This is a genomic window from Enterobacter sp. NFIX59, from assembly GCF_900113755.1.
Taxonomy (GTDB): domain Bacteria; phylum Pseudomonadota; class Gammaproteobacteria; order Enterobacterales; family Enterobacteriaceae; genus Enterobacter; species Enterobacter pseudoroggenkampii.
In genome coordinates, this window is sequence record NZ_FOQN01000008.1 from 1 (window position 1) to 56779 (window position 56779).

Below are 56779 nucleotides of genomic sequence, written 5' to 3' on the forward strand. Positions count from 1 at the left end.
TGAGCCATGATCAAACTCTTCAATTTAAGTTTGATGCTCGTGAATTAAACTTCGTAATGAATTACGTATGTTCACTCAGAGACTTGGTATTCATTTATTGTCCGAAGACATTAAGAATCCATGTCACTTTGAGTGCCCACACAGATTGTCTGATAAATTGTTAAAGAGCAGTGCAACGCGGCTTTCGCTCACCGTTGCGAGGTGGCGTATATTACGCTTTCCTCTTTCAGAGTCAACCCGTTATTTCAGGATTTTTTCTCTTCAACCGACCGGGTTGTTTGTGAAGTGATTCACATCTGCCGTGTCGATGGAGGCGCATTATAGGGAGTTCCCGAACGACCGCAACCGAAAAGTTGCAAAAAAATGACTGACTGCTGCATTCCCCAGCAAAACCCCGCCTTATACCCTTTTATACACAAAGTTATCCACAATCATGAGCGGATCGCGATGCGATCCTACGAATTGCGCGGGAAGATCAACTATACTAGCGGCAAATACTCTCCTCTGTGCAGGCCCATCCTCATGACCACACAACGCCTCGCCCGTGACTGGCGTCTCCCTACAGCAGGAGTGATGCTGCTGGCAATCCTCTTTGCCGGTTTTACCCTGCATGCGCACTGGAACGCTTTTATCCAGTGGTGTCTCGCCACACAAATTACGCTGCACCGTTATCTGGTGATGTATCTGCTGCAGCTTAATAACCACCAGTACAGCGGCGGATTATGGCTGTTAACGGGAGCTTTCCTTTATGGTGTCCTTCACGCCATCGGACCCGGGCATGGAAAATTCATTGTGACGACCTATCTGACCACCAATAAGGAAAGCGAGCTGGCCGCCCGGGTCGTCCCCTTCCTGGGTAGCCTGATGCAGGGCGTCAGCGCCATTCTTTTTGTCTTTATTCTGGCTATAGGGTTTAACCTCGCCTCAGGGGATATCAGTACCAGCCGCTGGTACGTGGAAAAGATAAGTGCAGTGCTTATTGGCACATTTGGCGCGTTTGTTATTTACCAGGCGCTGAAGAGCCTGCGTCCACACAGGTTAACGATCTCAGCCATCAAACCGCTTCATCAGCACGATGAGCACTGTGGCTGCGGTCATCATGGCGTGGGGGCAAACCTGACACAAAGCGACTGGAAAACACGCCTGGGTGTCATTCTGGCAATTGGCGCACGCCCGTGCAGCGGGGCGATCATGATTCTGATGTTTTCGAACGCGCTGGGCATTGTCACCTGGGGGGTGGCCGCAGTCATGACCATGTCTTTGGGAACCGCGCTTTCTATCGTGGGGCTTTCACTGGCAGTACGCTACGCCCGCGAGCGCACGGTGAGCTGGTTCGGAGAAAGCACCTCATTAAGATGGCTCGTACCGGCAGTCAAAATAGCCGGAGGGATAGTCCTGATCCTGTTCGCGACGGTGCTGTTCCTGACGGTGATCCCCATCAGTGCCAATGGCGACTACATCGCCGCCGGATGCTAATAAAAGAAAACCCGCCGTTGGCGGGTTTTTTTATTACTCGTTGATGCGTGGATGCTGGTCCACCAGTCGGGAGCGTTTTTTCTGCAGCTCTTCAATCTCTGCGTCAATATCCTCAATCTTCTGCTCTACGTTATCGTAGTGCTCCCGCAGGATCTCTTTCGCTTCCTGAATATCCGATGCCGCAGGCGTGGCGCCTTTCAGAGGACGATTCGCCGTCTCCTTCATGGTAATACCGGTAATCAAACCAATCACCGCGATCACCATCAGGTAATAAGCCGGCATCATCAGGTTCTGCGTGCTCTCCACCAGCGAGGCGGCAAGCGTTGGGGTCAGACCGGCAATCAGCACCGAGATGTTAAAGGCCGCGGCCAGCGCGCTGTAGCGAATGTGGGTCGGGAACATCGCGGGCAGCGTTGAGGCCATCACCCCGATAAAGCAGTTAAGGATCACCGCCAGCATCAGCAGACCGGCAAAAATTAGCCCCAGCACATCGCTGTTAATCAGAATAAATGCCGGGATTGCCAGCGCAAACAGCGCAACGCTTCCCAGAATAATGAACGGTCGACGGCCAAAACGGTCACTCAACAGGCCCATAATCGGCTGCACAAACAGCATACCGACCATGATGGCGATAATAATCAAGACACCGTGATCTTCCGAGTAGTGCAGGTTATGCGACAGATAGCTCGGCATGTAGGTCAGCAGCATGTAGTAGGTCACGTTGGTCGAAATCACCAGACCAATACAGGTCAGCAGGCTGCGCCAGTGCTTAGTGGCAATCTCTTTGAACGACACCTTCGGACCATCCTGCAGCCCTTCGCGGTCACCCTGTTCCAGCTTATCGACGTGCTGCTGGAACGCGGGCGTTTCTTCAAGCGCATGACGCAGGTAGAGACCAATGATCCCCAGCGGCAATGCCAGGAAGAACGGGATACGCCAGCCCCAGTCGAGGAAGTTCGCTTCCCCCACTACGGTTGAAATCAGCACCACCACGCCCGCGCCCAGAACAAACCCGGCAATCGAGCCGAAGTCCAGCCAGCTTCCCATAAACCCGCGCTTACGGTCCGGAGAGTACTCGGCAACAAAGATCGAGGCGCCGGTGTATTCACCCCCCACGGAGAAGCCCTGAGCCATCTTACAAATCAGCAGCAGAATCGGTGCCCAAATGCCGATGGTGGCGTAAGACGGGATAAGGCCGATACAGAATGTACTGATCGACATAATGACGATGGTGATGGCAAGGATTTTCTGACGGCCATATTTATCGCCGAGCATACCGAAGAACAGTCCACCCAGCGGGCGAATCAGGAAGGGAACGGAGAACGTACCCAGTGCGGCAATCATCTGAAGGCTGGGATCGGCCCCGGGGAAAAACACTTTACCTAACGCATAGGCCACAAAGCCGTAGACACCAAAATCGAACCATTCCATCGCATTACCGAGCGAGGCTGCGGTAATGGCTTTACGCAGCTTTGCGTCATCAATAATGGTGACGTCGCGAAGCGTGATGGGTTTAATCTTTTTCCTTCTTAGCATAGCTATCCTCGTTGACTCGGCCCTGTCTGTTTCACAGTCCAGTTTGCGTTCTGTGAACCATGGGATCCGCTCCATGCGAATCGCCTTATTCAAGCGTAGCAGGTTTACTTACATTGACGTTTTACGCCGATACAACCGAACCTGTTGACGCCTGCCTGGGCAGTTAATGACCTTTTTACCCTACCAGTGTTTATATTTGTGATCAACTTCACACATATTTTCGCGTCCGGTCAACCCAGTCAAATTTTTGTCAAGGAGTGCCAATAAGCACTTCCTTAACCTACCTAAAGAGCATCCTCACGCACGTCATTATTTCTTTCGTAACAGAAAAACAAACCACGTTAATTCACATCAAATTTACATAAATTTCCATCAACAGGAACCGGACTCAGGTTTTACATTGAATATGTGACAAAGATAACTAAAACGATGTTTTATTTTCATTGAATCAATATTCCAATGATCGCATGATAAATCAGAATTCAGCGTTTTATGTTTTACAGAATGAGGTTAATCGAGAGCACACATTTAATTATGCGTGCAGGATTATCGAAGAAACACCGCAAACGACAAGAGCAATTAATTGAATTTATTGACTAATTTTTAACACCTGTCACCCATCCTGCGGGATCCGATGTGAGGTTTGTCCATGAAGATTAAAGCCACGATAGAACGCATACCCGGCGGTATGATGCTGGTTCCGCTGGTACTGGGCGCCATCCTGAATACCCTTGCCCCTGATACCGGGGCTTATTTTGGCGGTTTCACAAAAGGCATGATAACGGGCACGGTTCCGATTCTTGCCGTCTGGTTTTTTTGTATCGGCGCATCCATTAATTTGCGGGCAACAGGTACTGTAATACGGAAATCCGGCACGCTGGTGATAACCAAAATAGCCGTAGCCTGGGCGGTAGCAATGATATGCGCGATGTTCATCCCGGAGACTGGAATTCAGACCGGGTTCTTCGCGGGATTATCGGTCCTGGCGATTGTCTCGGCGATGGATATGACTAACGGCGGATTGTACGCCAGCCTGATGAACCAGTATGGGACGAAAGAAGAGTCCGGCGCATTTGTGTTGATGTCTCTGGAATCTGGTCCGCTGATGACGATGCTGATCCTGGGGTCTGCTGGCCTGGCCTCTTTTGAACCCCACCACTTTGTCGGCGCGATCCTGCCCTTCCTGATCGGCTTTGCCCTTGGCAATCTCGATCACGATCTGCGTGATTTCTTCAGCAAAGCCACGCCGGTGCTGATCCCGTTCTTCGGCTTCGCACTGGGGAACACCATAAATCTGAAGGTTATCCTCGATACCGGCCTGCTGGGTATTGTGTTGGGGGTCGCCGTGATCGTCATTACCGGTATTCCGCTGATCATTGCCGACCGCGTGATCGGAGGAGGAAACGGCACGGCCGGCGTCGCCGCCTCTTCAGCCGCAGGGGCTGCCGTCGCAAACCCGGTGATTATTGCCCAGATTAACCCGGCCTTCGAACCGGTGGCCGCTTCAGCGACAGCGCTGGTTGCCGCCAGCGTCATTGTCACCGCGATTCTGGTGCCGATCATCACGGCGCTGTACGCGAAACGCTACGGGAATATGCAAGAGGCCCAGCCTGAACCGAAACCAATAGAAATGAATCATTAACACACCGCACCAAACCATCCCCTCTCCCCTGCGGGGAGAGGGTTAGGGTGAGGGGGAAGGGATCACCCAAAAATCTCTTCCACCATCCCGTCAACCAGTCGTTTTGCCGAACAGAGCCTTGGCATACCCAGCGCGACGGTCTGCCAGTTTTGCGTGACTGACCAGCTCACCGGATGTTGATCCGCCTGACACCAGTCCCCCAGCCACCCCAGCATGTCTTTATGATCGATTAAACCCGGAGAGGCCGGCGTTGTCAGCCACTGGTGATAGAAATGGCGAGTCGTGGGTGACGCATTAATGCCCTGCGCCAGATAGTTAGCCGCCATGCTGCGCAGGTTATCCTTAAGCATTGCCGCCACATCTTCATTCGCGAGGCGGCATGCATCACCAAATGCCCCCCAGCGCAGCTCTTCCAGGACAATAAAACAGCGCCCGGCCAGTGACCAGCCATCATAGTGCCCGGCCCGCCAGCGGGTAAAAATCTGCTCACTGTGCTCGCCCGCCTGCACCGTGAGCCCGCGCTGGGTCAACGCCTTCTCTTTATAGGCTGCGCGTTGGGTAAAATGAGAAGCGAGTTCGCCGTATTGCTGCATCAGCCCAGGGGATTGCGGGGCCCGCGGGTGAGTCTGCTGGCGCAAAGCAATCAGCTTCTCTGCCATCAGCGTCAGCGCGAGATGACCCGGATCAAGCATGCCGGCCAGTTTTTCCGCCAGCCCCAGGCGCAGCCCCGCATTTTCATTGAGCATCCCTGCCATCGCCCAGGGGCGTAGCCGGGTATGCGTCATGATTTCCTGCGTCAAACGCTCACGAAACTGAAGCTGCTGTGGTCCCAGGTGAGGATGACGCGCCGCGTCTCCCCCCTGCACCAGATCGACCATAAATTTTGGATTAATACACTCCAGCGTTCGCCCGGGGCCGTCCAGTAGTGGTGTTGTCATGGTTGCTCTGCCGCGAATAGAGTTTGAATATCATCGCGTAACAGTCGGGTATCTTCCTGTATCCACGTCGCAGTAGTGATACTTTGCTTCAACAACTGGCAGAGCGCTCGGGTTGAATGCTCATTCTGTTGACGCACTGCGAGGCTATCACGCAAGCTTTCCTGTAACCCGGTCAGGCACAACGAAAATTCTGCAAAGAACGTTGCCATTCCTGCCGTAACAGAGACATCGACCTGCGCCGACAAAGCTTTACGTATTTGTTCACAAAACTGCTCAATATGTTGCTTAAATTTGTCATGTAGCTGCGCAATGTCGATAACATAGCGCGTGCGCGTTTCCACATACTCATCCCAGCCCCAGCCCGGATTATTGAGCCAGCGAGAAACCGTTTCCCGCATGCTGCTCCCGCCTGATGGCGGGTCTGCCTGACTGTCATCCTGCGCAATCGCATCGTTAAACAGCGCCCGCGTATTGAAGTTAAGCTGGCTCGCCTGAAACGCCGGGAAACTGATTCGCGCCCGAAAGCCCGCATGGCTCAGATGCTCTTTAATACGTGCTTCGATAGGGCGCATGGCTTCGTTCAGGGAGCGCGCCAGCGTAGACTCAAGCTGGTCGAAGCGTAACGCCAGTTCCCGGCAAATCTTCGTCTGCGCATCCAGCATCACCAGCTCGCAGGAGGAGCGGATTTTATTCAGCGCGATCTGCGCCTGCCCTTCATCGTCCAGAACCAGCTGCTTCAGCTCGTGCGGCTCGCCACCGTGAGGGTTCTGCCGAGCGATGCCTGCCAAATTAAGAATATGCCGAGCGCTGAACACCTCGCCAATCGCCTGGTTAAGCGCGATTTTTTGGGCCCCCATAAAGTCCGCAGTGGCGTTCAGCGCCTCCTCAACTTCATGTTTCACCTCATCGCTCACGACGCACTGGCGCGTCTGAAGAAGCGCCGTGTCCTCTTCCAGACGTGCAATATTCAATTCCAGCGCCTCAAAGGCAACCGTCAGACCCTGATAGCGGAAGTCGAGGTACTCCCGGGCATTTTGTGCGTAATTAAGAAGCTTATGCGAAGCCGAACGCAGCGCGTATAGCGAGGCATTGGCATAGGCGGCGTAAATCAATTTGCGTATGGGTTGTTCAAACAGCGAATCTTCCCAGAGCAAATCGGCAGAATGACGAATATGATCGATATCGTCCAGGTCCGCCGTGCGCCAGCGACGTCCAAGCGCAGCCTCGGCAAAATCCTGCACCCAGGGCTGCTCCTGATGATCCGGCAGCTGTCCGTGGGTACTCATCTCGTAGCGCGCGCGGTTCGCCAGATATGCCCACATGGATGAAACGGGGTAGATCTGGCCTGGCGAAATATTGCCCTTCATTAAGGTACCGGAGATCATCGCCCGGACCTGCTCTTCATCGTCGCTATTGCGATCTTTCTGATCGAATTTATTGACCAGCGCATACAACGGCACTGATTTTCCCGCAGCGGAAATGGCCTGGCGAACTTCTTCATCAGAGATGGATTTAAGCTGGGTATAATCCATCACGGCCAGCACCGCCGACGCACGGGACAATTGCTCGTTGAGCATTTTTTGCAGATGTGGCTGTCCGGCCTCATTCGGCCCGGGCGTATCGAGCAGCGTCAGCTGTCCGAGATGAGCATCCAGACCCGCAAGATGCACGAACTCCACTTCAATGACCGGAATATGTTCGATAGCCGCATATTCAGAGAACGGAAACGCCACACCTAACGCCTGGGAAAGTCTCACCAGGTCGTTGAGGCTTTTCAGACAATGAAATATTGGCTGCGCGCCAAGGTGATGCTTCTCAAAGGCTTCTCCTTTTTCAATGCGCTCCAGCAGCGTATTCATGTCTTTATCAATTTCAAGATGCTGGGCCAGCTTCCCCCGATCGTAATCGCATAGCTTTTTCTGGAGCAGTTGAATCAATTCATCAATCGGCGAGGCATGTGAAAAATGCAGCACCGGGTCCTTCTGACCCGGCGTGTGCCGAATCAGGGTGGGAAGCGCCGTCATCGGACGATTGCGGTTCGGCAACACTTCGGTCCCTACAATCGCATTAATGGTGGTCGATTTCCCCGCTTTCATGGTGCCTACAATAGCCAGGACCATTTCCAGCCGGGTTATTTTCCGTAATTCATTATTCAGCATCGCCTGCTGTGCATCGACGCCGCGCGCGCTAAAATGCAAAGGTAAAACGTTGTTCTTTTCACCCGTAATGGCAGCCGCTGTGCTCTCCAGCATCGCAGCCGGCATTGATTTCAACGTATCAAGATTTTGCAGGGCGAGCTGTAACAAACGCTCGGCTTCCTGGCTTAATTCAAAAATGGTCTGTGTGTGCATGATAAAAGACTTTCCTTAACGCAAATTTATTACTTTTATTAAGCCACTGGTATTAATTATGTTGTTCAGGCTTATATGATCACGTGTGGAAAACATGTTCGCCGAAATATAACTAATTGATGATAATCAGAAATAATTCGCTATCCTTGCATGGCGTGTAAAGCTCTCCTCCTGGCCTGACAGCCAAAAGAAAAAAGCGTAGCCCAATTTTAAGAAACTTCAGGATATATCATCATTATTTACCCATCTAAAAAGAGAGGTAATACGCCCCTGCCAAAAGATATGTATGGCAGCGAGGTCAGGAGATAAATAACGATGTGTTGCTTCACCTTATCCGAAATGGAGGGGCGTAGCAATTTGCTGCAATAAAATATTCGATATATTTAGCATCAATTTTTTCCCACCGTGCTAATGACGTAAGCATCGCTTATCTGACTGACAGGAAGTGTCACTCCCGATACGCTTTTTGCATCTTTTTTAATTCACAATATCACCGACAACCGTGTGGATTTGCGCTATACTTGCCGCCTTTTTCGGCACACTGCCGTCATTTAGCTGGCACTTCCAGCGCGTTTACACTTTTTGAGGATACCGATATGTCACTCCCACACTGCCCGAAATGCAATTCTGAATACACCTATGAAGATAATGGCATGTTCATCTGCCCGGAATGCGCTCACGAATGGAATGATGCCGAACCATCACACGATGCTGATGCACTTGTCGTAAAAGATGCGAACGGCAATCTGCTGGCGGACGGCGACAGCGTAACCGTGATTAAGGACCTGAAAGTAAAAGGCAGTTCTTCCATGCTGAAGATTGGCACCAAAGTGAAGAATATCCGTCTGGTGGAAGGCGATCATAATATCGACTGCAAAATTGACGGCTTCGGTCCGATGAAACTGAAATCAGAGTTCGTGAAAAAGAACTGATTTACCCGCCCGGTGGCGCTTCGCTTACCGGGCTTTCGGGAACTACACTTAATGGGCTTTTCTTACGTGAGGTAAAGATTATGCCGTTAAGTCCCTACATCTCTTTCGCCGGCAACTGCGCAGAGGCCACCGCCTTCTACCAGCAAGCCGTCGGCGCAGAGCCTCTCTATAAAATCACCTTCGGCGAAATGCCAAAAAGCGATAACAGCGAGGAAGGCTGTCCGTCCGGTATGAAATTTCCGGATTCCGCTATCGCTCACTCCAACGTCCGCATTGCAGGCAGCGATATCATGATGAGCGACGGGATGCCGCCAGGCAGCAACGCACAGTACGCGGGTTTCACGCTGGTACTCGATACCCAGGACGTCAATGAAGGCAAGCGCTGGTTCGACAACCTCGCCGCGGGCGGGAATATCGAAATGGCCTGGCAGGAAACCTTCTGGGCACACGGTTTCGGTAAAGTCACCGATAAATACGGCGTGCCGTGGATGATTAACGTCGTTAAACAGCAGCACTAATTTTCGGGCGGGGGCGTTCTGCCTCCGCCTGTCATCAAACTCCGCTCAACTCTTCAAACTCCCGCAACCCAGACTTAACCCAAATGTCACATTGATGCGCCAGCATGAGGCCACATTTATCGTGAGGCCCAGCACATGCAAACTGTCATCCGCGTCGAGAAACTGAGCAAGACCTTCAATCACAATAAGGCTCTGCATGCCGTTGATCTGACCGTCCAGCAGGGCGACATGGTGGCGCTTCTCGGGCCATCTGGTTCAGGTAAATCCACCCTTCTGCGTCATTTAAGCGGCCTTATCATCTGCGATAAAACGCCGGAAAGCCACGTCGAGCTGCTGGGCAATACCGTGCAGCGCGCGGGGCGTCTCGCCAGCGATATCCGCAAGAGCCGCGCCCAGACGGGCTACATCTTCCAGCAGTTCAACCTGGTAAACCGCCTGACGGTGCTGGAGAACGTGCTGATTGGCGCGCTTGGCAGCACCCCGTTCTGGCGCACCTGCCTGCGCTGGTTCTCCCCTTCCCAAAAGCAGGAAGCCTTACAGGCGCTGACCCGCGTCGGCATGGCGCATTTCGCCCACCAGCGCGTTTCCACACTGTCCGGTGGACAGCAGCAGCGCGTCGCCATTGCCCGCGCCCTGATGCAGAAAGCGCAAATCATTCTTGCTGACGAACCCATTGCCTCGCTGGACCCGGAGTCCGCCCGCATCGTGATGGAGACCCTGCGCGACATTAACCAGAACGACGGCATTACCGTGGTGGTCACGCTGCATCAGGTGGATTACGCCCTGCGCTACTGCGAACGCATTGTCGCCCTGCGTCAGGGACACGTGTTCTTTGATGGCGCGAGCCATCAGTTTGATAACGAACGTTTTGACCATCTCTACCGCAGCATTAACCGCGTCGAAGAGAACGCGCAGGCTGCTTAATTAAACCCGATCCGAGGAAAGTACATGAGCTACAAAGCCGTTGCCGCGCTGGCCTTTACCAGCATGTTCAGCCTCAGCACCCTCCTAAGCCCGGCGTATGCACAAGAGCAGGAAAAAGCGCTGAACTTCGGCATTATTTCGACGGAATCACAGCAGAACCTGAAGCCTCAGTGGGAACCGTTCCTGAAAGATATGGAAACCAAGCTGGGGATCAAAGTGAACGCCTTCTTCGCCCCGGACTACGCGGGCATCATCCAGGGGATGCGCTTTAACAAAGTGGACATCGCCTGGTACGGCAACCTCTCCGCCATGGAAGCGGTGGACCGCGCGAACGGCCAGGTCTTTGCCCAGACCGTCGCGGCAGATGGCTCCCCGGGGTACTGGAGCGTGCTGATCGTCAACAAAGACAGCCCGATCAACAACCTCAACGACATGCTCGCCAAACGCAAAGAGCTGACCTTCGGCAACGGCGATCCGAACTCCACCTCGGGCTACCTTGTCCCTGGATACTACGTCTTCGCCAAAAACAACGCCTCCGCCAGCGACTTCAAACGCACGGTGAACGCCAGCCATGAAACCAACGCTCTGGCCGTGGCCAACAAGCAGGTGGATGTTGCCACCAACAACACCGAGAACCTCGACAAGCTGAAGACCTCCGCACCGGACAAGCTGAAAGAGATCAAGGTTATCTGGAAATCGCCGCTGATCCCCGGCGACCCGATTGTGTGGCGTAAAAACCTGTCCGAAAGCACCAAGGACAAGGTGTACGACTTCTTTATGACCTATGGCAAAACGCCGGAAGAGAAAGCGGTCCTCGAACGTCTGGGCTGGGCACCGTTCCGCCCGTCAAGCGACCTGCAGCTGGTCCCGATTCGCCAGCTGGCGCTGTTTAAAGAGATGCAGGGCGTGAAAGACAACAAAGGGCTGAAGGACGAGGAGAAGACCAGCAAAGTGGCCGCGATTCAGGCCCAGCTTGAAGACCTCGACCGCCTGACCGCCGCGCTCGGCGCGATGACCAGCGTGAATAAAGCGGTGCAGTAGTGCCTTTCTCCCTCTCCCTGTGGGAGAGGGCCGGGGTGAGGGCATCAGCGCGCACATTTCCCCCTCACCCTAACCCTCTCCCTCAAGGGAGAGGGGACTAAACCAAAGGAGCCAACATGCAAACCATCACCCTCCCACCGCCAAAGCGCAGCTGGTTCTCGCTCATTAGCTGGGCCATCCTGCTGGCGGTGCTGGTTATCTCCTGGAAGGGCGCGGAAATGGATCCGCTGCTGCTCTTCAAAGACGCGGGCAACATGGCGACCTTCGCCGCCGACTTCTTCCCGCCGGACTTCAGCCAGTGGCAGGACTATCTCAGCGAAATGGCGGTCACCCTGCAAATCGCCGTCTGGGGCACCGCCCTTGCCGTCGTTCTCTCTATTCCGTTTGGCCTGATGAGCGCCGAAAACATCGTGCCGTGGTGGGTGTATCAGCCGATGCGTCGCCTGATGGACGCCTGCCGCGCCATCAACGAAATGGTCTTTGCGATGCTGTTCGTGGTCGCCGTAGGCCTGGGTCCGTTCGCCGGCGTGATGGCACTGTTCATCCACACCACCGGCGTGCTTTCCAAGCTGCTCTCCGAGGCGGTCGAAGCCATTGAGCCCGGTCCGGTGGAAGGCATTCGCGCGACCGGCGCCAACAAAATCGAAGAGATCCTCTACGGCGTCCTGCCGCAGGTGATGCCCCTGCTGATCTCCTACTCCCTGTACCGCTTTGAGTCCAACGTCCGCTCCGCCACCGTCGTCGGCATGGTCGGCGCAGGCGGGATTGGCGTCACCCTGTGGGAAGCGATTCGCGGTTTCCAGTTCCAGCAAACCTGCGCCCTGATGGTACTCATCATCGTCACCGTCAGCCTGCTGGATTTCCTCTCTCAACGTTTGCGTAAGCACTTCATCTGAGAAGCGAGGCTTTGTTTTCTATGCACTTATCCAGACATCCGACCAGTTACCCCACCCGCTGGCAAGAGATTGCGGCAAAGCTCGAAGTGGAGCTGCGCACGCACTACCGCTGCGGGGACTATCTCCCCGCCGAGCAGCAGCTTGCCGACCGCTATGAGGTGAACCGACACACCCTGCGCCGCGCCATTGACCAGCTGGTCGAGCGCGGCTGGGTCCAGCGCCGTCAGGGCGTGGGCGTGCTGGTGCTGATGCGCCCGTTCGACTACCCGCTAAACGCCCAGGCGCGCTTCAGCCAGAACCTGCTGGATCAGGGCAGCCACCCGACCAGCGAAAAGCTGCTCTCGGTATTGCGTCCGGCCTCCAGCCACGTGGCGGACGCGCTGGGGATTCAGGAGGGCGATAACGTCATCCACCTGCGCACCCTGCGTCGCGTTAACGGCGTGGCGGTGTGCCAGATAGACCATTACTTCGCGGACCTCGCCCTCTGGCCCGTGCTGCAGAATTTCTCCAGCGGGTCGCTGCATGATTTTCTTCAGGATGCGACAGGCATTGCACTCAAGCGCACCCAGACGCGCATCAGCGCCCGTCGCGCGCAGGCGAAAGAGAGCAAGGTGCTCGAAATTCCCAATATGGCCCCGCTGCTCTGCGTACGCACCCTCAACCACCGTGACGGCGAGATCGACGCGACGGAATACTCCGTCAGCCTGACCCGCGCCGACATGATCGAATTCACCATGGAGCACTGAATGCACTTCGACACCGCCACCCGACAGCGCTGGATGCGCGTGCTGGCCCACAGCCAGCCTGCCGCGCTCTCTGCCCGCATGAGCGCCCTTAGTCTGGCACCTGATTACGACACCCTCCGCGCCCCGGAGATCGGCCTCGTTCAGATCCAGGCGCGCATGGGCGGCACCGGCGAGCGCTTCTTCGCCGGAGACGCCACCCTCACCCGCGCGGCGATCCGTCTGAACAGCGGCACGCTGGGCTACAGCTACGTGCTCGGGCGCGACAAAGCGCACGCCGAGCGCTGCGCGGTGATCGACGCGCTTTTACAGGAACAACCCTATTTCCAGACGCTGATGGAAACCCTTATTGCCCCGCTGGAAGCCGACCGCGCCGCGCGCATTGCCGCACGTCAGGCCGAAGTGAACACCAGCCGGGTCGACTTCTTTACGCTCGTTCGCGGAGACAACGCATGACGCTTCAACCTGCTTTTACCCTGGCCGTCCAGGATGCCCAACACAGTTTTCGTCGCCTGCTGAAAGCGATGAGCGAGCCGGGCGTGATCGTCTCGCTGCACCAGCTCTCCCAGGGCTGGCTGCCGCTGAATCTGGCCACCACCAGCGTGCTGCTGACGCTTGCCGATAACGACACCCCGGTATGGCTTTCGGGCGCGCTGTCGAACGACATCGCCAGCCAGAACCTGCGCTTTCACACCGGCGCACCGCTGGTCGATCAGCCCCGGCAGGCGGTCTTTGCCGTGGCCGACGAGCACATCAGCCACGAGCAACTCAACGACCTGAGCGAAGGCAGCGCCGTCGCCCCGGAGACCAGCGCCACGCTGATCCTGCAGGTCTCCAGCCTGAGCGGCGGCCGCATGCTGCGCCTCACGGGTGCAGGCATCGCCGACGAGCGCATGGTCGCGCCGCAGCTGCCGGAGTGCATCATTCACGAGCTGACCGAGCGCCCGCACCCGTTCCCGCTGGGCATTGACCTGATCCTGACCTGCGGCGAGCGCCTGCTGGCGATCCCGCGGACCACCCACGTGGAGGTGTGCTGATGTACGTTGCCGTCAAAGGGGGCGAGAAGGCCATCGCCGCCGCCCATGCGCTGCAGGCGCACAGACGACGGGGCGATGAACGGCTGCCCGAGCTGAGCGTCGCCCAGATTGAACAGCAGCTTAATCTCGCCGTCGACCGCGTGATGACCGAGGGCGGTATCGCCGACCGCGAGCTGGCGGCGCTGGCCCTGAAGCAGGCCAGCGGCGATAACGTGGAAGCCATCTTCCTGCTGCGCGCCTACCGCACCACGCTGGCGAAGCTGGCGGTCAGCGAACCCATCAACACGGCGGAGATGCGCCTGGAGCGCCGCATTTCTGCCGTTTATAAAGACATCCCCGGCGGCCAGCTGCTTGGCCCTACCTGTGACTACACCCATCGCCTGCTGGATTTTACCCTGCTGGCGAACGGCGAAACCCCGTCGCTCAGCACCTCTGACGCCGAACAGGAACCGTCTCCTCACGTTTTCAGCCTGCTGGCGAAACAGGGTCTGGCGAAGGCGGAAGAGGATTCAGACGCGCAGCCGGATGACATCACCCGCACGCCGCCGGTTTACCCGTGCTCGCGCTCGTCCCGCCTGCAGCAGCTGATGCGCGGCGACGAAGGCTATCTGCTGGCGCTGGCCTACTCCACCCAGCGCGGCTACGGGCGCAACCACCCGTTTGCGGCCGAGATCCGCAGCGGCTATATCGACGTCGAAATCGTGCCGGAAGAGCTGGGTTTTGCGGTAAACGTCGGCGAACTGCTGATGACCGAATGCGAAATGGTTAACGGATTTGTCGCGCCCGAAAATGAAGACCCGCACTTTACCCGCGGCTACGGGCTGGTGTTTGGCCTCGGTGAACGAAAGGCCATGGCGATGGCGCTGGTTGACCGTGCGCTGCAGGCACCGGACTACGGCGAGCACGTTGCAGGCCCGGCGCAGGACGAAGAGTTTGTGCTGGCCCACGCGGATAACGTTGAGGCCGCGGGCTTTGTCTCGCACCTCAAGCTGCCGCACTACGTCGATTTCCAGGCCGAACTGGAACTGCTGAAACGCCTGCAACGGGAGCGCAAACATGGCTAACTTAAGCGGCTACAACTTTGCCTATCTGGATGAACAAACCAAACGCATGATCCGCCGCGCCATCTTAAAAGCGGTGGCCATTCCGGGCTATCAGGTGCCGTTCGGCGGCCGCGAAATGCCGATGCCCTACGGCTGGGGCACGGGCGGTATTCAGATCACCGCCAGCGTGATCGGCGAGGCGGACGTGCTGAAGGTCATCGACCAGGGCGCGGACGACACCACCAACGCCGTGTCGATCCGCAGCTTCTTTCAGCGGGTAACGGGCGTCGCGACCACGGAAAAAACCGAAGACGCGACGCTGATCCAGACACGCCACCGCATTCCGGAAACCCCGCTCGCTGAAGATCAGATTTTGATTTTCCAGGTGCCAATTCCGGAGCCGCTGCGCTTTATCGAGCCGCGCGAAACGGAGACCCGCACCATGCACGCCCTGGAAGAGTACGGGGTCATGCAGGTGAAGCTGTATGAGGATATCGCCCGCTTCGGCCATATCGCCACCACCTACGCCTACCCGGTGAAGGTGAATGGGCGCTACGTCATGGACCCGTCGCCGATCCCGAAATTCGATAACCCGAAGATGGACATGATGCCCGCCCTGCAGCTGTTCGGCGCCGGGCGTGAAAAACGCATCTACGCCGTCCCGCCGTACACGCGTGTCGAAAGCCTGGATTTCGACGATCACCCGTTTACGGTGCAGGAGTGGGACGAGCCGTGCGCCATCTGCGGATCCAAACACAGCTATCTGGATGAAGTGGTGCTGGATGACACAGGCAAACGGATGTTTGTCTGCTCCGACACCGATTTCTGCCGCCAACAGAGCGAGGCGAACGGCCAATGAAACCGCTGCTTTCGGTTAACAACCTGACCCACCTTTACGCGCCGGGCAAAGGCTTTAGCGACGTGTCGTTCGAGCTGTGGCCGGGCGAAGTGCTGGGGATCGTCGGCGAGTCCGGCTCCGGCAAAACCACCCTGCTGAAGTCCATCTCCGCGCGCCTCGCGCCGCAACAGGGCGAGATACTCTATCAGGGACACTCCCTCTACGGCATGAGCGAGGCCGAGCGCCGCCGCCTGCTGCGCACCGAGTGGGGCGTGGTGCATCAGCACCCGATGGACGGCCTGCGCCGTCAGGTCTCGGCGGGCGGCAACATCGGCGAACGCCTGATGGCCACCGGCGCGCGCCATTACGGCAATATCCGCGCTACGGCGCAGCACTGGCTGGAAGAAGTTGAAATCCCCGCCTCGCGCATCGACGACCTGCCCACCACCTTCTCCGGCGGTATGCAGCAGCGCCTGCAGATCGCCCGCAACCTGGTCACGCACCCGAAGCTGGTGTTTATGGATGAACCCACCGGCGGGCTGGACGTCTCGGTGCAGGCGCGCCTGCTCGACCTGCTGCGCGGCCTGGTGGTGGAACTGAACCTTGCGGTGGTGATTGTCACCCACGATCTGGGCGTCGCGCGCCTGCTGGCGGACCGTCTGCTGGTGATGAAGCAGGGTCAGGTGGTGGAAAGTGGGTTAACCGACCGCGTGCTCGACGATCCGCACCATCCGTACACCCAGCTGCTGGTGTCGTCCGTATTGCAGAATTAAGAGGCCAACATGATCCGCGTACAAAACGTAAGTAAAACCTTTGTGCTCCACCAGCAAAACGGCGTGCGCCTGCCGGTGCTGCAAAACGCCTCGTTAGAGGTAAACAAGGGCGAATGCGTAGTGCTGCACGGCCACTCCGGCAGCGGAAAATCCACCCTGCTGCGCTCCCTGTACGCCAACTACCTGCCGGACGAAGGCCACATTCGCATTCGCCACAACGATGAGTGGGTCGACCTGGTACAGGCTCCGGCGCGTAAGGTGCTGGACGTGCGCCGCACGACGATCGGCTGGGTCAGCCAGTTTCTGCGGGTGATCCCGCGGATCTCCGCCCTGGACGTGGTGATGCAGCCCCTGCTGGATCTCGGCGTGCCGCGCGAAACTTGCGCCGCCAAAGCCGCCAGCCTGCTGACGCGCCTCAACGTGCCCGAGCGCCTGTGGCACCTTGCCCCGTCGACCTTTTCCGGCGGCGAGCAGCAGCGCGTCAATATCGCCCGCGGCTTTATCGTCGACTACCCGATACTGCTGCTTGATGAGCCCACCGCCTCGCTCGACGATAAAAACAGCGCGGCCGTAGTGGCGCTGATCGAACAGGCCAAAGCGCGCGGGGCGGCGATCGTCGGGATCTTCCACGACGAGACCGTTCGCACCCGCGTCGCAGACAGACTGCACCCAATGGGGACTCCCGCATGATTATCAATAACGTCAAGATGGTGCTGGAAAATGAAGTCGTTGATGGCTCGGTTGAAGTCCATGAAGGCGTTATTCGCGCCTTTGCCGAAACCCAAAGCCGTACCCCTGAAGCGATGGACGGCGACGGCGGCTGGCTGCTGCCGGGGCTGATTGAACTGCATACCGACAATCTGGACAAATTCTTCACCCCGCGCCCAAAGGTGGACTGGCCCGCGCATTCAGCGATGAGCAGCCACGACGCGCTGATGGTCGCCAGCGGCATCACTACCGTACTGGACGCGGTGGCCATTGGCGACGTGCGCGACGGCGGCGATCGCCTGGAGAACCTGGAGAAGATGATCAACGCCGTGGAGGAGACGCAAAAACGCGGCCTCAACCGCGCCGAGCACCGTCTGCACCTGCGCTGCGAGCTGCCGCACCACACCACCCTGCCGTTGTTTGAAAAGCTGGTCGGGCGCGAGCCGGTCTCGCTGGTCTCTCTGATGGATCACTCGCCGGGACAGCGTCAGTTCGCCAACATTGAAAAGTATCGCGAATACTATCAGGGCAAATACTCGCTCAGCGATGCGGAGATGGTCCGTTACGAAGAAGAGCAGCTGGCGCTGGCGGCACAATGGTCGCAGCCTAACCGCCTCAAAATTGCCGCGATGTGTCGTGACCGCAATATCGCGCTGGCCAGCCATGACGACGCCACGCACGATCACGTGCTTGAATCCCACCAGCTTGGCAGCGTGATCGCCGAATTTCCCACCACGTTTGAAGCGGCTGAAGCCTCCCGAAAGCACGGCATGAACGTGCTGATGGGCGCGCCAAATATCGTGCGCGGCGGCTCGCACTCCGGCAACGTTGCGGCAAGCAAGCTCGCTTCCCTCGGCCTGCTGGATATCCTCTCGTCCGACTACTACCCCGCCAGCCTGCTGGATGCGGCGTTCCTAGTGGCCGACGACGAGGGCAACCGCTTTACGCTGCCGCAGGCGATTCGCCTGGTGACGAAAAACCCAGCCTCGGCGCTTAACCTTCACGATCGCGGAGAAATTGCCGAAGGGAAACGTGCGGACCTGGTACTCGCCCACCGTAAGGGCGAGCACGTTCATATCGACCACGTCTGGCGTCAGGGAAAAAGGGTGTTCTGATGGGGAGATTAATCTGGCTAATGGGGCCTTCAGGCTCCGGTAAGGACAGCCTGCTGTCCGCCTTACGGCAGCGGGAACATCCGCAGCTGCTGGTGGCGCACCGCTATATTACCCGCGCGGCCAATGCAGGGAGTGAAAACCATATCGCCCTGAGCGAGCAGGAGTTTTTCATCCGTGCCGGGCAAAACCTGCTGGCGCTGAGCTGGCATGCCAACGGCTATTACTACGGGATCGGCATTGAGACCGATCTGTGGCTGCATGCGGGGTTCGATGTGCTGGTTAACGGCTCGCGGGCGCATCTTCCGCAGGCGCGCGCCCGCTATGGAGCAGCCCTGCTACCGGTCTGTCTGCAGGTTTCGCCGGACGTTCTGCGCAGCCGGTTGCAGAGCCGGGGGCGTGAATCAGCCCGTGAGATCGATCAGCGGCTAGAGCGTGCGGCCCGCTATGCCCCGTCCGACTGCCACATCCTCAATAACGACGGAAGTTTGCTACAGTCAGTCGATACCTTTTTATCGCTTATCCGTCAGAAGGAGAAACAGCATGCCTGACTGCCAGCTTCGCCCCGCTACTGCCGACGATGCGCAGATTGTCTATGCCCTGATCTGCGAACTTAAACAGGCAGAGTTCGACCATCAGGCGTTCCACGCCGGATTTCTTGCCAACCTTCAGGATCACAATATGCGCTACCAGCTTGCCGAGCTGGGCGGACATGTTGTCGGCATGATCGGCCTGCATATGCAGTTTCACCTCCATCACGCGCGCTGGATCGGCGAAATCCAGGAGCTGGTGGTGATGCCGCAGGCGCGTGGGTTAAAGGTGGGCAGCCAGCTGCTGGCCTGGGCGGAAGAGGTGGCACGGCAGGCCGGCGCGGAGCTGACCGAACTTTCCACCAGCGTGAAGCGCACTGACGCGCACCGTTTTTACGTTCGTGAAGGATACACGCAGAGCCATTTCCGATTCACCAAACCGCTGTAGAGGTGCGTTATGAGTCTGACAATCACGTTGACGGGAACGGGCGGCGCCCAGCTGGTGCCGGTCTTTGGCTGCGACTGCGCGGCGTGTCGCCGGGCGCGCCTGCAGGAGACCTATCGCCGTCGCCCCTGTAGCGCGGTGGTCAAATTCAACGATGCGGTGACGCTGCTGGACGCGGGCATTCCGCACCTGATGGACGACTGGCCCGCAGGCAGCTTTCAGCAGTTTTTGCTCACCCATTACCATATGGATCACGTTCAGGGGCTGTTCCCCCTGCGCTGGGGCGTTGGCGCGACGATTCCGGTTTACGGTCCGCCGGACGAAGCAGGATGCGACGACCTGTTTAAACACCCGGGGATTCTGGATTTCAGCCACACGGTCGAACCGTTTGTGATGTTTGAACTTCAGGGGATGCGGGTCACGCCGCTGCCGCTCAACCATTCAAAACTGACCTTCGGGTATTTGCTGGAGTCGGCCCACAGCCGCGTGGCCTGGCTTTCCGACACCGCCGGGCTGCCGGAAAAAACAGTGAAGTTCCTGCTCAACAATCAGCCGCAGGCGATGATTATCGACTGCAGCCATGCACCGCGCGACGAGACGCCGCGAAACCATTGCGACTTAAATACCGTGATGGCGCTAAACGAGGTGATTGGCTGCCCGCAGGTGATCCTGACCCACATCAGCCATCAGTTTGACGTGTGGATGATGGATAATCCGCTGCCCGACGGCATTGAAGCGGGGTATGACGGGATGGTGCTGATGCTGGATTAGGTTTTCTCCCTCTCCCGTGGGAGAGGGTTGGGGTGAGGGCAACAGGCCGCACTTAGCCTCGATCGTAATCGTCCTCTAACCTGCGCTCATCCTCTTCTAACCGACGGCGATCGTCATCCAGCTGACGCTGACGCTCGTCTAAACGGCGTCGTCTGTCCTCAAGCTGTCGACGACGATCGTCGTACTGTCTGCTGTCGATTTGACGGCTGCGGTCATAACGATCGTCATCGCTGCTGCTGCGACTGCTGCTGGGATTATAGGCATCGTTGATCGCCTGCTGAATGTTGCCAATAGCATCATCAACAATATCGGCATGAGCCAGTTGGCTGGTGAGTGACAGCAGACCGAATAACAGAGCAGTTGGGTAACGTTTCATAAGGCCAGACTCGCAGGTGAACTGACCTTACGATAATGAACGGCTGGGAACGGGGGTAGCGGAGGAATCTCAAATTCAGTTGTGCCCAGGGTCTTCCATCAACTGATTCGCACGCTGTTTATTTTCTGCGACCAGGACGATGCCATAGCATTTTTGATCCGGCGAATGGCTCCAGATACGATCTTCGGGGATACACCCTCCGTCATAGATAACCTTGCTACCATCATACGGCCAAAATGCTCCCTGCTCGGTATCGAGAACAAATACGGCGATTTGGTCAGACTCGCGGGCAATTTTCTGCCAGAGCATCTTCCCACCCTCATATTGTTCAAAGTCGCTGACAAGCGTCACGCCACACTGTAATACCAGGGCTTCATACAGACGAGTTGCCAGTCCCTTGTCACGCTCGGCGGGATCAACGCAGATACCTTCTACCTGAATAACGCTGGCATCTTCCCAACAGCGCTCGACAGCAATGATATCTTCACCTAAATGCGTTTTACGTTGTAAATCCAGGGCAGCAACAACCCGATGCCGGGGCACCCCATCGAAGGTTTCGATATCCGCTTCAATAATCGCAGCTCTTGGCGTCTGGCTATCAAAAATAACATGTAGCACTCGCCCGGAAAGCTCAAACTCATCAACGAGCTTGAATGACCTTGCTACGGTTTTTGGGCTGTAAGTTGTAGGCATCACAATCATTTGTGAGTCCCCTTTTGTAAGTACCGGCATAGTTCCCTTTATATCCCAATCTGCCAAATTTTGCGCAGGTTAGCATCACCCGGTTTACTCACGCTCTTGATGAATTCCTAAATATCACTTCTTATAAACAGACCTTCCGCAGCGCCTGCGCCAGCTGCACCCGCGTAAACGGCTTACGCAGTAACGGAACGTCCGGCAGCTGAGGGTTATGCGTGGGTCGTAAATCCTGGCCGCTGATCAGCAGTACCGGAAGCTGCGGATAATGACTACGCACATGGTTTATCACCTCGGCTCCGCTGAGGCTGCCGGGCAACATCAGGTCGCTGATAAACATGCCAATATCCGGTGACGCCGCCAGCATGTTCAGCGCCTGCTCGCCGTTGTCCGCTTCAAGCGTCAGGTAGCCAAGCTGATGCAGCTGCTCGCACAGGGTCTGACGGACATCCGCCTCATCTTCCAGCACCAGAACCAGGCGCTCGCTATCAACGGAGGCGGTGGCTGACAGCGCTTCATCATCTGCAGCGGCGGGCAGCACAGATCGCGGGAGATGAAGCCGGACAGTCGTCCCCTGCCCCGGAGCGCTTTCAATCTCCACGCGCCCACCGGACTGGCGCACAAAGCCATAGACCATCGACAGGCCTAACCCGCTCCCGCTTCCGGTCTGCTTGGTGGTGAAGAACGGTTCAAAGACCCGGGATTTCACCTCCTGCGACATGCCGCTGCCGCGGTCAATGACCTCCAGCGCCACCATATCCTGCCTGCGACCGTCGCTGCGGGTGACGCGCTGATTCCAGGTGCGAATTTTAATCACCCCGCTTTGCCCTTCCATCGCATCGCGGGCGTTCATCACCAGGTTGATGATGGCGTTTTCAAGCTGGCTGACGTCTATCCACGCGGGCCAGGCCGGTGATTGCGCTTCAATCTCCAGGGTCAGGGGGGCGGGCAAGGAGTGGCGCATCAGTTCCCGAAGATTCTCCAGCAGCGGCAGCATCTCTACCGCATGTGGCGTCAGGGATTGCTTGCGGGAAAACGCCAGCAGGCGCTGGGTCAGTAAGGCGCCACGCTCGGCCGCCTTCAGCGCCCGGGTAATGCGCGGCGCATCTTTTGATTCGGGGTCGGTGAGCTCAAGGCTGCCGATGATCACCGCCAGCAGGTTATTAAAATCATGCGCCAGCCCGCCGGTCAGCTGTCCGACCGCCTTCATCTTCTGGCTATGTAGCAGTGCCTCTTCCAGCCCCTGACGCTCGACGCGGTCGATCTCCATCTGCGTGGTTTTTTCTTTCAGCAGACGCGTGGTGTGCTCAAGAGAGGCGGTATTGCGGGCAAAAACGTTAAACGCGCGCGCCAGTTCACCCAGTTCATCGCGCCGCTGGAGGGCGGGAACGGAAACATCCTGTTCGCCGTGAGCAAGGCGCGACATCGCCCGGGAAATGGCCGTCAGGTTAGAGGCCAGATTGCGGTAGATATACCAGCAGGCGCACCCGGTGATGATCAGCGCCAGGATGGCGAAGATGCTGATAAACACGCTGATGGATTGCAGCTCGTGATGACTCTGGTCAGTACGAAGCCGGGAGGCCTGCGCCACCTGCCCGACGTACTGATTGATGTCGCTGTTGAGGATCGCCACCAGCGCCTTGATGTGGAACATATACCAGCTTATCGCCAGATCGCTCTCCTCCAGTTGCTTCGACAGCGGGGCGAGCTTGCCTAGCTCGGCATTAAAATCAGGCAAAACCTCCTTCACGACAGGCTGTACGGCATTTCGGGGCAGCGTTGCGGCCACTGCGTCCAGTTGATGAACGGTCGCGCGCGGCGAAGGGGTGTCGATGGCAGCAGCGATCAGCCGATCCATCTCCATCAGCTGCTGCGCATCCGGTACGTTGCTGTCGTAACGGCGGTTGATGTCCTGCAGATGACGCAGGTAGCTCTGGCTTTGATATAGCGAGCTAAGCAGCGCGTTACGCTCCAGATGGCGTCGCTGCCCGCGCTCAAGCATCTCCGTCACGCTCTGCTGGAGCTCATTGCTTCGCTGAATAATGCGCGCCACCAGCGCCGGCTCCTGCTGCGCCAGCGGCGCATCGGCAAGCTGTTCCAGCGAGCGGCGCAGCGCCATTTGCGTCTGCTTCAGGCGCTCGGCTTCGCCTTTGTACTCCAGCGCCCCGACGACCTGGGAGAGCCGCACCGCCGCCGTCGCCACGTTGGCGGTATCACGGGCCAGGTTCATGCTGCCGGTCATGTCGTCCAGCGTTTGCTGCTGCACCTGCTCCTGGATCTGGCTCGCGTGACGAAAGCCAAGCACCGCCACGCCGCTCACCATCAGCGTCACGGCGACCACCAGCAGATTAAATATCAGCAGGCGACCGCGGGCGCTGGCGAAAAACGGGGGGCGTGAAGACATGTTGACTCCGTAACTGTGATCCACATTAGCTATTCATAACTATGACAAATATGAACAGCTTCTGACATTTTGCATTTACGCACCTGTGATGAAGTGCAGAAATCGGCATTCACAGGAGATCCGCCATGAGCAGAACCCCGGTATTAGAGATGCGCAGCATTGCCAAAACGTTTGGCAATTTCCACGCGCTCAAGGGTGTGGATTTGACGGTTTTCCCCGGTGAGATCCACGCGCTGATGGGGGAAAACGGCGCGGGGAAAAGCACGCTGATGAAAATCCTCGCGGGGGCCTATACCGCCACCAGCGGCGAGATCCTGATCGACGGCCAGCCGTTTCATATTAAAGGGCCGAAAGATGCGCTGGCCGCGGGCATCACCCTGATTTATCAGGAGATGCAGCTCGCGCCCAATCTGACCGTTGCCGAAAATATCTTCCTCGGCAGCGAGCTGTCGCGCGGCGGGATGGTGCAGCGCAAAGAGATGGCCGCCCAGGCGCAGGCGGTGGTTGACCGTCTCGGCGCGCAGTTCAGCGCCACCGACCTGGTGATGAAGCTGACCATCGCCGAGCAGCAGCAGGTGGAAATTGCCCGCGCGCTGCACCGCAACAGCCGCATTCTGGTGATGGATGAACCCACCGCCGCCCTCTCCTCGCGGGAAACGCATCGTCTGTTCGAACTGATTTTGCGCCTGCGCGATGAAGGGATGGCGATCATCTACATCAGCCACCGCATGGCGGAAGTGTATGAACTCTCAGACCGCGTCAGCGTTCTGCGCGACGGGCAGTACGTCGGCAGCCTGACGCGCGACAAGCTCAACGCCTCTGAGCTGGTGCGCATGATGGTGGGCCGCCCGTTAAGCGACCTGTTCAACAAGGAGCGTGACATTCCCCTCGGCAGCCCGCGCCTCAACGTCCACCACCTCACCGACGGTAAAAAAGTACAGCCGTGCAGCCTGCAGGTGCGTTCCGGCGAAATCGTCGGGCTGGCGGGGTTGGTCGGGGCCGGACGGTCCGAGCTGGCGCAACTTATCTTCGGCGTGCGCAAAGCCACGGGCGGCATGATTGAGGTCGACGGCGAGCCGGTGGTGATCCACTCCCCGCGTGCGGCCATCGAAAACGGCATCGGTTTTCTCACCGAAAATCGCAAGGAGCAGGGGCTGTTTCTGGAGCTGGCGGCGCAGGAGAACATCACCATGGCGACGCTGGAACGCGATGCCACCTTCGGCATGCTAAACCGTAAAAAAGCCCAGTCGATTTCCGATGATGCCATTGCCCTGCTCAACATCCGCGTGCCGCATTCGCAGGTGCGCGCGGGCGGGCTCTCGGGCGGCAACCAGCAAAAGCTGCTGATCTCCCGCTGGGTGGCCATCGGTCCGCGCATTCTGATTCTGGACGAACCCACCCGCGGCGTGGACGTCGGCGCGAAAAGCGAGATCTACCGCATCATGAACCAGATGGCGCGCAAAGGGGTGGCGATTTTGATGATCTCCAGCGAGCTGCCGGAAGTGGTGGGGATGAGCGACCGGGTGTACGTGATGCGCGAAGGCAGCATTGCGGGCGAGCTCCACGGGCGCGACATCTCTCAGGAAAACATCATGACGCTGGCAACCGGCGTGAACGACACTCATCATCAGGCGGTGTAACCATGACACATTCAACCAGTCCGCAGCAGGTGGCGAAATCCGCCTCCGCAAAAAAAATGCTGATGAGCGATCTGATGCAAACGGTCGGTATTTTGCCGATTCTGATCCTGATTGTGGCGGTATTTGGCTTTATTGCCCCGAACTTCTTTACCGAGAGCAACCTGCTCAACATTACCCGTCAGGCGTCGATCAACATCGTGCTGGCGGCGGGAATGACCTTCATCATTTTAACCGGCGGGATTGACCTCTCCGTGGGCTCGATTTTGGGCACTACGGCGGTAGCGGCGATGGTGGTCTCACTTATCCCTGAATTTGCCGGGCTGTCCATTCCGGCCGCGCTGATGCTCGGCATGGTGCTGGGTCTGTTCAACGGCGCGCTGGTGGCCTTCGCCGGACTGCCGCCCTTCATCGTGACGCTCGGCACCTATACGGCACTGCGCGGTGCGGCGTATCTGCTGGCCGACGGCACGACGGTCATTAACTCCAACATCAACTTTGAGTGGATCGGCAATAACTATCTCGGCCCGATTCCGTGGCTGGTGGTGATCGCCCTCGCGGTCATCGCTATCTGCTGGTTCATCCTGCGCCGCACCACGCTCGGCGTACACATCTACGCGGTGGGCGGCAACATGCAGGCGGCGCGACTGACCGGCATTAAGGTCTGGCTGGTGCTGCTGTTTGTCTACGGCATGAGCGGTCTGCTATCCGGGCTTGGCGGCGTCATGAGCGCCTCGCGCCTCTACAGCGCCAACGGTAACCTCGGCACAGGCTACGAGCTGGATGCGATTGCGGCGGTGATCCTCGGCGGTACCAGCTTCGTCGGCGGGATCGGCACGATCACCGGCACGCTGGTCGGCGCGCTGATCATCGCCACCCTTAACAACGGCATGACGCTGATGGGCGTCTCCTACTTCTGGCAGCTGGTGATCAAAGGGGCGGTGATCATCATTGCGGTGCTGATCGACAAATACCGTACCCGACACCATCAAAGTGCATAACAACAATACCCTACGAGTGAGGAAGACAAGATGCGTTTGAAACCGTTAGTAACCGCGCTCTGTGCTAGCGCGCTGCTTGCCGCAACGCCGTTTGCGCAGGCGAAAGATCTGAAGTCCATTGGCGTGACGGTGGGGGACCTGGCTAACCCGTTCTTCGTGCAGATCACCAAAGGTGCCGAGCTGGAAGCGCGCAAGCTGGCGGGGGATAACGTCAAGGTGACGCTGGTCTCCAGCGGGTACGATCTGGGCCAGCAGGTGGCGCAGATCGACAACTTTATTGCCGCGAAGGTAGACATGATCATCCTCAACGCCGCGGATTCCAAAGGGATCGGCCCGGCGGTGAAGCGTGCGAAGGACGCCGGGATCGTGGTCGTGGCGGTTGACGTGGCGGCGGAAGGGGCTGATGCCACCATCACCTCCGATAACACCCAGGCGGGCGAAATGGCCTGTAAGTACATTACCGACCGCCTGAAAGGCAAAGGCAACGTGGTGATCATCAACGGACCACCGGTCTCTGCGGTGCAAAACCGCGTGGAAGGTTGTCAGACGGAGTTCAAAAAACACCCGGATATCAAGGTGCTCTCGGATAACCAGAACGCCAAAGGCAGTCGTGAAGGCGGTCTGGAAGTCATGACCTCCCTGCTGGCGGCCAATCCGAAGATCGACGGCGTGTTTGCGATTAACGATCCGACGGCGATCGGCGCCGATCTGGCCGCGAAGCAGGCGCAGCGCAATGAGTTCTTTATCGTCGGCGTGGATGGTTCACCGGACGGTGAGGAAGCGCTGAAACGTGAAAACTCGCTGTTTGTGGCAACCCCGGCGCAAGATCCGCAGGTGATGGCGGCAAAAGCGGTGGAGATCGGCTATGACATTCTCCAGGGCAAACCTGCGCCGAAAGCGCCCGTGCTGATCCCGGTGACGATGATCGATAAAAAGAACGTCGGCACGTATAAGGGGTGGACGGTTAAATAACCTCGCTGCGGCCTGATGCCCTCACCCTAACCCTCTCCCACCGGGAGAGGGAACTTATTCCCCCTCTCCCTTGAGGGAGAGGGTCGGGGTGAGGGGGTGGCATAAAATTCAAGGAGTCCCCATGAAACGCTCCGACATCAATGAAATTCTCGGCCACACGCGGCAGTTCTTTTCCATGCACGACGTTCATCTCCCGCCGTTTGCCAGCTTTCCGCCAACAAAATGGCAGCAGCTTGACCAGGCCGCGTGGCAGGAAGTGTTCGACCTCAAGCTCGGCTGGGACGTGACGGCCTTCGGCGGCAACAGCTTTGCCGCACAGGGCCTGACGCTGTTCACCCTGCGCAACGGCTCGCCCAACGGGGTGCCGTATGAAAAAGGCTATGCCGAAAAAATCATGCACGTGCGCGACGGCCAGGTGACGCCGATGCATTTTCACTGGCGTAAGCGAGAAGACATCATCAACCGGGGTGGCGGGAACCTGATTGTAGAATTGTGGAATGCCGGTGCACATGAAGAGACGGAAAACACCGACGTGACGGTCACCATCGACGGCTGCCGTCAGACCCACGCCCCCGGCAGCCAGCTGCGCCTCACGCCAGGGGAAAGCATCTGCCTGACGCCCGGTCTTTATCACAGCTTCTGGGGCGAACGCGGCTTCGGCGACGTGCTGGTCGGGGAAGTGTCCTCGGTCAATGACGACGAGCACGACAACCACTTTTTGCAGCCCGTTGCCCGCTATAACAACATCGAAGAAGACGAGCCGGCGCTGCTGGTGCTGTGCAACGAGTACAACCTGTTTCGGATATAAGGGGTGAATGATGCCATTGATTTCTCTTGCCGACGGTCTTGCGCACGCCAGACAACACCGCTACGCGCTGGGCGCGTTTAACGTGCTCGACTCCCACTTCCTGCGCGCGCTGTTCGCCGCCGCAAAGCAGGAGCGCTCGCCGTTTATCATCAACATCGCCGAAGTACACTTTAAGTACGTGTCGCTGGATTCGCTTGTCGAAGCGGTGAAGTTCGAGGCCGCCCGTCACGACATTCCCGTGGTGCTCAATCTCGACCACGGCCTGCATTTCGAGGCGGTGGTGCGCGCCCTGCGCTTAGGGTTCAGCTCGGTGATGTTCGACGGCTCTACGCTGAGCTACGAGGAAAACATTCGCCAGACGCGGGAAGTGGTGAAGATGTGCCGCGCGGTGGGCGTATCGGTGGAGGCGGAGCTGGGCGCGGTCGGGGGCGATGAAGGCGGCGCGCTGTACGGGCATGCGGATGAAGCTTTCTTTACCGACCCGCAGCTGGCGCGCGAATTTGTCGATTCAACCGGCATTGACGCGCTGGCGGTGGCTATCGGCAACGCGCACGGCAAATACAGGGGCGAGCCGAAGCTCGATTTCCCCCGTCTGGACGCCATTCGCCAGCAGACGGGGCTGCCGCTGGTTTTACACGGCGGCTCCGGGATTAGCGATGCCGACTTCCGTCGCGCGATTGAGCTGGGCATTCATAAAATTAACTTTTATACCGGCATGTCGCAGGCCGCGCTCGCCGCCGTTGAGCAGCGCATGGCAAAGCGTCAGCCGCTGTACGATGAATTTGCCGAGCTGCTGCTGGGGATAGAAGAGGCGATAACCGATACGGTCGCCGAACAGATGCGCATCTTCGGCAGCGCGGGGCAGGCATAATGGAACGTAAGGGCATCATCGCCGCAGGCAATATGCTGGTGGACCACGTCCACCAGATCGTGCAGTGGCCGGAGCGCGGCTGGCTGGCGGAAATCACCCACAGCGAACGCTCAACCGGCGGCGCGCCGCTCAACGTCCTGCTGACGCTGGCGAAAATGCACGTTGGCCTGCCGCTGCAGGCGGTGGGGCTAATCGGGGAAGACAGCGACGGGGACTACATTCTGGCGATGCTCGACCAGTACCACGTCAACCGCCAGCGCGTACAGCGCACCACCTTTGCGCCGACCTCCATGTCGCAGGTGATGACCGATCCCAGCGGACAACGCACCTTTTTCCACTCGCCGGGCGCCAACCGCCTGCTGGATCTTCCCGCCTTCGATCGCTTAGACGGATCGATGAAGATTTTCCATCTCGGCTACCTGCTGCTGCTCGACAGCCTGGATATGCCCGATGACGAATTTGGCACCCGCAGCGCGCGGCTGCTGGCGCAGATGCACGACCAGGGGTATGAAACCTCGCTCGATCTGGTGTCCCGCAAGGGCGACCCGCGCTACCAGCCGCTGGTGCTCCCTGCCCTGCGCCATCTGGATTATCTGGTGATTAACGAGCTGGAAGCCGGGGAGTTTAGCGGGCTGGAGATGCGAGACGGCAGCGATGCGCTGAATATAGCCCATATTTCTGAAGCCGCCGCACAGCTGCTGGCGGCAGGCGTTCGCCAGCGGGTGGTTATCCACTGTCCGGAAGGGGCATGGGGTGAAGCGCCGGGTGAGCAAGGCCGCTGGATCCCATCATGGTTACTGGAGCAGAAAGAGATTATCGGCAGCGTCGGCGCGGGCGATGCGTTTTGCGCGGGGTTTTTATACGGTTGCCATGAATCGCTGCCGCTGACAGAGAGTATTTATCTGGCGCACGCCTGCGCGCGGGCAAGCCTGCTGGCCGCCAATGCGATTGACGGCGCAAAAACGCTGGCCGAGCTGCAGTTGTTTATCAAAGAGAATACTTAGGCCGCTTTCTCGCTATGGGAAACATCGGTGGCAAACACATAGCCCAACCCACGAATGGTTTTAATGAGTGCAGGCTGATGCGGGTTAGCCTCGATTTTCCGTCGCAGGCGCATGATCAACACGTCAATCGTGCGGTCGAACACGTCGGCGCTTTCGCTGTGGGTCAGCTCAAGCAACCGGTCACGGCTCAGCACCCGACGGGCATTTTGCGTGAGCGCCAGCAGCAGGCCGTACTCGCCCTGGGTTAACGGGACGGGATTACGCTGCGGATCGCTCAGCTCACAGCGGGTGGTATCGAGCGTCCATCCGTTAAAAGCAATGCCCTCAACGGGCGCTGCGGGGACTTCAGCAGCAAGCACGCCGGTACGGCGCAATACCGCCTTAACACGGGCGACCACCACGCGCGGGTTGAACGGTTTGCCAATATAATCGTCGGCCCCCATCTCCAGCCCCACCACCACGTCTGACTCACTGCCCAGCCCGGTTAACATCACAACCGGTAGCGCCGGTCGCTGCTTTTGCAGCTGCAGCAGAACCTGCAGGCCGTTGATATCCGGCAGCATCATGTCCAGCAGCACAAGCGCGATATTCGGCTCCTGCTGCACCTGCCGCAGTGCATCCTGGCCGTTATGGCAGACAAGCACGCTAAAGACGTGCTCGCTCAGCACGTCCTGAAGCAGTTCGCAGACTGCCGTATCGTCATCAACCACCAGAATCGCCGGTTTCATCGTATGCTTCCGTCAGGGGATTATGTTAAGTCTGTACCATTCTGCCGTCGGCTCCAGTCAAATGGTTTTTTCAGTGACGGAAATTCAACCCATGTCACATCCGCTGCCTTGTCGACACGTCAATTTTGACGATTGGCTGTTTTTTGTCAGGGTTTTCACCGCGAAGGGGCCGTAAAGTCAGGGTATACCCATACGAAAAACATGGCATAGAAGCTGCATAGTGGGTGCGAATGATTCGATTAACTGGAGCAGACTGATGAAAAAAGTCGTCACGGTTTGCCCTTATTGTGCCTCAGGTTGCAAGATCCACCTGGTGGTCGATAACGGCAAAATCGTCCGGGCAGAGGCCGCACAGGGGAAAACCAACCAGGGCACGCTATGCCTGAAAGGTTACTACGGCTGGGATTTTATAAACGATACCCAAATCCTCACCCCGCGCCTGAAAAACCCTATGATCCGCCGCGAGCGCGGCGGCAAGCTGGAAGCCGTCTCCTGGAACGAGGCGCTGGATTACGTCGCCACGCGCCTGAGCGCCATCAAGGCCAAATATGGCCCTGATGCGATTCAGACCACCGGCTCTTCCCGCGGGACGGGAAATGAAACCAACTATGTGATGCAAAAATTCGCGCGCGCCGTTATTGGAACCAATAACGTCGACTGCTGCGCTCGCGTCTGACACGGCCCATCGGTTGCAGGTCTGCACCAGTCGGTCGGTAACGGCGCAATGAGCAATGCCATCAACGAGATAGATAATACCGATCTCGTCTTCATCTTTGGTTATAACCCGGCGGATTCTCACCCTATCGTCGCGAACCACGTTATTCGCGCTAAGCAGAATGGGGCGAAAATCATCGTCTGCGATCCGCGCAAAATTGAAACCGCGCGCATTGCGGATATGCACATCGCGTTGAAAAACGGCTCGAACATCGCGCTGCTGAACGCAATGGGGCACGTCATCATTGAGGAGAACCTGTACGACCAGGCGTTTGTCGCGACCCGTACGGAAGGCTTTGAAGAGTACAAGAAAATAGTCGAAGGATATACGCCGGAGTCGGTGGAAGCGATCACCGGCGTCAGCGCGCAGGCGATCCGCCAGGCGGCACGAATGTATGCCGGGGCGAAAACCGCCGCCATCCTCTGGGGTATGGGCGTGACCCAGTTCTACCAGGGTGTGGAGACCGTGCGCTCTCTGACCAGCCTCGCGATGCTGACCGGTAATCTGGGTAAAGCCCACGTTGGTGTGAACCCGGTGCGCGGTCAGAATAACGTCCAGGGCGCCTGCGATATGGGCGCGCTGCCGGATACTTATCCTGGCTACCAGTACGTGAAATTTCCGGAGAACCGCGCCAAATTCGCGAAGGCCTGGGGCGTGGAAAGCCTGCCGGAACACACCGGGTACCGCATCAGCGAGCTGCCGCACCGCGCGGCGCATGGCGAAGTGCGTGCGGCCTACATCATGGGCGAAGATCCTCTCCAGACCGACGCCGAGCTCTCGGCGGTGCGCAAAGGGTTTGAGGATCTGGAGCTGGTGATTGTCCAGGATATCTTCATGACCAAAACCGCGGCGGCGGCGGATGTGATTTTACCGTCGACCTCCTGGGGCGAGCATGAAGGCGTCTACACTGCGGCAGACCGCGGCTTCCAGCGCTTCTTTAAGGCGGTCGAGCCGAAGTGGGACCTGAAAACCGACTGGCAGATCATCAGCGAAATCGCCACCCGCATGGGCTACCCGATGCACTACAACAACACTCAGGAGATCTGGGACGAGTTGCGCAGTCTGTGTCCGGACTTCTACGGGGCAACCTATGAAAAAATGGGTGAGCTGGGGTATATCCAGTGGCCGTGCCGGGATGAGTCGGAGGCCGATCAAGGCACGTCCTATCTCTTTAAGGAGAAATTCGACACCCCGAACGGGCTGGCGCAATTCTTCACCTGCGACTGGGTCGCGCCCATTGATAAACTCACCGATGAGTATCCAATGGTGCTCTCCACCGTACGTGAGGTGGGCCACTACTCCTGTCGTTCGATGACCGGCAACTGCGCCGCGCTGGCGGCGCTGGCGGACGAACCGGGCTACGCGCAAATCAATACTGCCGACGCGAAGCGCCTCGGCATTGAGGATGAAGCACTGGTGTGGGTGAACTCGCGCAAAGGGCGGATCATCACCCGAGCGCAGGTCAGCGACCGTCCAAACAAAGGGGCGGTCTATATGACCTATCAGTGGTGGATTGGTGCCTGTAACGAGCTGGTAACGGAGAACTTAAGCCCGATAACCAAAACGCCGGAGTATAAATACTGCGCCGTCAACGTTGAGCCGATTGCGGATCAGCACGCCGCGGAACAGTATGTGATCGACGAATATAACAAGCTGAAAGCCCGGCTGCGCGAAAGCGCAATGGGTTGAAGCCGTTAATTCATCGATGAATAAAGGGAGTGAAATATTCACTCCCTTTTTATTTCCGGTTGGCTTATCAATAATATCAATTATTATTCTGGAAAGCGGCTCGCAGAAATAATGTAATTTTCGCGAAAAAGAATTACATCTTTGCATTTTAATTCAGAGGGATAAGATGTGCGGCGGGTGCTTAAGACTTTCTGTCTTGAGCATTGTTGAGGGACAGAAAGTAGAAAGCCCCGGGAAATTTTCATTTACCCGAGGCTACTCCCTCAACTCCCAACAGGTTGAGAGTAGCCTCTTATTCTTTTTTTGACAAGGAGTAAAAGGCATGACGCCATTAAAAACTGCGTTAGGCATCGTCTTTATTATCTGCCTGACGATAGTGATATTTACCTTTATTACTCGCGGGAAGCTCTGCGAGCTCACAATAAAGAGTTAACATCAGGAGGTGGCGGCGAAATTAGCCTGCGTCGCAGGCTAACCTCTATGGGCGGAACAACGGTTCCGCCCGGCTTGTAGGATGCTGAGGTCTTAATGCACCCATTTTTTTCTTTTGCGCCCGCGATTATACTGCGCGGCGTGTACCCAGATGATAAGAATCCATGAAATCCATTTTTCTGTTGTTAGTGTTTTTAACGTCCTTCGCCCGCGCGGATGAGATAGGCAGCCAGTATCAGAAGCAGGCGGAAGCCGGTGATGCGCGTGCCCAGTATTATCTTGCTGATACGTACTTCAGCTCCGGCGACAGCAAGCAGGCCGCGCTGTGGGCAGAGAAAGCCGCAAAAGGCGGCGATGTCGACGCCATGGCGCTGCTCTCGCAAATCCTTTTTACGCAGGGCGATTACGCACAGGCCAAAGCCCTGGCCCAACAGGCAAACATTGCTGGCAGCAAACGCGGCGCGATCATGCTGGCACGCGTGCTGGTCAACACTCAGGCCGGTAAAACTGACTATCCCCAGGCCATTAAACTGCTGCAAACGGCAACCGAAGATATCGACAGCGACTCTGCGGTCGATGCGCAGCTGTTGCTGGGGCTGATTTATGCCAACGGCGTCGAGGTAGCGCAGGATGACGTGCAGGCCGCCTCGTGGTTCAAGCGAAGTTCAGCCCTTTCGCGTACCGGCTACGCCGAGTACTGGGCGGGGATGTTGTTCAGGCAGGGCGAGAAAGGCTTTATCACGCCAAATAAGCAGAAAGCACTGTACTGGTTGAACCTGAGCTGCACTGAAGGGTTTGATACGGGATGCGAAGAGTTTGATGCGTTAAGCGGGGAGTAAAGTGCCGGGTGGCGCCTTCGCCTTACCCGGCCTACAAAACCCGTAGGCCCGGTAAGCGCAGCGCCACCGGGCTTAGGATGTTACTGGTCAGCCGTCTTATCAAAACGACCCAGCACTTCGCGTTCATATGCCAGCGCTTTTTTGCGGTCGAATTTGTGCTCCCACTTGGCGATAACCAGCACCGCCAGGGCATTGCCCACCACGTTCAGCGCCGTACGCGCCATGTCGAGGATACGGTCCACACCGGCGATAAATGCCAGACCTTCGAGCGGAATACCAACGCTGCCCAGCGTTGCCAGCAGCACCACGAACGAAACGCCCGGAACGCCAGCAATACCTTTGGACGTCACCATCAGCGTCAGAACCAGTACGATCTCCTGCCACAGCGACAGGTCAATGCCGTACAGCTGCGCAATAAAGATAGCGGCGATACTCTGGTACAGCGTCGAACCATCCAGGTTAAAGGAGTAACCGGTCGGCACCACGAAGCTGGTGATCGACGCTGGCGCGCCGTAGGCTTCCATCTTCTCAATAATACGCGGCAGCACGCTCTCAGAGCTTGCCGTGGAGTAGGCCAGAATCAGCTCATCTTTCAGGATACGAATCAGGATCCAGATGCTCAGCCCGCACAGACGTGCCACGATCCCCAGCACCACCAGCGCGAAGAACAGGATGGCGAAGTGCACCAGGATCACCAGCTTCGCCAGCGGCCACAGGGAGGCAAAACCGAAGTTCGCCACGGTGACGGCGATAAGCGCAAACACCCCTACCGGCGCGTAGCGCATCACCATGTGGGTCACTTTAAACATGGTTTCGGAGATAGAGCGGAACACGGTGACCAGCGGCTCACGGTGCGTCGCCGGCAGAGAAGAGAGCCCCAGACCAAACAGCACCGAGAAGAAGATAATCGGCAGCATCTCGCCCTTCGCCATCGACGCCACGATGTTGGTCGGCACCAGCGACAGGATAGTGCCCATCAGGCCGTGCGCGTGGCTCTGCACGTCAGCGGTCGTACTTTGGTATTTCGAAATATCCACCGTAGCCAGCTGCGACATATCAATCCCGGAACCCGGCTGGAACACGTTCGCCAGGGTGATACCGAGAATGATCGCCACCGTAGTGATCACTTCGAAATAGATAATGGTTTTCGCACCAATACGACCTAACTGCTTCGCATCGCCGACGCCCGCAATACCGACCACCAGCGTCGAGATCACAATCGGTACCACAATCATCTTGATCAGATGAATAAAGATATCCCCTGCCGGAGAGAGCAGGTTCGCAATCAGCCATTCGCGGCTGTCGCTGTGATAGTGAAGGTAACTGCCCAGCAAGATGCCCAGCACAAGGGCGATTAAGATCTGCCAGGCAAGGCTGACTTTAACGTTTTTCATAGAAACTGACTTCCTCAATGAGCGCCTTATTCACGCAAACTGCATGAATATGGAGACATACTGAAAGGGTATGAATTGTGTTGCGTTGGTTTATGGGATTTTTTAACGCGGCGTATGAGTATCATTTGCGCGACCTGTTGCGCAAGCCTTAAAGAACGACGCGTTTCACTCACAAAAGCGACGATGACGGGAGTTTGTTCTACTTCTTATAAATAACCTTTTGTTATAAAAACGCTTTTTTAAACATAAATGTGAATAATCGTCAGCATAAATTATTTTCCTTCAAAGTTTCATTCGCTCATTTTTCATACTCTTCAAACAATGCGTGATCTGTAGCCCAAATACTAAACAAAGCTTGTAAAGCCCCTACAATTAACGTTTTTGCGACATATTATTAACATCTTACAAGGAGAAAAAAAGCCATGAGCCAAATCCACAAACATGACATTCCCGCAAATATTGCGGACCGTTGCCTGATCACCCCGGAGCAGTACCACGAGAAATATCAGCAATCTATCACCGCCCCGGACACCTTCTGGGGTGAGCAGGGCCATATCCTTGACTGGATCAAACCTTATCAGAAGGTGAAGAACACCTCCTTTGCGCCCGGCAATGTCTCCATTAAATGGTATGAAGATGGCACCCTGAACCTGGCGGCGAACTGCCTTGATCGTCACCTTGCCGAGCGCGGGAATGAGACGGCGATTATCTGGGAAGGCGATGATGCCTCGCAGAGCAAACATATTACCTATAAAGAACTGCACCGTGACGTATGCCGCTTCGCCAACGTTCTGCTGGAAAAAGGCATTCAAAAAGGCGACGTGGTCGCTATCTATATGCCGATGGTGCCGGAAGCGGCGGTGGCCATGCTGGCCTGCGCGCGCATCGGTGCGATTCACTCAGTGATTTTTGGCGGGTTCTCGCCAGAGGCGGTTGCGGGTCGTATTGTCGATTCAAGTTCAAAACTGGTGATCACCGCCGATGAAGGCGTGCGCGCCGGACGCGGTATCCCTCTGAAGAAAAACGTCGACGAAGCGTTGAAAAACCCGAACGTCAAAACGGTCAGCAACGTCATCGTCCTTAAGCGTACCGGCGGCAAGATCGACTGGAACGAAGGTCGCGACCTGTGGTGGAGCGACCTGATTGAAAAAGCGAGCGACCAGCATCAGCCGGAAGAGATGAACGCAGAAGATCCGCTGTTCATTCTTTATACCTCCGGCTCCACCGGTAAGCCAAAAGGCGTACTGCACACCACCGGCGGCTATCTGGTCTATGCGGCCACCACCTTCAAATACGTCTTCGACTACCATCCGGGCGACATCTACTGGTGTACCGCCGACGTGGGCTGGGTCACCGGACACAGCTACCTGCTGTACGGCCCGCTGGCCTGTGGCGCAACAACGCTGATGTTTGAGGGCGTACCCAACTGGCCGACCCCGGCGCGTATGTGCCAGGTGGTCGATAAGCACCAGGTCAATATTCTCTACACCGCGCCAACGGCGATCCGCGCATTAATGGCGGAAGGCGACAAAGCCATCGAAGGCACCGACCGCTCTTCATTGCGCATCCTCGGTTCCGTGGGCGAGCCCATTAATCCGGAAGCCTGGGAGTGGTACTGGAAGAAAATCGGCAACGAGAAATGCCCGGTGATGGACACCTGGTGGCAGACCGAAACCGGCGGCTTTATGATCACCCCGATGCCGGGTGCCACGCAGCTGAAGGCCGGTTCCGCGACCCGTCCGTTCTTCGGCGTGCAGCCTGCGCTGGTGGATAATGAAGGCAACCCGCTGGAAGGCGCCACCGAAGGCAACCTGGTGATCACAGACTCCTGGCCGGGTCAGGCGCGTACCCTGTTCGGCGATCACGATCGCTTCGAGCAGACTTACTTCTCGACCTTTAAAAACATGTACTTCAGCGGCGACGGCGCGCGTCGTGACGAAGATGGCTATTACTGGATAACCGGGCGCGTGGACGACGTGCTTAACGTCTCCGGCCACCGTCTGGGCACCGCAGAGATTGAATCGGCGCTGGTGTCGCATCCGAAGATTGCCGAAGCCGCCGTTGTCGGTATTCCGCACAACATCAAAGGCCAGGCGATTTACGCCTATGTCACCCTGAACCACGGGGAAGAGCCGTCGCCAGAGCTCTACGCTGAGGTGCGCAACTGGGTGCGTAAAGAGATTGGCCCGCTGGCAACGCCGGACGTGCTGCACTGGACCGATTCGCTGCCGAAAACCCGCTCCGGCAAAATTATGCGTCGTATCTTGCGCAAAATCGCGGCAGGGGACACCAGCAACCTCGGTGATACCTCAACGCTCGCGGATCCTGGCGTGGTGGAAAAACTGCTCGAAGAGAAGCAGGCCATCGCAATGCCCTCGTAATCTTTTCTCCCTCTCCCCGTGGGAGAGGGCCGGGGTGAGGGCATCAGACCGCACCTTCCTACCCTCACCCTCTCCCCATAGGGGAGAGGGGATAAAACAAACCAACCTTACCTCTGGAGAACTCTGTGATGAATAACGATATTTGTCAGCAGATAGAGAATAGTGCGCACTACAGGGAGCTCGTCGATAAGCGGCAACGGTTTGCCTTCATCCTTTCCATCATCATGCTGATTATCTATGTCGGCTTTATTTTGCTGATCGCCTTTGCCCCACACTGGCTGGGCACCCCGTTGCACGAGGGGACCAGCGTGACGCGCGGCATTCCGATTGGCATTGGCGTGATTGTGATTTCATTCTTGCTGACCGGCGTCTACGTCTGGCGCGCGAACGGTGAATTCGATCGTCTTAATAAAGCGGTACTGCAAGAGGTAAAAGCATCATGAAGCGAGTTCTGACGGCGCTCGCCGCCACACTTCCCTTTGCCGCCCACGCGGCGGATGCCATTACCGGCGAGGTACAGCGCCAGCCGACCAACTGGCAGGCGATTGTGATGTTCCTGATTTTCGTTGTGCTGACGCTGTATATCACTTACTGGGCGTCGAAACGCGTGCGCTCCCGTAACGATTACTACACCGCAGGCGGCAACATTACCGGCTTCCAGAACGGGCTGGCGATTGCGGGTGACTTTATGTCCGCCGCCTCCTTCCTTGGCATCTCTGCGCTGGTCTACACCTCCGGCTATGACGGCCTGATTTACTCTCTCGGCTTCCTCGTCGGCTGGCCGATCATCCTGTTCCTGATTGCCGAGCGCCTGCGCAACCTGGGCCGCTATACCTTCGCCGACGTGGCCTCGTATCGCCTGAAACAGGGGCCGATTCGCACCCTCTCCGCCTGCGGCTCGCTGGTGGTAGTGGCGCTGTACCTGATTGCGCAGATGGTGGGCGCGGGTAAATTGATCCAACTGCTGTTCGGCCTGAACTACCATATCGCGGTGGTGCTGGTTGGCGTACTGATGGTGATGTACGTGCTGTTCGGCGGCATGCTGGCGACGACCTGGGTGCAGATCATCAAAGCCGTGCTGCTGCTGTTCGGCGCCAGCTTTATGGCCTTTATGGTGATGAAGCACGTCGGGTTCAGCTTCAATAACCTGTTTACCGAAGCCATGGCGGTCCACCCGAAAGGGGAAGCAATCATGAGCCCGGGCGGGCTGGTGAAAGACCCGATATCGGCGCTTTCACTGGGTCTCGGACTGATGTTCGGTACCGCGGGTCTGCCGCATATTCTGATGCGCTTCTTCACCGTGAGCGACGCGCGTGAAGCGCGCAAGAGCGTCTTCTACGCCACCGGCTTCATGGGTTACTTCTATATTCTGACCTTTATCATCGGCTTTGGCGCGATCATGCTGGTGGGGGCGAACCCGGCATTTAAAGATGCCGCAGGCGCGCTGATTGGCGGTAACAACATGGCGGCGGTGCACCTGGCGGACGCGGTGGGCGGTAACCTGTTCCTCGGCTTTATCTCTGCCGTGGCTTTCGCCACCATTCTTGCGGTGGTTGCGGGTCTGACGCTGGCCGGGGCGTCGGCGGTCTCGCATGACCTCTACGCCAACGTCTTCCGCAAAGGCGCGAGCGAGCGCGATGAGCTGAAGGTCTCCAAAATCACCGTGCTGGTGCTGGGCGTGGTGGCGATTCTGTTAGGCATTCTGTTCGAGAAGCAAAACATCGCCTTTATGGTGGGGCTGGCCTTCTCCATTGCGGCAAGCTGTAACTTCCCGATCATCCTGCTCTCCATGTACTGGTCGAAACTGACCACCCGTGGCGCGATGATTGGCGGCTGGCTGGGGCTGCTGACGGCGGTGATCCTGATGATTCTGGGCCCGACGATCTGGGTGCAGATCCTCGGTCACGCAAGCGCCATCTTCCCGTATGAATACCCGGCACTGTTCTCCATTGCCGTGGCGTTTATCGGCATCTGGTTCTTCTCGGCCACCGACAATTCGCCGGAGGGTAATCTGGAGCGCGAAAAATTCCGCGCCCAGTTTATTCGTTCACAAACCGGTCTCGGCGTCGAGCAGGGCCGCGCGCACTAAGCCTTTCTCCCCGGCCATTCTGGCCGGGGAGCTTAAAACATCACCCACGCCACCAGCGGTGCAACCAGCACCATCACCACGCCCGACAGCATCATCACCAGGCTCGCGACAACGCCCTCCTGCTGGCCCAGCTCATACGAACGTGCCGTGCCCGCGCCGTGCGACGCCGCGCCGAACCCTGCCCCTTTCGCCATGCCTTCGCGAATGGAAAGCCGCAGAAAGAGCATATCGCCCACCGCCATCCCAAAGACGCCCGTCACCACCACAAACAGCGCCACCAGGTCCGGCTGCCCGCCGAGCGGTTTTGCCGCCGCCAGCGCAAACGGCGTGGTCACCGAGCGCACGGCCAGGCTGCGCTGAATTTCATCGGGCAGCGTAAACAGTCTCGCCAGCCAGACGGAGCTACAGACCGCGACCACCGTGGCGGTGATCACCCCTGCGCTGAGCGACATCCAGTGGCGTTTGATAATCGCCAGGTTGTCGTAAACGGGCACGGCAAAGGCGATGGTCGCCGGGCCGAGCAGCCACAGCAGCCAGTGGGATTCGCCAATGTAGTTCTGCCAGGAAATGTGGCCAAAGACCAGCATCAGCACCAGCAGGATCGGCGTGAAGACCAGCGGCATCAGCGGCAGGGCGTGAAAACGACGATACAGTCGCTTGTTGGCAAAGTAGATCCCGAGCGTCGCAATCAAGCACAAGACGCTGATCTGAAAGTTAGTCATGTTTGTGCCTGCTGATTTCAAAGCGGTAGACTTTATCCACCACCCAGGCGGTCGCCCCCAGCACCATCAACGTACTCAGCGCGATCACCGCAAAGATTCGCCAGCCGTCCACCATCAGCAGCTGCGCATAGTTCACCACCGCCACCACGGCGGGGACAAAGAACAGCAGCATCTCCGCAAGCAGCCAGCGCGCCCCGGCGCGCACCCAGTTAAGGGGGATTACGCGACACAGAATAAGCGTCAGCATCAGCAGCATCCCCACCAGGTTGGCAGGCAGCGGCAGGTGGAGCCAACCGACAAGATATTCGGCAAAAACAAACAGTCCCGCGTAGAGCAGTACCTGAACCGGGACCTGGAGTCGTTGTACAACGGCAGGCGTAACACGGCTTAACGCCACGGCCATGGGGGTTTTCCTCAAAAATGAGACGAGGCGCCAGTATAGTGAGCGCACGGTGTGGACTGAAATGAATTAAAATCATCAAAGGTATAGTTTCGAGGAATAATCATGGACATAAGAACGCTGCGCTATTTTGTCGAAGTGGTTCGTCAGCAAAGTTTTACCCGCGCAGCGGAGAAGTTGTTTGTCACCCAACCCACTATCAGCAAGATGCTGAAAAACCTCGAAGATGAACTGAACTGTACCCTGCTGATCCGCGACGGGCGCAAGCTGCTGCTGACCGACACCGGACGCGTGGTGTTCGAACGCGGGCTGGCGATTCTGGCGGAGTTCCGCCAGCTGGAAGCGGAGCTGGACGATATAAACCATTTGACCAAAGGGGTGCTTCGCCTCGGCATTCCCCCGATGGTCGGCATGATGATGGCCGGGCCGATTAGCCTGTTTCGCCAGCGTTATCCCGGCGTAGAGCTGAAGATTTCGGAGTTTGGTGGGTTAACCGTCCAGCAGGCCGTCACCAACGGCGAGCTCGACGTAGCAATGACCGCCCTCCCCGTTGAGGAAGAGAGCGGCCTGGCGACGCTTCCGCTCTTTAGCCACCCGCTGTGCGTGCTGGTGCCCCGCTCCGGCGACTGGCTGAAGAGGGAGTCGGTGAAGCCTGAACTGCTCGGCGAGCACCCTCTGCTGATCTACAACGAAGACTTCGCCCTCAGCCGCCAGCTGATGACGCTGTTTAACCAGCATAACGTGAAGCCACGCATTGCGGTGCGCAGCGGGCAGTGGGATTTCCTGGCGGCGATGGTGCAGGCAGGCGTGGGGATTGCCATTCTGCCGCAGCCGATTTGCGAGCGTCTGGATAAAAACACGCTGCGCTGGATCCCGCTGGAGAGCGATCTGCACTGGCAGTTAGGGATGATCTGGCGTGAAGGGGTCTATTTGTCGCAGAGCGCGCAGGCGTGGCTGCAGTGTTGTGAGGGGTTTTGGGTGCGGTCTGAATAGTGCCCGGTGGCGCTGCGCTTACCGGGCCTACGTTCGAACCGTAGGCCGGGTAAGGCGAAGCCGCCACCCGGCAAAACAGCGCTACTGATTCTCTATCAACAGCGCTTCCAGCAGGTCCAGATCGTGCAGCAGCTTTTGCAGCGTCTCGTTGCTGATCTGGCGCGTGGCGCGCAGGTGATACAGCTCGGCACGCTCGGAGCGCAGCGCCGCCAGACGGAACCGACGCTCAAGGTTCTCCTCCTGCAGCGAGCTTTCCACGTCGTTACGCCCGTCCGCGCGACGGCGCAAGTTACCAATCACGCGGGAACTCACTTCCGTCAGCAGCTGATTGTCGATGTTCTCTTCCGCATCCGCGGCCAGACGTTCTTCCATTTTCTGGATAGCGACAATCGCCACTTCGGCGGTAGCCGCCCGCGCAATACGCTCCTCTTTATGCTGCTGGGTCGAATCACCGGCATCAATATGCTGGAGTAAAATCGGCAGCATAATCACGCCGACAAACAGTGAGAACAGAATGACGCCCGCTGCCAGGAAGACCAGCTCGTAGCGCGCCGGGAAGACGTCGCCCGTCGGCAGCAGCAGCGGAATGGAGAGGACACCGGCAAGGGTGATCGCCCCGCGTACGCCCGCAAAAGAGGCAATCAGCAGTTCACGCGTTGTCCACGAGCCGAACTCCATCGGCTTTTTCTTCAGGAAACGGACGCTGAAGTTTTTCATCGTCCACAGCCAGCCGAAACGCACCAGCATCAGCGCCAGGTAGATCAGCACGATGTCGGTAAACAGCATCCAGACCTCAACGTTCGGGTCGGCTTCGGCCGCCACCAGCGAGGATTCCATAATGCCCGGCAGCTGCAGGCCCAACAGCAGGAACACCATGCCGTTAAAGACAAACTCCAGCATGGCCCAGGTGCTGTTTGCACGCAGACGCATGGCCAGCGGCGCGCGGCGCATCACGCCGGAGCGGGTAATGGTCATCCCTGCCGCGACCGCGGCCAGAATGCCCGACACGCCGATATGTTCGGCAATCAGATAAGAGGCAAACGGCAGCAGGAACAGCAGTACGATCTGCGTAGCGGGTTCATCGCCGCCCCAGCGGCTGAGGAAGCGCAGCGAGCGGCCGTACAGCCAGCTCACCACGAAGCCCGCGAGAATACCGCCAATCGCCACCTTGAAGAACTCCAGCGTCGCGCCGCCGACGGTAAAGACCATAGTGCCCATCGCAACGGCCACGGCAAACTTCAGGGCAACCAGGCCAGAGGCGTCGTTCATCAGCGCCTCCCCCTGTAAAATCCCCATAATTTTCTTCGGAATACGGCCTTCACCCACAATGCCGGACAGCGCCACGGCATCGGTTGGCGACAGCACGGCGGCCAGCGCAAAAGCCGGTATTAACGGAATGCCCGGTACCGCCCAGTAGATCAGAAAACCAATCCCGACGACGGTGACCACCACCAGCGCCAGCGCCAGGCCGAAGATCTCTCGCCCGTGCTCAAGGAATTCGCGCGTGGGCGTTTTCCAGCCATCGGCAAACAGCAGTGGCGGAATAAACAGCACGAGGAACAGTTCGGGGTCAAATTCCACGTGCAGGCCAAACGTCGGCCACGCCAGCAGCGCGCCGATGGCAATTTGCATTAATGGCAGGGGGACCTGAAAGGGCAGTACGCGTGTAACCACCCCGGATAGCGAGACCACAAGGGTCATGATGAGTATTGTGAAGAAGATTTCCATGCGTTCCCTGTTTGCTGTGTTGCTTATGTACTCCGGAAGGCGTCGTGCCTTTTATTCTATCTTCCCCAGAGTAACGCAAAAGGCAACAGGATGAGTCCTGAAAATAAAAACGGGCGGCCTGAGCCACCCGTTTTCGCATCAAAGGACAACTTAGATTGCCCAGCCGCCCGCGTAGAACGCCACCAGCGCAACGGCGATAATCACGGTGCCGATATTCAGCTTGCGCCACTCACCGGAGACCAGACGACCAATCACCAGCGACGCGAAGCCGATCATAATGCCGGTCACGATGTTACAGGTCAGCACGATGAAGACCGCGGTAATCAGGCCAGACATGGCGTCCACGAAATCTGCAAAGTCGATTTTCGCCACGTTGCTCAGCATCAGCAGGCCAACGTACATCAGCGCTGGCGCAGTCGCATACGCCGGAACCAGATAGGAGAGCGGAGAGAGGAACAGGATCAGCATGAACAGCACGCCGACGGTGATCGCCGTCAGGCCGGTTTTACCGCCTGCCGCCGTCCCCGCTGCGGATTCGATGTACACCGCCGCAGGTGCCGCACCCACCAGGCCAGAGAAGACGCTGCTCAGGGAGTCAGTGGTCAGCGCTTTGCCGCCATCAATAATCTGACCGTCTTTATCCAGCAGGTTCGCCTGACCGGCCACCGCGCGGATGGTACCGGTCGCGTCAAACACCGCGGTCATCACCAGCGCCAGCACGCTTGGCAGGATCACCGGGTTCAGCGCGCCGACAATATCCAGGCTGCCAATCAGGGAGTTGCCTTTGTCATCGCTCAGCGACGGCATGGCGAAAATGCCGGAGAAATGGACGTTCGGATCGAAAATCAGGCCAACAATGGAAACGCCGATAATGGTCAGCAGAATGCCGCCCGGGACTTTCAGTTTTTCCAGACCGATAATCACCGCCAGACCGATCAGCGACATAATCACCGGGAAGCTGGCGAAGTGGCCCAGCGCCACCGGCAGACCGTCCAGCGGGTTCTTGATGACCAGACCGACGCCGTTGGCGGCGATCAGCAGCAGGAACAGGCCGATGCCGATACCGGTACCGTGCGCCACACCCTGCGGCAGGTTGCGCAAAATCCAGCTACGGATGCCGGTCGCTGAAATCACGGTAAACAGCACACCCATCAGGAACACGGCACCCAGCGCAACCGGTACGCTGATGTGCTGGCCCAGCACCAGGCTGAACGCGGTAAACGCGGTCAGAGAGATGGCGCAACCAATCGCCAGCGGCAGGTTCGCCCACAGGCCCATCACGATGGAGCCTACGCCGGCCACAAGGCAGGTTGCCACAAAGACAGCCGCTGGCGGGAAGCCCGCTTTGCCCAGCATGCCCGGCACAACGATGACGGAGTAAACCATCGCCAGAAACGTTGTCAAACCAGCAACGATCTCCTGGCGCACGGTGCTGCCGCGAGCCGAAATTTTAAACATGGCGTCAAGTGAACCGCCAGTACGCGCAGATGGCGTAGACATAGAAAACATCCCCTGAGAGTTTTTTAGGAAGTCCGTAAGCGAGGTGGAGACGCCGCTGCCAGCTAAACGTCAAATCCTTGTGTTGCGTTTGCGACGAAAGGGCGTCACAAAAAAAGCAAACGTTTAGCTCCGCGCTTACAAACGGGTGGTCAAATTAAGGCAAACGATTATCTAGCGTAATCCCCGCCCTTTTCAACTGAACTTTATTGTTTTTCGCTAAAATTCACTTATGACGCTGAAGAAATAAACAGAGGATGCGCAAACGTTATCGTCTATGCGCAATTTGTTTACATTTCAATCCTCCCCCGGAATGGATAACGGCCCCCCTTGTGCCAGGGTTCGTTGCCAGCCAGGGCTGTTTTCAACCTTCGTTTTCCATGCCTGACTATGCGGCAGGTTATTAATACCGCCGCGCGCCAGCAGGGCAAAGATCGGGAAGCTCATCTGGATGTCGGCCATGCTGAGCGAATCCCCGGCAAACCAGCTGTTTTTAGCAAGATGCGACTCAATAAAGCGTGCATGGGTTTCCAGCTGGCGGTTGAGGTACGCTTTCTGCACCCCCTGCCCCAGCGCTTTCCCCAGGGTTCGGATACCAAACGGCACGGGCGGCTTGCCGAGGCTGTTGAAGACCAGCTTCATTAACAGCAGCGGCATCAGCGATCCTTCCGCGTAGTGCAGCCAGAAGCGGTACTGCACCTTATGCGCCGGATCTAAAGGCTTAAGCCGCGACTCGGCATCGTACGTCTCCTGCAGATACTCCAGAATGGCGCCTGACTCTGCGAGGATCAGTCCGTTATCTGCGATAACCGGTGATTTGCCCAACGGATGCACCTTTTTGAGCGCCTCAGGTGCCAGCATGTTCTTTTCACGCTGATAGTGAACGATCTCATAAGGCAGGCCGAGTTCTTCCAGCGCCCAGATCACGCGGTGCGAGCGCGACTGGTTTAGGTGGTGTACCGTGAGCATGGCTTTCTCCTGTTATTCATACTTTTTAACTATAGAAAATTGAACAACACCGCGAAAAAAATTCGGCTAAAAACCGGTCAGCGTCGCTGGCGAAAAAACGGGCCTTGCATAGAATTAAAGTGTCAGCACAATCCGGAACCTCCCCAACCAGCTCGACACGAGGGGTGCTGATGTCGGGGGAAACCCTCCCGTGAACCAGCGGGATAGAGTGAAAGACAAAGACCGGGAAAAACTAAAGCGCCCTTATGTGGCGCTTTAGTTCTTTATATGCTTTTTGCCGCGCAATCTCAGTCCTCTTCCAGCAACCGTGCCCCCGTCCCCTGCTCGCCCAGCTTGTCCCCGGGGTTACGCAACGGACAATCGCTCCGCGACAGGCAGCCGCAGCCAATGCAGCCATCCAGTTCGTCACGCAGCGCGACCAGCGTATGGATACGCCTGTCCAGCTCTTCGCGCCACTGGGATGACAGCTCTTTCCACTCTTTCGGGCTCAGCGTGTGCCCTTCCGGCAGCACCCCAAAGGCCTCGCCGATCGTGGCCAGGGGAATTCCGATTCGTTGCGCAATTTTGATAATCGCTACGTAGCGGAGCACATCGCGGGTATAGCGGCGCTGGTTTCCTCCGTTACGGATACTCTTGATTAACCCTTTGCTTTCATAGAAGTGGAGCGCCGACACGGCAACGCCGCTTCGCTTTGCCACTTCGCCGGGGGTTAAAAGCGCTTTAATTCGCGGCAATCTCTTTTCCATAAAACCTCTTTACCTCAAGTTAACTTGAGGAATTATACTCCCCCGCAGAGAAAACGACGAATTAACCGAGATAGTTGTATCTACAGAGGGGCAACCTTATGTCGCATCAGCAGATTATTCAGACGCTTATTGAATGGATTGATGACCATATCGACCAACCGTTGAACATCGATGTGGTCGCTAAGAAGTCGGGCTATTCGAAATGGTATTTACAGAGAATGTTCCGCACGGTCATGCATCAGACCCTGGGTGAGTACATTCGCCAGCGCAGACTGCTGCTGGCGGCGCAGGCGCTACGCTCAACGCAGCGGCCGATTTTTGATATCGCGATGGATCTTGGCTATGTGTCGCAACAAACCTTTTCCCGCGTGTTTCGCCGCGAGTTTGACCGCACGCCGAGCGACTATCGCCACCAGTTGAATTAATGAATATCAGTGCAAAGGTTGCTGCTGCCAGGTCATAAATTCCTGGGGCGGCATCGCTTTCGCGAAGTGCCATCCCTGACAAAACTGGACGCCGCGCTTCAACAGCCAGCTTACCTGCTCTGCCGTCTCTACCCCTTCCGCAATGGTTTTCAGCCGCAGGCTTTGCGCCATCTCGATAATATGCTCGGCGATCAGGTGGCTGGTACTGTTGGTCGTTAAGGTATCGATAAACGATTTATCGATTTTCAGGATATCCACGTTCAGCGAGTAGAGGTTGTGCAGGTTCGAGTAACCGGTACCAAAATCATCAATCGCGACTTCATAACCCGCCTGACGGAAAGCCTGTATCACCGGCGTGGTTTTTGGCACATCGATAAAACCGCGTTCCGTCACTTCTATTTTGATTTGCTGCGCACGGACGGCGTAGTGGCGAGCCTTCTCGGAAATCATGGCGATCAGCCGCGAGGAGTGGAAATCCGTGGCCGACAGGTTAATCGAAATATAGAGATGGGGATGCTCGGCCAGGAAATGACCCAGATCGCTGAACACCTCTTCAACGACATAGTCTGTGATCCGCTCGCTCATCCCCTCATTTTCCGCCAGCGGAATAAACTCCGCCGGACTCATCACCTGCCCGTTAAAACCAGGCCAGCGTAACAACGCCTCCGCGCCCACGCACCGGTTGTTCTTGATATCAATAATCGGCTGATAGTGCACGCAAAGCTGTCGTTTGGTCAGTGCCCGGTGCAGTAAGCGCCCCGGCGAATTGAGCTCACGATGTGTACGGGACCATACCAGCAAAATAATAATGCTGCAGATCATGCCCAGCGGCAGCGTCAACGTCGCCTGGTGATAAAGCGTTTCATAAAAGCGTTTATTCGATGTCGATACAATGGCCGCAATCGGTCTTTTGGGGGAACTAACGATCGTATAAAAGCGGTTATCTTTTTGAAATACCGATTCCTTATCCCGAATCATCGAATTTAATAAAGAAACATTGGCTTTCTGGCTGACGGAAAAGAAAGCATTGGTTACCGTGTCGTACACTCCCCATGAGAGAGAATGATCCGCGGACATGACTTCGCTGTATGAAAGTGGATTGACGACGACCACATAATTTCCGCGCTGCATATATGTCATTTTATAACCAGTATAAAATGGGGTGTCGCGATAATAATAGATAGCGACGTCAGGTTTACGCGTGTAATTAGCGACAGGAATAGCGTAGGGACGATCCGGTGTAAAAACGGTCGAACAAAGAAAATTCTGACCTTGAGCGTAAATTAAATCGGCGACAAACAGCCGGCCACGAACAACGTTCAGCATATATTGACGATGTCCCGGCGTGCAAAGCTCGCCCTGATATTTTTCAGCCTCGTCCCGGGCCAGATCAACCTGTTGAATAACCAGTTCTGTTTTGTCTAAAGCCAGTTCAGCAAATGTCCGTAGCTGGGCGCTTGTTTCAGATACGGCTCGTAGCTGGGCAAACCATAGCGCAAGCATCACAGGCAGCATAACTACCATGATGATCCCTACCACCCTGAGCATTTTGCGCCGCGCGCTACGATTCATTTCCCGCCCTATATCCCTGCATGTTGTACGCCTGTAGTAATGAAGGCCGGATGCTTTGTTAAACAGGTGATTACGTTGCATGAATCATGCGAAGTTAGCAACTGACTTTTCGTATTAAAAATCTTAAATTTCGTTATGACGATAATATTTTCCCGTAAGCTAAACTGTAAGTATTCGTTCCGTTTCAATTAAGGAAAATAATTATCCAGCCTGCAAGGGCGGTGGGAAGATAACACAACAGACGATTGTTGATTAAGCCAAACTTGTAACAGCGCGAAAAATCATAACCTCGACATGGCATTTTATGCTATTTGTTCGGGCGTATTTTGTTCGTTGATTTATAAATAATCAGCTGCCACCACCGTTTTTCCTCGCCCCGAATGCTTGGCCTCATATAATGCTTTATCGGCACGCCTCAGCAAGACTGAAGTATCCCGCTGTCCTCCGTTTACTTCCACAACCCCGGCACTAAATGACAGCGACAGTTTTCTCTCCCCCACGGCTAGCGGGTTGGTTTGCAGAAAGGTGCGCAACCTGGCGGATAATTGCGCAGCGCCATTGCCGTTTGTTTGCGCCAGCAAGAGCAAAAACTCTTCTCCTCCCACGCGCCCTAATGCCGAATCTGAAGGAGATAACTCACGGATCGCGTTACAAAAGTGAAGGAGCGCCGCATCACCCACCGGGTGCCCCCACTCATCGTTGATCTGTTTGAAGAAATCCAGGTCAAACATCAGGACGCAAAAATGGCTGTTAACCTCCTGCCGGGCACTGGCCGCCAGCGCAAGCTCAAGCTGCTGCAAAATCGCCGAACGGTTAAAGCAGCCGGTGAGATCGTCAGTAGTGGCTTTTACCTGCAGCTGCTGCTCGGCTTTTTTCCGCTCGGTGATATCCAGCCCAATATTGAGGATAGAGTTGTCCGGCAACAGAATGTTGGACCACAGCACCGTCAGCGGGGTCCCGTCTTTGCGTAGCGGATGCCACTCATACATATCCTTCAGCGGCGAGACATTGACCGACTCTCTTACCCGCCGTCGCTCTTCAGGGTCAGGATAAAACAGCGAAAGCGGATCGGCATGTTCCGCGATCTCCGCCATCGTCCAGCCGAATACTTTTTCACATTCGGCATTCCACAGCACGCAGCGGTTAAATTTGTCGAAAGAGTTCATTAAAACCGGGGCGCGTTCAAAAAGCGTCTTATATTGCGTCACGACACGCTGCATTTCCTGGGCAGTTTTCTCCCGGGCAATAATTTCCGCGAAATAGTCTTTTAATTTTTCGACCAGCACCACGACGATATTTTTCAGAATTGGCAGAGAAGAGAGTCGTTCATCAAACGCTAAAAAGAAATAGCCGCTGCAGTGCCAGTTATGGGTTGAAAGTTTGCACAGGACACCGCTATGCAACTGCGCATAGCCCGGGTGCTGAGGAGGAAATAACGCACGGCCAATATTCTCTTTCCAGTAGACCACCCGCCATGAACGATGATGCCGCTGGAGCAGGGTGTCCGCCAGGAAATCGGCCACTTCGAAGGGATGGCAGGTCATCTCCCCGGCGCATACCACGCGCTGTAGCCCGTCATCACCATTAACGCTTACCCAGGCAAGACTTGCGCCCAGCGCGCGACTGATGGTCGTCAGCATGTCGGTCAGAGAACATTGAGCATGAAGCTGAGGCATCAGCTTAGCCAGCGCATGCAACGCTTGCATGCTGTCATTAACAATCTCACGTCGGTTTTCTTTCATTTTTTTCGCTGATTATCAGGCGATAAACCGGACGCAACTTTCTTCAGATTCGAAAAATCGACAAACCAACGCACAGGCTGAATCTCAGCGTAGCGAATTAAAAACAACGTTGTGTGTAATTAAAAACGTACAAAGAAATAAAAAAATAATTAAATTCAAAAACCTGAAAGGTTAGCTGCGAGTAAAATTAATTGTCCACTCAAGCATAAGCCATAGGGTTATTGCTGTAAACATTGTACAGTGAGCATCCTTTTGCATCAGTTTTGCTATCTTAATGAATTCATTATAAAGAGTGCGGGAACTGGAGAACTTAGCCAGCAAAGATATATTTTCACTCAGGCGCCCATTGATTCTCGGCAACTATGAATCACCCGTTTTTCATCACCCCGGGACTGGCGAATAAAACAGCAAACGTGATATAGTTCACACATATAGTGTAACGAAAAAATCTGTTTCATTCAGTTCGTCTGTTTTGTTGAGGATGGGTTTTATGGCAACCATTACTACCAGCATGGTTCTCCTGCGCTGGCCTTTGTTGAGTGCGGTACTGATGTTTTTGGCCAGCACGCTGAACATTCAGTTTCGTAAATCTGACTATGCGGGTCTTGCTGTCATCAGCACCCTGCTGGGGCTGGGTGCTGCCTGCTGGTTTGCAACGGGTCTGCTTGGCATTACCCTGCTGGATATCGCCGCCGTCTGGGAAAATATTAAAGTGGTGATGGTTGAGGCGATGAGCCACACGCCGCCAGACTGGCCGATGGTCATTACCTGATCCCTTCATCAATAAAAAACCCAGACGATGGTCTGGGTTTTTTGTTTTAAGTACGCGGAAATCAGAACGGAATGTCGTCGTCGAAATCCATTGGCGGTTCGTTAGACGGCGCCGGAGCAGACTGCTGCTGCGGACGAGACTGCGCGCCACCGCTGAACTGGTTGCCGCCCTGTGGCTGCTGAGGCTGGCCCCAACCGCCCTGCTGCTGGCTCTGACCGCCACCTGCCGGTGCACCGCCGCCCTGACGGCCACCCAGCATCTGCATGGTACCGCCCACGTTAACCACGACTTCAGTGGTGTACTTCTCAGCACCGGACTGATCGGTCCATTTGCGGGTACGCAGCTGGCCTTCGATATAGACCTGAGAACCTTTACGCAGATACTCACCGGCCACTTCGGCCAGTTTGCCAAACAGCACAACGCGGTGCCATTCGGTCTGCTCTTTCATCTCACCGGTCGCTTTATCACGCCAGGATTCGGAAGTAGCCAGCGTAATGTTGGCAACTGCGCCACCACTCGGCATGTAGCGTACTTCCGGGTCCTGGCCCAGATTACCGACGAGAATCACCTTGTTTACGCCTCTGCTGGCCATGTTCGTGTCTCCTGAATACGTTTCTTAATAGTGTAAACGCGCGAGTGTACCATTTCCATGCTGCACTTTGATAGTTGCGTAGCACGTTCCAGAGTTCTCCCGCAACTCGACATTGTTACACAGCGAATCAGAAAATGCATTCCAATACTGTATATTCAAACAGGTTAAATTGTGTCATAATTAGCCGTTTCTGACAGCCGTTTGTCCTTCAAACAAATCAGGCAATCCGTGTTCCAACCGGGAAAGGTGAATGGATAAGATCGAAGTTCGGGGCGCCCGCACCCACAATCTCAAGAATATCAACCTCATAATCCCTCGCGACAAACTCATTGTCGTGACCGGGCTTTCGGGGTCTGGCAAATCCTCACTGGCTTTCGACACCCTGTATGCCGAAGGACAGCGTCGTTACGTTGAATCACTCTCTGCGTACGCGCGTCAGTTCCTGTCGCTGATGGAAAAACCGGATGTTGACCATATTGAAGGGTTGTCCCCTGCTATCTCTATTGAGCAGAAGTCCACCTCGCATAACCCGCGTTCAACGGTCGGTACCATTACCGAAATTCATGACTACCTGCGTCTGCTGTATGCCCGCGTGGGTGAGCCGCGCTGCCCGGACCACGACGTCCCGCTGGCGGCCCAGACCGTCAGCCAGATGGTGGATAACGTGCTGTCGCAGCCGGAAGGCAAACGCCTGATGCTGCTTGCGCCAATCATCAAAGAGCGTAAGGGCGAACACACCAAGACGCTGGAAAACCTGGCAAGCCAGGGCTATATCCGCGCCCGTATCGACGGTGAAGTGTGCGACCTGTCCGATCCGCCCAAGCTGGAGCTGCAGAAGAAGCACACCATCGAAGTGGTGATTGACCGCTTCAAGGTGCGTGACGATCTCGCCACGCGTCTGGCGGAATCCTTTGAAACGGCGCTGGAACTCTCTGGCGGCACGGCCGTGGTCTCCGACATGGACGACCCGAAAGCGGAAGAGCTGCTCTTCTCCGCCAACTTTGCCTGCCCGATTTGCGGTTACAGCATGCGCGAGCTTGAACCGCGCCTGTTCTCCTTTAACAACCCGGCGGGCGCGTGCCCGACGTGTGACGGCCTGGGCGTCCAGCAATATTTCGACCCGGACCGCGTGATCCAGAACCCGGAGCTGTCGCTGGCGGGTGGGGCCATTCGCGGCTGGGACAAGCGTAACTTCTACTACTTCCAGATGCTGAAATCGCTGGCAGAGCACTACAAGTTCGACGTCGAAGCGCCGTGGGCCAGCCTGAGCCCGAACGTGCACAAAGTGATTCTGTTCGGTTCTGGCAAAGAGAACATTGAGTTCAAGTACATGAACGATCGCGGCGATACCTCCGTGCGTCGTCACCCGTTCGAAGGGGTGCTGCACAATATGGAGCGCCGCTACAAAGAGACCGAATCCAGCGCGGTACGCGAAGAGCTGGCGAAGTTCATCAGCAACCGCTCCTGCGCCACCTGCGAGGGCACGCGCCTGCGTCGTGAAGCGCGCCACGTGTTTGTGGAAAACACGGCGCTGCCGACCATCTCAGACATGAGCATCGGCCACGCGATGGACTTCTTCAATAACCTGAAGCTCTCCGGCCAGCGCGCGAAAATCGCCGAAAAAGTGCTGAAAGAGATCGGCGATCGCCTGAAGTTCCTGGTGAACGTCGGCCTGAACTACCTGACGCTTTCCCGCTCGGCGGAAACGCTCTCCGGCGGTGAGGCTCAGCGTATCCGTCTGGCCAGCCAGATTGGCGCGGGCTTAGTCGGCGTGATGTACGTACTGGACGAGCCGTCCATCGGCCTGCACCAGCGCGACAACGAGCGCCTGCTCGGCACCCTGATCCACCTGCGCAATCTCGGCAACACGGTGATCGTTGTGGAGCACGACGAAGATGCCATCCGCGCCGCAGACCACGTGATCGATATTGGTCCGGGCGCAGGCGTGCACGGCGGTCAGGTCGTTGCAGAAGGGACGCTGAAGGACATTATGGCGGTACCCGAGTCACTGACCGGTCAGTACATGAGCGGCAAGCGCAAGATTGAAGTGCCAAAACAGCGCGTAGCGGCAGATCCGGAAAAAGTGCTGAAGCTGACCGGCGCGCGCGGCAACAACCTGAAAGACGTCACCCTGACGCTGCCGGTTGGCCTGTTTACCTGCATCACCGGCGTGTCCGGTTCCGGTAAATCGACGCTGATCAACGATACGCTGTTCCCGATTGCGCAGACGGCGCTGAACGGCGCGACGCTGGCCGAGCCTGCACCGTACCGCGACATCCAGGGGCTGGAGCATTTCGATAAGGTTATCGATATCGACCAGAGCCCGATTGGCCGTACCCCGCGCTCTAACCCGGCGACCTATACCGGCGTCTTCACGCCCGTACGTGAACTGTTTGCCGGTGTGCCTGAAGCGCGCTCCCGCGGCTATACGCCAGGACGTTTCAGCTTTAACGTGCGCGGCGGCCGCTGCGAAGCGTGCCAGGGCGATGGCGTGATCAAGGTTGAGATGCACTTCCTGCCGGATATCTACGTGCCGTGCGACCAGTGCAAAGGCAAACGCTATAACCGCGAAACGCTGGAGATTAAGTACAAAGGCAAGACCATCCACGAAGTGCTGGACATGACCATCGAAGAGGCGCGCGAATTCTTTGACGCCGTCCCTGCGCTGGCGCGTAAGCTGCAGACGCTGATGGACGTCGGCCTGACCTACATTCGTCTGGGACAGTCCGCCACTACGCTGTCCGGCGGTGAAGCGCAGCGCGTGAAGCTGGCGCGCGAGCTGTCAAAACGCGGTACCGGTCAGACGCTCTACATTCTGGATGAGCCAACCACCGGCCTGCACTTTGCTGACATCCAGCAGCTGCTCGAGGTTCTGCATCAGCTGCGCGATCAGGGCAACACCATCGTGGTCATCGAACATAACCTGGACGTGATTAAAACCGCGGACTGGATTGTCGATCTCGGCCCGGAAGGCGGCAGCGGCGGCGGTGAAATTCTTGTCTCCGGTACGCCAGAGACCGTTGCAGAGTGCGAAGCCTCGCACACCGCGCGCTTCCTTAAACCGTTGCTGTAGTTGTCACACGGAGAGTTGCTGTCGGGTGGTTTCCGGCAGCAGCTCAACCGCCTGCTGATAGGAGGCGTCCACCAGGTAGTAAATTTGTGAGCCTGGAATCGATCCATCCAGATAGACGGTGCTCCAGTGCGCCTTATTGAGGTGCTTGCTCGGCCTCACGTCATCATGCTGCTGACGCAGCAAATCCGCCAGTTCAGGGCTGGTTTTCAGCGACGCCGCCGGACGGCCTTCTACCTCTTTCACCATCGCAAACAGCACATCACCTACCTTAATCTGCGTGGCTTTCCAGTCGCTGTGGACGCTCTGCTCCGCGCCGGGCTTGCTCATGCAGTACTGAAGTATCTCCGAAATTGTCATCTTTATTCCCCTTGTAGCGTGGCGATAATTTTACGCGAACCACCGTGAATACGATGCTCACCCAGCCAGATCCCCTGCCACGTTCCCAACAGCAGCCGCCCGTTGTGGACCGGCAGCATCAGCGATACGCCCAGCAAAGAGGATTTAATATGCGAAGGCATGTCGTCCGCCCCCTCATAGTCATGCTCATAAGGCGCGTTGTCCGGGACGCTATTCAGAAAATGGTGCTCCATGTCGGACCGGACGGTGGGATCGCAATTTTCATTAAGCGTGAGAGAGGCGGACGTGTGCTGAAGCAGCAGATGCAGTAAACCCGTTCTGACGCGCGACAGGTCGCGGAGTTGCCCGATGACTTCATCCGTCACCAGGTGAAATCCGCGTGGTTTTGCGCTTAAGGTCAGGGTCTGTTGGTACCACATGTGCTGCTCCGTGATGAAAGATGAATCTTTCTAAGTGTGCAGCAAGAAGACGAAAGGTAAAACCCGCAGCAGCGAGATTTGATTAAAAAAGAGTCAAACCCGCCGCCGGGTACTTAATACTCCGAATTGACAATCACCTCTTCGCCAAACTTTCCGGCCATCGGCAGCGGTCGATACGTGGAGTTAGAGGCACGTAACACCCTGATCCCTCTGGCACCCACGTCATGCGCGGCGGTAATGTCGTTATCTGAATCGCCGTAGAATACTTTGATATTTTTCTTTTCCAGCCACTGGGTTTTGGTGTTTTGCCCTTCTTTGTCACCGGCAAAAATTACCGGATTCATGCTGGCCGCCGGGATCTGGAAATCATCCTGCAGCGTTTTAGAGACGGTTTCCGTTTTGGTCTGGCTGCGGCCGGTCACAAAATAAATGCTGTCACCGCGCTTCACGTGCATGGCAATAAGCGCACGGGCAACCTCTTT

At 56.9% G+C, this 56779-nt stretch carries 53 protein-coding genes and 1 pseudogene (1 of these 54 cut by a window edge); 34 read left to right on the forward strand and 20 right to left on the reverse strand.

From position 1 onward, the window contains the following. The first annotated feature begins 522 nt into the window (after window positions 1-522). Window positions 523-1476 carry a nickel/cobalt transporter gene (locus BM007_RS20360; protein ID WP_090420699.1) on the forward strand — a complete coding sequence of 318 codons (954 nt, stop codon included), beginning with the start codon at window positions 523-525 and terminating at the stop codon, window positions 1474-1476. Window positions 1477-1509: 33 nt separating this feature from the next. Here BM007_RS20360 and proP read toward each other — a convergent pair whose 3' ends face one another. Further along, window positions 1510-3012 (reverse strand): glycine betaine/L-proline transporter ProP, encoded by a 1503-nt coding sequence (proP, locus tag BM007_RS20365; protein ID WP_024906762.1) that lies wholly within the window; start codon window positions 3010-3012, stop codon window positions 1510-1512. A 649-nt stretch (window positions 3013-3661) separates the two neighbouring features. On the opposite strand from proP, the gene kdgT reads away from it, so the two are divergent. Further along, window positions 3662-4654: a 2-keto-3-deoxygluconate transporter gene (gene kdgT, locus BM007_RS20370; RefSeq protein ID WP_024906761.1), complete on the forward strand. Its 993-nt coding sequence runs from the start codon at window positions 3662-3664 to the stop codon at window positions 4652-4654. A gap of 62 nt (window positions 4655-4716) precedes the next feature. Here the strand turns inward: kdgT and BM007_RS20375 are convergent, their stop codons facing one another. Together BM007_RS20375 and crfC are read right to left on the reverse strand one after the other, a co-directional pair. Continuing rightward, a complete protein-coding gene (locus BM007_RS20375; RefSeq protein ID WP_024906760.1) occupies window positions 4717-5592 on the reverse strand; it encodes a diguanylate cyclase regulator RdcB family protein in 876 nt (291 codons plus the stop codon). Then, window positions 5589-7943: a clamp-binding protein CrfC gene (crfC, locus tag BM007_RS20380; protein WP_090420702.1), complete on the reverse strand. Its 2355-nt coding sequence runs from the start codon at window positions 7941-7943 to the stop codon at window positions 5589-5591. Before crfC ends, BM007_RS20375 begins: the two co-directional genes overlap by 4 nt. A gap of 596 nt (window positions 7944-8539) precedes the next feature. Here crfC and BM007_RS20385 point away from each other — a divergent pair. The 16 genes from BM007_RS20385 (at window position 8540) to phnP (ending at window position 20254) form a co-directional block, all read left to right on the forward strand. Then, complete coding sequence (locus BM007_RS20385) at window positions 8540-8875, forward strand: zinc ribbon domain-containing protein YjdM (protein WP_023310096.1); 336 nt, start codon at window positions 8540-8542, stop codon at window positions 8873-8875. An 80-nt stretch (window positions 8876-8955) separates the two neighbouring features. Further along, a complete protein-coding gene (yjdN, locus tag BM007_RS20390; RefSeq protein ID WP_024906758.1) occupies window positions 8956-9393 on the forward strand; it encodes a VOC family metalloprotein YjdN in 438 nt (145 codons plus the stop codon). Window positions 9394-9528: 135 nt separating this feature from the next. Continuing rightward, complete coding sequence (phnC, locus tag BM007_RS20395) at window positions 9529-10317, forward strand: phosphonate ABC transporter ATP-binding protein (RefSeq protein ID WP_048990326.1); 789 nt, start codon at window positions 9529-9531, stop codon at window positions 10315-10317. A 24-nt stretch (window positions 10318-10341) separates the two neighbouring features. Next, a complete protein-coding gene (phnD, locus tag BM007_RS20400; protein ID WP_024906756.1) occupies window positions 10342-11358 on the forward strand; it encodes a phosphonate ABC transporter substrate-binding protein in 1017 nt (338 codons plus the stop codon). Window positions 11359-11474: 116 nt separating this feature from the next. Next, on the forward strand, window positions 11475-12254 hold the full coding sequence (phnE, locus tag BM007_RS20405) for a phosphonate ABC transporter, permease protein PhnE (RefSeq protein ID WP_023334213.1): 780 nt from the start codon (window positions 11475-11477) through the stop codon (window positions 12252-12254). A gap of 20 nt (window positions 12255-12274) precedes the next feature. Further along, a complete protein-coding gene (gene phnF, locus BM007_RS20410; protein ID WP_020882813.1) occupies window positions 12275-13000 on the forward strand; it encodes a phosphonate metabolism transcriptional regulator PhnF in 726 nt (241 codons plus the stop codon). Further along, window positions 13001-13453 carry a phosphonate C-P lyase system protein PhnG gene (gene phnG / locus BM007_RS20415; protein ID WP_024906754.1) on the forward strand — a complete coding sequence of 151 codons (453 nt, stop codon included), beginning with the start codon at window positions 13001-13003 and terminating at the stop codon, window positions 13451-13453. Next, window positions 13450-14034 (forward strand): phosphonate C-P lyase system protein PhnH, encoded by a 585-nt coding sequence (gene phnH / locus BM007_RS20420; protein WP_048990324.1) that lies wholly within the window; start codon window positions 13450-13452, stop codon window positions 14032-14034. The genes phnG and phnH overlap by 4 nt, the downstream gene beginning before the upstream one ends. Beyond that, window positions 14034-15098: a carbon-phosphorus lyase complex subunit gene (locus BM007_RS20425; protein WP_090420705.1), complete on the forward strand. Its 1065-nt coding sequence runs from the start codon at window positions 14034-14036 to the stop codon at window positions 15096-15098. Before phnH ends, BM007_RS20425 begins: the two co-directional genes overlap by 1 nt. Beyond that, a complete protein-coding gene (locus BM007_RS20430) occupies window positions 15091-15936 on the forward strand; it encodes an alpha-D-ribose 1-methylphosphonate 5-phosphate C-P-lyase PhnJ (protein WP_048990321.1) in 846 nt (281 codons plus the stop codon). The genes BM007_RS20425 and BM007_RS20430 overlap by 8 nt, the downstream gene beginning before the upstream one ends. Then, window positions 15933-16688, forward strand: coding sequence for a phosphonate C-P lyase system protein PhnK (phnK, locus tag BM007_RS20435; protein WP_090420708.1), 756 nt, complete (start codon window positions 15933-15935; stop codon window positions 16686-16688). Before BM007_RS20430 ends, phnK begins: the two co-directional genes overlap by 4 nt. A 9-nt stretch (window positions 16689-16697) precedes the next feature. Beyond that, on the forward strand, window positions 16698-17378 hold the full coding sequence (gene phnL, locus BM007_RS20440) for a phosphonate C-P lyase system protein PhnL (protein ID WP_090420711.1): 681 nt from the start codon (window positions 16698-16700) through the stop codon (window positions 17376-17378). After that, window positions 17375-18511, forward strand: a complete 1137-nt coding sequence (gene phnM / locus BM007_RS20445; protein WP_090420714.1) for an alpha-D-ribose 1-methylphosphonate 5-triphosphate diphosphatase — start codon at window positions 17375-17377, stop codon at window positions 18509-18511. Before phnL ends, phnM begins: the two co-directional genes overlap by 4 nt. Continuing rightward, window positions 18508-19059 carry a ribose 1,5-bisphosphokinase gene (gene phnN, locus BM007_RS20450; RefSeq protein ID WP_090420717.1) on the forward strand — a complete coding sequence of 184 codons (552 nt, stop codon included), beginning with the start codon at window positions 18508-18510 and terminating at the stop codon, window positions 19057-19059. Before phnM ends, phnN begins: the two co-directional genes overlap by 4 nt. Next, window positions 19052-19486, forward strand: a complete 435-nt coding sequence (phnO, locus tag BM007_RS20455) for an aminoalkylphosphonate N-acetyltransferase (protein ID WP_024906746.1) — start codon at window positions 19052-19054, stop codon at window positions 19484-19486. Before phnN ends, phnO begins: the two co-directional genes overlap by 8 nt. A gap of 9 nt (window positions 19487-19495) precedes the next feature. Beyond that, window positions 19496-20254, forward strand: coding sequence for a phosphonate metabolism protein PhnP (gene phnP, locus BM007_RS20460; protein ID WP_090420720.1), 759 nt, complete (start codon window positions 19496-19498; stop codon window positions 20252-20254). 52 nt (window positions 20255-20306) lie between these two features. On the opposite strand, the gene yjdP is transcribed toward phnP, so the two are convergent. From yjdP to BM007_RS20475, 3 genes are all read right to left on the reverse strand, one after another. Continuing rightward, window positions 20307-20630, reverse strand: a complete 324-nt coding sequence (gene yjdP / locus BM007_RS20465; RefSeq protein WP_090420723.1) for a DDRRRQL repeat protein YjdP — start codon at window positions 20628-20630, stop codon at window positions 20307-20309. A 75-nt stretch (window positions 20631-20705) separates the two neighbouring features. Beyond that, a complete protein-coding gene (locus BM007_RS20470; RefSeq protein ID WP_032650635.1) occupies window positions 20706-21332 on the reverse strand; it encodes a GNAT family N-acetyltransferase in 627 nt (208 codons plus the stop codon). 121 nt (window positions 21333-21453) lie between these two features. Next, the gene (locus BM007_RS20475; protein WP_090420726.1) at window positions 21454-23730 is read right to left on the reverse strand and encodes an ATP-binding protein; all 2277 of its coding nucleotides are present in this window, start codon (window positions 23728-23730) and stop codon (window positions 21454-21456) included. A gap of 125 nt (window positions 23731-23855) precedes the next feature. Between BM007_RS20475 and BM007_RS20480 the strand changes: the two genes are divergently transcribed. The 6 genes from BM007_RS20480 to BM007_RS20505 all read left to right on the forward strand — a co-directional run bounded on the left by BM007_RS20480 (window position 23856) and on the right by BM007_RS20505 (window position 30023). Then, a complete protein-coding gene (locus BM007_RS20480; protein WP_090420729.1) occupies window positions 23856-25370 on the forward strand; it encodes a sugar ABC transporter ATP-binding protein in 1515 nt (504 codons plus the stop codon). A 2-nt stretch (window positions 25371-25372) separates the two neighbouring features. Further along, window positions 25373-26368 carry an ABC transporter permease subunit gene (locus BM007_RS20485; RefSeq protein ID WP_032650629.1) on the forward strand — a complete coding sequence of 332 codons (996 nt, stop codon included), beginning with the start codon at window positions 25373-25375 and terminating at the stop codon, window positions 26366-26368. A 30-nt stretch (window positions 26369-26398) separates the two neighbouring features. Further along, window positions 26399-27340 carry an ABC transporter substrate-binding protein gene (locus BM007_RS20490; protein WP_048990312.1) on the forward strand — a complete coding sequence of 314 codons (942 nt, stop codon included), beginning with the start codon at window positions 26399-26401 and terminating at the stop codon, window positions 27338-27340. A gap of 121 nt (window positions 27341-27461) precedes the next feature. Further along, complete coding sequence (locus tag BM007_RS20495; protein WP_061716124.1) at window positions 27462-28148, forward strand: D-lyxose/D-mannose isomerase; 687 nt, start codon at window positions 27462-27464, stop codon at window positions 28146-28148. Between the two features lie 10 nt (window positions 28149-28158). Then, complete coding sequence (locus BM007_RS20500) at window positions 28159-29019, forward strand: ketose 1,6-bisphosphate aldolase (protein ID WP_061716125.1); 861 nt, start codon at window positions 28159-28161, stop codon at window positions 29017-29019. Then, window positions 29019-30023, forward strand: a complete 1005-nt coding sequence (locus BM007_RS20505) for a carbohydrate kinase family protein (RefSeq protein WP_090420732.1) — start codon at window positions 29019-29021, stop codon at window positions 30021-30023. Before BM007_RS20500 ends, BM007_RS20505 begins: the two co-directional genes overlap by 1 nt. Here BM007_RS20505 and BM007_RS20510 read toward each other — a convergent pair. Next, window positions 30020-30751, reverse strand: a complete 732-nt coding sequence (locus tag BM007_RS20510; RefSeq protein ID WP_090420735.1) for a response regulator — start codon at window positions 30749-30751, stop codon at window positions 30020-30022. The genes BM007_RS20505 and BM007_RS20510 overlap by 4 nt on opposite strands. 256 nt (window positions 30752-31007) lie before the next feature. Between BM007_RS20510 and fdhF the strand changes: the two genes are divergently transcribed. The 3 genes and pseudogenes from fdhF (at window position 31008) to BM007_RS20525 (ending at window position 34426) form a co-directional block, all read left to right on the forward strand. Further along, window positions 31008-33155 carry a formate dehydrogenase subunit alpha gene (fdhF, locus tag BM007_RS20515; protein WP_090420738.1) on the forward strand — a complete coding sequence of 716 codons (2148 nt, stop codon included), beginning with the start codon at window positions 31008-31010 and terminating at the stop codon, window positions 33153-33155. 322 nt (window positions 33156-33477) lie between these two features. After that, a pseudogene (locus BM007_RS20520) lies at window positions 33478-33585 on the forward strand (Hok/Gef family protein); the annotation flags it as partial. Window positions 33586-33751: 166 nt separating this feature from the next. Then, window positions 33752-34426, forward strand: coding sequence for a tetratricopeptide repeat protein (locus tag BM007_RS20525; protein ID WP_090420745.1), 675 nt, complete (start codon window positions 33752-33754; stop codon window positions 34424-34426). A gap of 80 nt (window positions 34427-34506) precedes the next feature. On the opposite strand, the gene gltP is transcribed toward BM007_RS20525, so the two are convergent. Beyond that, entirely contained in the window at window positions 34507-35820 is a 1314-nt protein-coding gene (gltP, locus tag BM007_RS20530) for a glutamate/aspartate:proton symporter GltP (RefSeq protein ID WP_024906735.1), read from the reverse strand. A gap of 422 nt (window positions 35821-36242) precedes the next feature. Between gltP and acs the strand changes: the two genes are divergently transcribed. From acs to actP, 3 genes are all read left to right on the forward strand, one after another. Beyond that, entirely contained in the window at window positions 36243-38201 is a 1959-nt protein-coding gene (gene acs, locus BM007_RS20535) for an acetate--CoA ligase (protein ID WP_032650613.1), read from the forward strand. A 128-nt stretch (window positions 38202-38329) separates the two neighbouring features. Beyond that, window positions 38330-38644: a DUF485 domain-containing protein gene (locus BM007_RS20540; RefSeq protein ID WP_024906733.1), complete on the forward strand. Its 315-nt coding sequence runs from the start codon at window positions 38330-38332 to the stop codon at window positions 38642-38644. Then, window positions 38641-40290, forward strand: a complete 1650-nt coding sequence (gene actP / locus BM007_RS20545) for a cation/acetate symporter ActP (protein ID WP_024906732.1) — start codon at window positions 38641-38643, stop codon at window positions 40288-40290. Before BM007_RS20540 ends, actP begins: the two co-directional genes overlap by 4 nt. 32 nt (window positions 40291-40322) lie before the next feature. Here the strand turns inward: actP and BM007_RS20550 are convergent, their stop codons facing one another. Both BM007_RS20550 and BM007_RS20555 read right to left on the reverse strand, forming a co-directional pair. Then, on the reverse strand, window positions 40323-41012 hold the full coding sequence (locus BM007_RS20550) for an LrgB family protein (protein ID WP_024906731.1): 690 nt from the start codon (window positions 41010-41012) through the stop codon (window positions 40323-40325). Then, window positions 41005-41415: a CidA/LrgA family protein gene (locus BM007_RS20555; protein WP_021242769.1), complete on the reverse strand. Its 411-nt coding sequence runs from the start codon at window positions 41413-41415 to the stop codon at window positions 41005-41007. The genes BM007_RS20550 and BM007_RS20555 overlap by 8 nt, the downstream gene beginning before the upstream one ends. A 102-nt stretch (window positions 41416-41517) precedes the next feature. Between BM007_RS20555 and BM007_RS20560 the strand changes: the two genes are divergently transcribed. Continuing rightward, the gene (locus tag BM007_RS20560; protein WP_024906729.1) at window positions 41518-42405 is read left to right on the forward strand and encodes a LysR family transcriptional regulator; all 888 of its coding nucleotides are present in this window, start codon (window positions 41518-41520) and stop codon (window positions 42403-42405) included. 81 nt (window positions 42406-42486) lie between these two features. Here the strand turns inward: BM007_RS20560 and BM007_RS20565 are convergent, their stop codons facing one another. From BM007_RS20565 to soxR, 4 genes are all read right to left on the reverse strand, one after another. Further along, window positions 42487-44133, reverse strand: a complete 1647-nt coding sequence (locus tag BM007_RS20565; RefSeq protein WP_024906728.1) for a Na+/H+ antiporter — start codon at window positions 44131-44133, stop codon at window positions 42487-42489. Window positions 44134-44283: 150 nt separating this feature from the next. Further along, window positions 44284-45633, reverse strand: coding sequence for a guanine/hypoxanthine transporter GhxP (ghxP, locus tag BM007_RS20575; RefSeq protein WP_032650612.1), 1350 nt, complete (start codon window positions 45631-45633; stop codon window positions 44284-44286). 294 nt (window positions 45634-45927) lie between these two features. Next, window positions 45928-46599, reverse strand: a complete 672-nt coding sequence (locus BM007_RS20580) for a glutathione S-transferase family protein (protein WP_090420749.1) — start codon at window positions 46597-46599, stop codon at window positions 45928-45930. A 287-nt stretch (window positions 46600-46886) separates the two neighbouring features. Further along, a complete protein-coding gene (gene soxR, locus BM007_RS20585) occupies window positions 46887-47345 on the reverse strand; it encodes a redox-sensitive transcriptional activator SoxR (RefSeq protein WP_008503388.1) in 459 nt (152 codons plus the stop codon). 98 nt (window positions 47346-47443) lie between these two features. Here soxR and soxS point away from each other — a divergent pair, with 98 nt between their 5' ends. Further along, window positions 47444-47770, forward strand: a complete 327-nt coding sequence (gene soxS / locus BM007_RS20590; protein WP_008503387.1) for a superoxide response transcriptional regulator SoxS — start codon at window positions 47444-47446, stop codon at window positions 47768-47770. Between the two features lie 6 nt (window positions 47771-47776). On the opposite strand, the gene BM007_RS20595 is transcribed toward soxS, so the two are convergent. Further along, window positions 47777-49342: an EAL domain-containing protein gene (locus BM007_RS20595; RefSeq protein ID WP_048989829.1), complete on the reverse strand. Its 1566-nt coding sequence runs from the start codon at window positions 49340-49342 to the stop codon at window positions 47777-47779. A 338-nt stretch (window positions 49343-49680) separates the two neighbouring features. Next, complete coding sequence (locus BM007_RS20600; protein ID WP_090420752.1) at window positions 49681-51084, reverse strand: sensor domain-containing diguanylate cyclase; 1404 nt, start codon at window positions 51082-51084, stop codon at window positions 49681-49683. Window positions 51085-51574: 490 nt separating this feature from the next. Here BM007_RS20600 and BM007_RS20605 point away from each other — a divergent pair, with 490 nt between their 5' ends. Next, window positions 51575-51856, forward strand: a complete 282-nt coding sequence (locus BM007_RS20605; RefSeq protein ID WP_008503385.1) for a YjcB family protein — start codon at window positions 51575-51577, stop codon at window positions 51854-51856. 61 nt (window positions 51857-51917) lie between these two features. Here the strand turns inward: BM007_RS20605 and ssb1 are convergent, their stop codons facing one another. Then, window positions 51918-52448 (reverse strand): single-stranded DNA-binding protein SSB1, encoded by a 531-nt coding sequence (ssb1, locus tag BM007_RS20610; RefSeq protein WP_023310055.1) that lies wholly within the window; start codon window positions 52446-52448, stop codon window positions 51918-51920. A gap of 250 nt (window positions 52449-52698) precedes the next feature. Here ssb1 and uvrA point away from each other — a divergent pair, with 250 nt between their 5' ends. Then, complete coding sequence (gene uvrA, locus BM007_RS20615) at window positions 52699-55521, forward strand: excinuclease ABC subunit UvrA (RefSeq protein WP_024906722.1); 2823 nt, start codon at window positions 52699-52701, stop codon at window positions 55519-55521. A gap of 3 nt (window positions 55522-55524) precedes the next feature. Here uvrA and BM007_RS20620 read toward each other — a convergent pair whose 3' ends face one another. The 3 genes from BM007_RS20620 to aphA form a co-directional block, all read right to left on the reverse strand. Continuing rightward, window positions 55525-55878, reverse strand: coding sequence for an MmcQ/YjbR family DNA-binding protein (locus BM007_RS20620; protein ID WP_023310053.1), 354 nt, complete (start codon window positions 55876-55878; stop codon window positions 55525-55527). A 2-nt stretch (window positions 55879-55880) separates the two neighbouring features. Continuing rightward, window positions 55881-56297 carry a secondary thiamine-phosphate synthase enzyme YjbQ gene (locus tag BM007_RS20625; protein ID WP_090420754.1) on the reverse strand — a complete coding sequence of 139 codons (417 nt, stop codon included), beginning with the start codon at window positions 56295-56297 and terminating at the stop codon, window positions 55881-55883. A 113-nt stretch (window positions 56298-56410) separates the two neighbouring features. Continuing rightward, on the reverse strand, window positions 56411-56779 hold the 3' portion of the coding sequence (gene aphA, locus BM007_RS20630) for an acid phosphatase AphA (protein WP_023334178.1). 345 nt of this gene lie beyond the right edge of the window; only the last 369 of its 714 coding nucleotides appear in the window; the start codon falls outside the window, past its right edge; its stop codon occupies window positions 56411-56413.

What these genes read in the sequence shown, in the direction of transcription:
- BM007_RS20605 (WP_008503385.1), top strand. Translation starts at nt 51,575, where the DNA reads ATGGCAACCATTACTACCAGCATGGTTCTCCTGCGCTGGCCTTTGTTG.
- BM007_RS20555 (WP_021242769.1), bottom strand. Translation starts at nt 41,415, where the DNA reads ATGGCCGTGGCGTTAAGCCGTGTTACGCCTGCCGTTGTACAACGACTC.
- BM007_RS20470 (WP_032650635.1), bottom strand. Translation starts at nt 21,332, where the DNA reads ATGATTGTGATGCCTACAACTTACAGCCCAAAAACCGTAGCAAGGTCA.
- phnD (WP_024906756.1), top strand. Translation starts at nt 10,342, where the DNA reads ATGAGCTACAAAGCCGTTGCCGCGCTGGCCTTTACCAGCATGTTCAGC.
- soxR (WP_008503388.1), bottom strand. Translation starts at nt 47,345, where the DNA reads ATGGAAAAGAGATTGCCGCGAATTAAAGCGCTTTTAACCCCCGGCGAA.
- gltP (WP_024906735.1), bottom strand. Translation starts at nt 35,820, where the DNA reads ATGAAAAACGTTAAAGTCAGCCTTGCCTGGCAGATCTTAATCGCCCTT.
- kdgT (WP_024906761.1), top strand. Translation starts at nt 3,662, where the DNA reads ATGAAGATTAAAGCCACGATAGAACGCATACCCGGCGGTATGATGCTG.
- phnO (WP_024906746.1), top strand. Translation starts at nt 19,052, where the DNA reads ATGCCTGACTGCCAGCTTCGCCCCGCTACTGCCGACGATGCGCAGATT.
- phnC (WP_048990326.1), top strand. Translation starts at nt 9,529, where the DNA reads ATGCAAACTGTCATCCGCGTCGAGAAACTGAGCAAGACCTTCAATCAC.
- BM007_RS20505 (WP_090420732.1), top strand. Translation starts at nt 29,019, where the DNA reads ATGGAACGTAAGGGCATCATCGCCGCAGGCAATATGCTGGTGGACCAC.
- soxS (WP_008503387.1), top strand. Translation starts at nt 47,444, where the DNA reads ATGTCGCATCAGCAGATTATTCAGACGCTTATTGAATGGATTGATGAC.
- BM007_RS20525 (WP_090420745.1), top strand. Translation starts at nt 33,752, where the DNA reads ATGAAATCCATTTTTCTGTTGTTAGTGTTTTTAACGTCCTTCGCCCGC.
- BM007_RS20475 (WP_090420726.1), bottom strand. Translation starts at nt 23,730, where the DNA reads ATGTCTTCACGCCCCCCGTTTTTCGCCAGCGCCCGCGGTCGCCTGCTG.
- BM007_RS20485 (WP_032650629.1), top strand. Translation starts at nt 25,373, where the DNA reads ATGACACATTCAACCAGTCCGCAGCAGGTGGCGAAATCCGCCTCCGCA.
- phnF (WP_020882813.1), top strand. Translation starts at nt 12,275, where the DNA reads ATGCACTTATCCAGACATCCGACCAGTTACCCCACCCGCTGGCAAGAG.
- phnE (WP_023334213.1), top strand. Translation starts at nt 11,475, where the DNA reads ATGCAAACCATCACCCTCCCACCGCCAAAGCGCAGCTGGTTCTCGCTC.
- BM007_RS20495 (WP_061716124.1), top strand. Translation starts at nt 27,462, where the DNA reads ATGAAACGCTCCGACATCAATGAAATTCTCGGCCACACGCGGCAGTTC.
- BM007_RS20510 (WP_090420735.1), bottom strand. Translation starts at nt 30,751, where the DNA reads ATGAAACCGGCGATTCTGGTGGTTGATGACGATACGGCAGTCTGCGAA.
- phnH (WP_048990324.1), top strand. Translation starts at nt 13,450, where the DNA reads ATGACGCTTCAACCTGCTTTTACCCTGGCCGTCCAGGATGCCCAACAC.
- BM007_RS20480 (WP_090420729.1), top strand. Translation starts at nt 23,856, where the DNA reads ATGAGCAGAACCCCGGTATTAGAGATGCGCAGCATTGCCAAAACGTTT.
- BM007_RS20595 (WP_048989829.1), bottom strand. Translation starts at nt 49,342, where the DNA reads ATGAATCGTAGCGCGCGGCGCAAAATGCTCAGGGTGGTAGGGATCATC.
- BM007_RS20600 (WP_090420752.1), bottom strand. Translation starts at nt 51,084, where the DNA reads ATGAAAGAAAACCGACGTGAGATTGTTAATGACAGCATGCAAGCGTTG.
- BM007_RS20620 (WP_023310053.1), bottom strand. Translation starts at nt 55,878, where the DNA reads ATGACAATTTCGGAGATACTTCAGTACTGCATGAGCAAGCCCGGCGCG.
- BM007_RS20490 (WP_048990312.1), top strand. Translation starts at nt 26,399, where the DNA reads ATGCGTTTGAAACCGTTAGTAACCGCGCTCTGTGCTAGCGCGCTGCTT.
- phnL (WP_090420711.1), top strand. Translation starts at nt 16,698, where the DNA reads ATGATCCGCGTACAAAACGTAAGTAAAACCTTTGTGCTCCACCAGCAA.
- acs (WP_032650613.1), top strand. Translation starts at nt 36,243, where the DNA reads ATGAGCCAAATCCACAAACATGACATTCCCGCAAATATTGCGGACCGT.
- proP (WP_024906762.1), bottom strand. Translation starts at nt 3,012, where the DNA reads ATGCTAAGAAGGAAAAAGATTAAACCCATCACGCTTCGCGACGTCACC.
- BM007_RS20430 (WP_048990321.1), top strand. Translation starts at nt 15,091, where the DNA reads ATGGCTAACTTAAGCGGCTACAACTTTGCCTATCTGGATGAACAAACC.
- phnK (WP_090420708.1), top strand. Translation starts at nt 15,933, where the DNA reads ATGAAACCGCTGCTTTCGGTTAACAACCTGACCCACCTTTACGCGCCG.
- uvrA (WP_024906722.1), top strand. Translation starts at nt 52,699, where the DNA reads ATGGATAAGATCGAAGTTCGGGGCGCCCGCACCCACAATCTCAAGAAT.
- actP (WP_024906732.1), top strand. Translation starts at nt 38,641, where the DNA reads ATGAAGCGAGTTCTGACGGCGCTCGCCGCCACACTTCCCTTTGCCGCC.
- BM007_RS20360 (WP_090420699.1), top strand. Translation starts at nt 523, where the DNA reads ATGACCACACAACGCCTCGCCCGTGACTGGCGTCTCCCTACAGCAGGA.
- BM007_RS20375 (WP_024906760.1), bottom strand. Translation starts at nt 5,592, where the DNA reads ATGACAACACCACTACTGGACGGCCCCGGGCGAACGCTGGAGTGTATT.
- BM007_RS20625 (WP_090420754.1), bottom strand. Translation starts at nt 56,297, where the DNA reads ATGTGGTACCAACAGACCCTGACCTTAAGCGCAAAACCACGCGGATTT.
- yjdP (WP_090420723.1), bottom strand. Translation starts at nt 20,630, where the DNA reads ATGAAACGTTACCCAACTGCTCTGTTATTCGGTCTGCTGTCACTCACC.
- BM007_RS20500 (WP_061716125.1), top strand. Translation starts at nt 28,159, where the DNA reads ATGCCATTGATTTCTCTTGCCGACGGTCTTGCGCACGCCAGACAACAC.
- phnM (WP_090420714.1), top strand. Translation starts at nt 17,375, where the DNA reads ATGATTATCAATAACGTCAAGATGGTGCTGGAAAATGAAGTCGTTGAT.
- phnG (WP_024906754.1), top strand. Translation starts at nt 13,001, where the DNA reads ATGCACTTCGACACCGCCACCCGACAGCGCTGGATGCGCGTGCTGGCC.
- BM007_RS20550 (WP_024906731.1), bottom strand. Translation starts at nt 41,012, where the DNA reads ATGACTAACTTTCAGATCAGCGTCTTGTGCTTGATTGCGACGCTCGGG.
- crfC (WP_090420702.1), bottom strand. Translation starts at nt 7,943, where the DNA reads ATGCACACACAGACCATTTTTGAATTAAGCCAGGAAGCCGAGCGTTTG.
- BM007_RS20540 (WP_024906733.1), top strand. Translation starts at nt 38,330, where the DNA reads ATGAATAACGATATTTGTCAGCAGATAGAGAATAGTGCGCACTACAGG.
- BM007_RS20565 (WP_024906728.1), bottom strand. Translation starts at nt 44,133, where the DNA reads ATGGAAATCTTCTTCACAATACTCATCATGACCCTTGTGGTCTCGCTA.
- phnP (WP_090420720.1), top strand. Translation starts at nt 19,496, where the DNA reads ATGAGTCTGACAATCACGTTGACGGGAACGGGCGGCGCCCAGCTGGTG.
- BM007_RS20560 (WP_024906729.1), top strand. Translation starts at nt 41,518, where the DNA reads ATGGACATAAGAACGCTGCGCTATTTTGTCGAAGTGGTTCGTCAGCAA.
- BM007_RS20425 (WP_090420705.1), top strand. Translation starts at nt 14,034, where the DNA reads ATGTACGTTGCCGTCAAAGGGGGCGAGAAGGCCATCGCCGCCGCCCAT.
- ssb1 (WP_023310055.1), bottom strand. Translation starts at nt 52,448, where the DNA reads ATGGCCAGCAGAGGCGTAAACAAGGTGATTCTCGTCGGTAATCTGGGC.
- ghxP (WP_032650612.1), bottom strand. Translation starts at nt 45,633, where the DNA reads ATGTCTACGCCATCTGCGCGTACTGGCGGTTCACTTGACGCCATGTTT.
- BM007_RS20385 (WP_023310096.1), top strand. Translation starts at nt 8,540, where the DNA reads ATGTCACTCCCACACTGCCCGAAATGCAATTCTGAATACACCTATGAA.
- yjdN (WP_024906758.1), top strand. Translation starts at nt 8,956, where the DNA reads ATGCCGTTAAGTCCCTACATCTCTTTCGCCGGCAACTGCGCAGAGGCC.
- BM007_RS20580 (WP_090420749.1), bottom strand. Translation starts at nt 46,599, where the DNA reads ATGCTCACGGTACACCACCTAAACCAGTCGCGCTCGCACCGCGTGATC.